The organism is Terriglobia bacterium, from assembly GCA_036496425.1.
In the GTDB taxonomy this organism is placed as follows: domain Bacteria; phylum Acidobacteriota; class Terriglobia; order 20CM-2-55-15; family 20CM-2-55-15; genus 20CM-2-55-15.
Genome location: DASXLG010000253.1, coordinates 1 through 49263 on the forward strand (window position 1 = coordinate 1; position 49263 = coordinate 49263).

Genomic DNA, 49263 nt, shown 5'->3' on the forward strand with positions numbered 1-49263 from the left:
AAAAGTCTCTGGCTTACGGCTCGCGGTAAGGCAGAGAAGAAAAAAGTCTCTGGCTTACCGGCCGCGGTAAGGCAGAGTAGAAAAAAGTCTCTGGCTTACCGGCCGCGGTAAGGCAGAGAAGAAAAAAGTCTTTGGCTTACCGCTCGCGGTAAGGCAGAGAAGAAAAAAGTCTCTGGCTTACGGCTCGCGGTAAGGCAGAGAAGAAAAAAGTCTCTGGCTTACCGGCCGCGGTAAGGCAGAGAAGAAAAAAGTCTCTGGCTTACCGGCCGCGGTAAGGCAAAGAAGAAAAAGTCTCCGGTTTGACCGGCCTACATGGCTCGTCGAGATCAAATGTCCCGCTCGTTATCTATCGTTGGCCGGTTTGGGTGACCGCCGAGCCTTTAGTGTATGGTTTTGCCGCAGGTTAGGCTCCATTTGCCTGGGAATGATAAAGCGTCCATCTTTAGTGACGTCATCCGGCCGTTCGGAGGCAGCCGGTTTCGAAAAGAGAATGGGGAGTGTTAGTACCGGCCATACGGGTATAGATGAGCGTAAACATGCGACAATTCGCCGCATTGTCAACGAACGCCCGTCCGCCTAGCATTCGATTCCGTGAGAGAAAACTCGGTTCCGGCTCTTGGATTACTGGCCGTAATTTGTCTGACTTGCGCGACGATGACACTTGCGACGGTGTTTGGCACCGTCCGGGGAATTGTGCACGATCCACAGCACCGGCCGATCCCGGGTACGAATCTGACATTAAAAGCGACGGACTCCGGCTACACCAGGGCAGCAACCAGTGACGCCGACGGCCAGTTCATTTTCGACGCGGTTCCTGTCGGAGTCTACACCATCACGGTGGCCAGTCCAGGGTTCGCGGCGGCGCAAGAGGCGGTGACGGTTCTTTCCGGATCATCGCCTGTGCTTCATTTCGAGCTGCGGGTCGCCTCCAGGACAGAAACGGTCGATGTTGTAACCGAGGAGTCTCCCGGCCAGGTGGAATCCGTGACACCGACGACGCTGATTGACAAGGCGCAGATCGCGTCGACTCCAGGCGCGACGCGGACCAACAGCGTCGCGCTGATTACGGACTATGTCCCCGGTTCATACGTCACGCACGATCAGTTGCACATTCGCGGCGGCCACCAGGTGACCTGGCTGATCGATGGAGTGCCGATTCCCAACACGAACATCGCCAGCAACCTCGGGCCTCAGATCGATCCCAAGGACATCAACACGATGGAAGCGCAGCGCGGCAGCTACGCCGCAGATTATGGTGATCGTACGTACGGTGTGTTCAACGTGGTCCCTCGTACGGGATTTGAGCGGAGCAATGAGGCGGAACTTCTGATCAGCGCGGGTAATTTCTATCAGACCGACAATCAGTTCAATCTGGGCAGCCACACCAACCGGTTTGCTTATTACGCGAGCGCCAATGGGAACCGGACGAACCTCGGCCTTCAAACTCCGACCTCTGCGGTTATACACGACGCCGCAAACGGAAACGGTGGGTTCGCCTCGCTGATGTATAACGCGGGTGCCCAGGACCAGCTGCGGCTGGTGGGACAGATTCGACGGGACTTTTATCAGGTGCCGTTCGACCCGAACGATCCAAATACAGCGGGCCAGTTTCTTAAAGATGTGAATCGGGAAACCGATTCTTTCGCGACGTTCTCGTGGCTGCACACCGTCAGTCCTGGACTTGTCGCGACCGTTTCACCGTTCTATCACTTCAACAGCTCAAATTACGAAAGCAGCCCCCGCGACCTGCCGAGTTCCGCAACCGAGAGACGTTCGTCAAACTATGAAGGCGGCCAGGCCTCACTCTCCTGGGTCCGGCAACGCAATAACCTTCGCTCGGGCGTTTATAGCTTCGCGCAACAGGACAGCCAGTTATTCGGATTAATCTATAACGATCAGAGCGCGCCCAACCTCAGCCCTCCGGATGTCGAAAAGCCCATCGGGAGCCTTTTCGCGGCTTACATCGAAGATCAAATCAAACCGGCCTCATGGCTGACTCTGAACGGCGGCCTCCGTCAGACCCACTTTTCCGGCGCTGTGGTTGAGAATGCGTCCAGCCCGAGCGCAGGTATATCGATTCGAGTTCCGAAGCTTAACTGGGTCTTCCGCGCCTTCTATGGACACTTTTACCAGGCGCCGCCGCTCCTGACTGCATCCGGTCCTCTTCTGCAATTCGTTACCAACCAGAACCTGGGATTCGTTCCGCTGCAGGGGGAGAGGGACGAAGAGCATCAATTCGGCGTCACGATCCCGTGGCGAGGCTGGACCATCGACGCGGACAATTTTCTAACCCGCGCAAAGAACTTCTTCGATCACAACAATCTGAATAATTCTGATGTCTTCTTTCCCATAACGATCCAGGGCGCGCGCATCATGGGATGGGAACTAACACTGAGATCACCTCACATCCGCAATCGCGGTCAGGTATATTTGACCTACTCGAACCAACTGGCGCTGGGTTTTGGCGACGTCAACGGCGGACTGACCGACTTCTCGTTCGGAGACGGGTTTGGCCTGCTCGACCACGATCAACGAAACACTTTGCATGCCGGCGGTCAATCCAGCCTTCCGTGGAGCCTGAGCGCCTCGACGGACGTGTATTACGGCTCGGGCTTCACCAACGGCGATCCAACGATTCCCGGCGATCATCTTCAACCACACACGACATTCGATCTTTCCTTCAGCCGAACCATCGGTGAAAGCATGGTCCTCAGCCTCCAGGGAATGAATGTCGCGAATCGACGTGCGCTGCTGGACAACAGCTTTACCTTCGGTGGAACCCATTACCTCAATCCCCGCGAAATCGTCGTGCAGGTTAAGTATCGATTTCACTACTGAATCAGTAACGACTGCCGTAGGCGTCAGTTCTCTATGGGAGTTCGCTCTACCTGGTCGATAACCAGAATTTCGACGGGGACGCGCTGCGCCTCGAGCCGCAGGTTGATTTGACCGTGACGGGCAAAAGCGTTGCGAGTATAAGGAGCCCCTTCATCGCCGGACCTCCCGGGCCGCAGCCAGCTCTCTCTTATCGAGGCCGATCCGAATCTCTACCTGCGAGTCGAGAGTCGGAATGATGCTCATCGCCAGATGTTCGGGATTCCGATCCTACGTCACGTTGAAGAGCAGCTTGAAACCGTAATCCATATGGAGCTGCTGGTGACAGTGGAACAGCGTAAGCCCTTCCATTGCAGGAACAAAATCTACCGCGATTTTCCGGAAGCCCTTGACGAGAACCACATCCTTCATCACGCCGGAGGTTGGCCTTCCGTTAACGTTCGTCAGTTCGAAGCTGTTCCGGTGCAGGTGGACGGGGTGGGCATCGTCGGTCTGGTTATCGAAGATCAGGCGGTAGAAGGATAGGCAATTCAAACGGGCTGTGGCCAGTGCCGAGGGGCGTTTCGTGTCCGGTGAATCGCGTGTAATGGGTTTTATGTAAACAAGGGGCTACTGGTGGGAGCTGCCCAGCAACAGACAGTCGAGGTGAGACCCACCGCCGATTAGCCGCAATGAGAAAACCCAACTTGTAATTCCTATGCCAGCCATCGCGCTTACAAGTTCGAACTTGAGATCCCCATGCCTGGCATGGGGATCACAAGTTTGAATTGAGAGTTCTCATGCCGGGCATCGTGAACACAAGTTCGAAATGGGAATTCTCATGGCCGGCATGGGGATTACAAGTTTGAACTGAGAAATCCCATGGCCGGCATGGGGACTACAAGTTCGAATTGGGAAATCCCAAGCCTGGCATGGAGACTACAAGTGTGAACTGGGAAATCCCGAGTCTGGCATCGCAACTACAAGTTCGGTCTTGGGATTCCCAGCAAAAAAATGTTTCGAAACGAAACATCCTGGTCTGATTTCCTGTAAATATTTTTCTGCCCTAACTCGTTCGTTTTCTCCCGCTCACGGCGATTTGCTCCCCGGAGACCTCATTTTCGCGTCTCAGTTCCGATTTTTAAAACGGTTCCATAAGTATGAGGCGCGAAAAACCGCCTCAAATCGAACACAGAGAGGAGGTGATAACGATGAAAAGGAAAGAGATCAAGGCATTGCTTGGCTTTGACGGCGTATCGGATGGGGATGTGCTCCACCGCGGCGTCAACCTTCAGACCAATTTGACCGGTAATTCGCATTTTCCGAATCCGCCGGTCGATCTTGCCGTCCTGCAGGCGGCGCTGGAGACGTTTGCGGCATTGATTGCGCAGGCGCTCGACGGCAGCAAGCAGGTGATCGCCCGGAGAAACCAGCAACGGGTGACTGTCATTCACATGCTGCGGCTCGTGGCGCGCTATGTGGAAATGGCGTCCGGCGGTGAGTTCGCCGTGTTTCAGACCAGTGGCTTCCAGGCCGCTGAGATTACGCGGGCGACGCCGCCGCCGTTGTCGGAGAGGATCCGCAAGCTCAAGCGCGGAACCCATAGCGGAGAAATCGTCGCGTGGATACAACGGATGCGTGGCGCTTCCGGCTATCAATTCCGCTGGGGCCAGGCGGTGACCGGCACAGTTCCGGCCGTGTGGACGACTCTCCCGCTTACACGTGTCAAGCAGGCGGTGACCATTACCGGCCTGACGGCGGGGATGACGTATATGTTCCAGGCGCGTGCATTGGCCCGGAACAAGTTCACCGACTGGAGCGATCCGGTCACGTTCGTCTGCGGATAGCCAAGCCGAATCCGTCGGCACCAGCCCGGGGCGGTTTTGCAGTCCCGCACCGGGCTGGTGACAGGCGCACTTACCGATTGTGATATTCGGCATTGGTATTGCCGAATTTCCTGAAATATGGCAATGATGTTGCAGAATGTACAAGCGGACACTTCCAATCCGGGACCTGGTGCGGCGGCGGTCACTGTTTCTGATGGGACCGCGGCAAACTGGAAAGAGCACGCTGCTTCGTCACCTGTTCCCCGACGCCCGCTATGTCGATCTTCTCGAGGCGAATACCTTTCGTGAATTAAGCGCGTACCCCGAAACGCTACGGCAATCGATCAAGCCCCATGAAAATCTGATCATTATCGATGAGGTGCAAAAACTGCCGGTTCTTCTCGATGAAGCGCAAGCGATGATCGATCGAAATAAAGCGCTTCGATTTATCTTCACGGGGAGCAGCGCCAGAAAGCTGAAGAGCGGCCACGCCAACCTCCTCGCCGGCAGGGCATGGTTTTTGCGCCTGCATCCGCTGGTTTCTGAAGAAGTGTCGTACGGCCTCCTTAACAAAAGACTGAACGTCGGCAGTCTGCCGGCCGTGTTGGATTCGGCGGATGCGAGAGAAGATTTGAAGGCGTATGTCGGCGTCTATCTTAAGGAAGAGATCCGCGCGGAGGGGCTGGTGCGCTCGATTGAAAGCTTCTCGCGCTTTCTCGAGGTCGCGGCGCTCACCAATACTCACATCCTGAACTACACGTCTGTGTCGAGCGACACGGGCATACCGGTTCGCACAGTTCGTGAACACTATCAGATGCTGGAAGACACGCTCATCGGATTTCAGCTTCCGCCGTATCGCCGGAACCTTAAGCGCAAGCCGGTATCGACGTCGAAATTTTATTTCTTCGATGTCGGTGTCGCGAATGTCCTGATGAGAAGAGGCGAGATATTACCCGGCTCGGAACTGTTCGGAGCCGCCATTGAGCACCAGGTTTTTCTCGAGCTTCGTGCGTATTTGGACTACCGGCGCCTCGACAGGGAACTGACATTCTGGCGCACTCACTCGGGCTATGAGGTCGATTTTCTCGTTGGAGATCATGTCGGCATCGAAGTGAAGGCTTCAAAGCGGGTGTCCTCAGCCGATATGAAAGGATTGCGGGCTCTCTCGGAAGAAATAAAGCTGAAGAAGAAGATTGTCGTATCGACCGAACCGCTGGAGCGCATAACCGAGGAGGGAATTACAGTGCTTCCCATAAGAACATTTTTCGAACAGCTATGGGAAGACCGCCTGCTCGAGTGACCATCGGTCGTGTTACAAGCTTATTCTGTAAATACGCAGGAAAATCAGTTAGATCCCTAAGAAAGACTAACGCAGAAGAGACGTAGATGTTAGTGCGGACACCTTCCGATAGACAAACGCGCCGAACGGGAACACGGCAATCAGCTTTGCATTAGCAATGCTTCCCACTCAATCAAGAGCCGTTGTAATCTGTGAGGCATCGTATGCAGCAGAAGTGCATCCTGTTATCTCTACTGATCGCATTCTTTGGAGCCGGAATGCCGTGCATGGCGCAGACACCAGCGATAGTGAGTTAATCGCCATGCCAGTTCACCACGTTCCAAGCGCAGGCGGCGTTCGTGGAGCGGTATTACACCCAGAGCGAATACGAGGCAGCAAAGGATAGCCGCACTATTGAATGTTTCAGGATTCAATACCTCAGCGATGGGCTGAACGGAAACAGCCCCTTGCCGTCCTGCCGTGACGGAAGATATTTCGATTCCGGCGGCAACTGCAGCCCCGGAGCCACATGTCGTAGCAGCAGGCAGCTCACGCAAAAAATCGGCTCAGTACTCAGGCAAGGCTATCTTGTCGGCAATATCGCGGCCGACCACGAGATCAGCAATCCATGGAATCTTCATCAGACTCATCATCCGATTGCGCATGAACAGCGAAATTTTCGACCTCGGCGCAAAGTAGCCGGCAAAACGAAGCGCAGCTTCCTGTTTCTTGAGAACAAAGGGAGCGAATAATTCTTGGTATCGCTCAAACGCGCGTGAGTAGTCACCTTGGCATCGGTGAAGCTCGCCGGCGACAATATATGCGGCCACCATGGCCAGAGCCGATCCTTGTCCTGCAAGCAAAGAGACACATGACGCCGCATCACCGACCAGGGTAACGCGCCCGCGTGTCCATAGGCCCCGTTCCGGGTGCATCCGAATCTGGCTTACGCGGTCGAAGTAGAGATCGTTGCTATTGTCGAGCGCATTCAGTATCTGCGGACACTCCCACCCGCTGCGCCCAAAGCGCTTCCTGAGCAGAGCTTTTTGGTCGCGAACGCTATCATTTGCCGCCCGATCGATTGATTCATCTTCAAAAATGAATAGGAACATTGTGCGGTCGCCGCGCATCGCGAATCGTGATACCTGCTGTCCCACCTCGGTATACATCACGTAGCCGAGTTCATCTCTCGGTCTGTACCCTGCGGCTTCGAAGGCTGCTACCCTGTAACCCAGGTATTTCTCATACTGACGTTCCGCACCGAACACGAGTTCGCGCACTTTCGAGTGAAGCCCGTCCGCACCGAACACAAGATCGAAATCCCGGGCAGGCCCCTTTTCGAAGCTAACGTGGACAGATGTTGGCGATTGGTCGATCCTGGTGACACTGTCGCCAAAGATGGTTTCAACCTTGCCTTCGATTTTCCCGAAGATTGAAGCAGCCAGATCGCCACGGGGAAGGCTGGTAAAGCGACCTTGAGCTGCCCGCGCGAAGGTTTCGGCGGAAAATCCAGCAACGCGTTGTCCCTTCCTGTTTGCAACCCGCACCTCCTTTACCCGATATCCCCTGCCGGTGATTTCTGGGAGCAGACCCATGCGCTCTGCGATCTCAAAACCTGCACCGAAGAAGTCGATGATGTAACCACCCGTTCGCAAATGAGGTGCTGCTTCCACGATAGTGGCCTGCATGCCATAGTGTGACAGCCAGTAGGCAAGCGTTGGCCCCGCAATACCGGCACCCGAAATCAGGACTTTTAGGACGTTAGGCAAATACGCCATCCTTGACTGGAAAACAAAAACCCACGACTACCTTATTACCGGGCTTCGCTGCTAAAATCGAGCGAGACGTCCACGATTCCGATTTCCACACGGCGATTCTTGGCACGGGCTTCCGGCGTCGTACCGGGCACGCGTGGGCTGGATTTGCCATAGCCACGTGTCGTGATGATCGAGGAATTCAGACCGGCTTCGACCAGATAATCGCGCACGGTGCGAGCGCGGCGCTGAGACAGATCGAGGTTGTACTCGTCGGAACCAATGTCGTCGGTGTGGCCATAGACGTAGATGGAGTATCCCTTGGCGGTAAGAAGGACTCCAGCAATGCGACTCAGGAGTTCGCGATTGTCGGCACGCAGCGTGGCGCGGTCGAAGTCGAATTGAACGGCATTCTCTCCAAGATTCATCACAAGACCAAGCGCCGTCCTTCGAGTCTCGACGAGCGCGCCTAGCGCTTTTTGCAGGCGACCCAGATCCTGCTCCCGCTGCTGGCGGATCTTTTCCGCTTCCGCGAGAGCCGAGCGCGCCTGTTCAGCCGATGTCTGCGCCTCGGCTTGCGCCTCGGCTGACTTCTTCTCCGCTTCTGCGCGCTCGGCCTGCGCCTTGTCCCGTACCTCGGCTGCTGTCCTTGCATTCTCCTCGGCGCGAACCGCTCGGGCGGAGGCCGCCTCTACGACTTCGGTGAGCAGGTCGATGCGGTTTGTCATGCGCTCCAGTTGGTCGCGCAGGCTTGCGGTTTGCCGCTGCTGCGATTCGACTCGAGTCCACAGGTAAGCAACGAGGCCGAACAGGGAAACGGCCAACAACACGGCAAGCCGGAAAGATTTGTTTGGAATAGCCATACTCAAATTAAATCAAAAATTGGAAGGAAGATGTGAATCGCGTCGCAGGTCGACAAATTCCACTTCTTATTCAAGGCCGCGTGCAAAGCCTGTGGCCCTCGCAAGTTGACGTCATTGCTACAACGACAAGAATGAGTGTCTCTTCGAACATCCCGGTGACCATCCGTCCGCGAAAGCGCAAGGCGTTAAGCTTTCTCTCCGTCGTCCGGTTGCGCAGGTCGCTATCGATTTTGTTCGCTCCCGACCGCACCGAAGGAGCCGAAAGACGGCAAGCGACGGCATGCTTCTCCAGTTGAATAACGGCAGCATCATTGTGACGGCGGCGAAACAGGGGAACGGCCACCTCTATGTTCGAACGAAGGATGTGACGGTGTCCGTCGTCGGCACCGTATTTCTTGTGAATGCGGAGGAGATCGGGTCGCGAATCGCTGTGATTCAAGGTGAAGTTCAGGTATCGCAGGGAACGAAATCGGACAAATTGCGTCCAGGCGAGCAGCTTTCAACCAATCCCCTCATGCCGTCGATTCCAGCAAGTGAAGAGCTTTCCTGGAGCCGGAATGCAATCGCCCATCTGGCCCTGTTACAACAATCGATCGCGATTCCGGCCGCCGCTTCTTCCAGCGCAGCCCAGGAACGGCTTGAATTTGAAGTTGTATCGATCCGCGCTCCGTCATATCCCCGAGTCCCGCGGTTCGCCTGCCGGGGGACCGACGGCACCTTCGAGCCGCGCAATAGTTTGTTTTGGACGGCTTCCGCGTTTACGGAGGTCGGGTATAAGGATCAAGTTCGGGAAGGGCCGATGACCGTGCCTGTCGGAAGGTGCATCGGTCAGCCGGATTTTCCGAGTCTCGTATCGGCCGCATATGACGTTCCACGCTACGACATCTCAGGCGGTCCGCAATGGGCTCAGGGTGTTCGGGTATCCGGTATGATCCAAAGATTCAGCATCGAGGCCAAAGCCGAAGATGTTACCAGCGCCACGAAGGAAAAGCTCCGGCAGATGCTTCAATCCATGCTGGCCGATCGATTCAAGCTCAAGTTCCATTGGGAGCCGAAAGAGTCGTCCGGGATATGTACGTCTATCTCCAGGCCTATGAACGCGACGCCGATGCGACTCAACCGGTCGGTGTGTTCGTGACGTTCTTTCGCGGCGCCGAACGCATTCTCGACTTGCCCTTCACGGTGACGGAGGGGATGGACCCGAAGTCCAAAGCGCTTCCCCTGAAGCTGTCCGTTTCATTGGAGTCACTCCAGGGAGGCGAATATGTCTGCCAGATCACGGTCATCGATCCCGCCACAAAGAAGGCAGCGTTCTGGCAAGCGCCTGTAAAAGTCGTGCCGTGACGCGCTTCGGCGCTCGGGTTCGGTTTCCTGTTTCAGCCGTGCTCGATTCAATTCTCCGTAGGCGTCTTTTCCAGGTGCGTAATGACAAACATGTCGATGGTGTCCTTCCGGGCTTCGACGCGCAGGCCGTATTTCCTTACGGCTTCGGAGAAGGATGGCGCCGGTTCGGATGGACCACGATTACCTTCAAATCCTCGGGGCAATCCTGCGTCCGTTTCCGCCGCGAAAGTGAGGATGAAATCGTAATCACCATCGATGCCGGTAGCATCGACAACGGGCCGGCTGGTGAAACGGCTGGCGACACCTGTTAGTGTCAGGAGGCTCGCAGATGGCGCCGTAATGGTCATGGCAGACAACGATCCACCAAACGCTACGCCCGCCCTGGGTTTTCCATCCGTTCCCATGGCCATCGTCTGGTTGGGCGCTATCTTCTGCGCCGGCTTCAACTTGGGTCCGTCTTTGCCAACCAGGAGCGCGTAAATTTGCATTTCCTTTGGTTCGCGTCGCCATGTGAGCTTGAATCTTTCCTCGAGCAGCGTCTGAAACATCTCTGGAATCTGATCGGTTGTCGCGCCGGCAGGGAGCTTGGCGTCGACCGCAAAGCGCACGCTGGACATCCATTCCGGTCCAACAATCTGGAAATCGCTCACTTTATATGCCCCACGAATCGCATCGCGCAATGTGAGGTTTCGGTAACTGACCATCGAGGGATCCGCAGACATGGTTACAAACACGGAGTCGTTCGGATCCACGGGCTTCACAGTCGCAAGCTCAAAGGCGCGCTTCGCAGGCGGCTGCTGGGCCATGGCCCCAAAAACCATAAGGCTGCATAAGAGGGGAAGAGAGCCGGCGATAAGCTTCATATGTGGGATTTTATCGTGAATTTCGTCAGGAATACGATGCGCCTGCCAGAGCATAGAGGGTCAATAACATGGCTTTACCAGCGAATTGCGGAAAGTAACTGCCCTGCCGAGCGGACGGACGATGTTGCCACTCACCTGCGATTCCCGTCAATCCGGCAAATGCCGCGGCAGCCAGCGAGAGACGGGCAAGCCGTGATCATAGGCGGGCGATGCTTCTCGACCGCCGGCTTTATGCTACAGTGCTAGGCATGAAAGCCAAGAGACAGCGCCGTGCCGGAGCAACGGAAACCGTGGGAGTCTCGCTTGATCCTGCTACAAAGCGTATGCTCAAAAAACTTGCGGCACAAAAGCATCAAGGTAATGTGTCGGCGCTGATTGCGGAAATGGCGGAGAATGCCGTTCGACAGTCGGCGTTTGAAAAGGCTTGGGCTTGGTACGGCGGCCCTGAGCTGACCAATGAGGCCAGAGATAACATAGACGCCGAGTTGGAAGAAGGCTGGCGTCTCGCACGAAGGCTTGTTGCAAAGAAGAAACGCCGCCGAAAAGCGGCATGACCAGCCAGGGGCTCACGTTCGATACCGGAATGCTGATCTCGCTTGAACGGCGCAAGCAGCGCGCATGGGACGTTTACCGGAGAGCTCGCGAGCGGCATGCTCCAATTACGATTCCCGCACCGGTGCTGGGTGAATGGTGGCGTGGGCGGACCGATCTCCGGCAGGCTATCGTCGATTCGGTTCGTGTTGAACCGCTCAGTGGCCCGATCGCAATTCTGGCCGGTGAGGCCTTGGCTGCCGTGACGGACGGCGGCACGATCGATGCATTCGTCATGGCCGTTGCGGCGCTTCGCGGCGATGTGGTTTATACCGGCGATGTAGCGGATCTGCAAAAACTAGGCGCCTTTTTCCCCGGCGTCCGGGTTCTGTCCATTTGAAGGCCACGGACGCATGATGGATTCCCTTCTAAGGGATCTGAAGTATTTTTCATGAAATCCGCATAAGCGCATGGACAACATGGTCTAGTTGGTCTAGTCTGATGTTATGGGCAATAAATCAGGCTACAACATTTACGAGGCGAAGACGCGATTATCGGAGCTGGTCGAAAAGGCGAGCCGGGGTGAAAAAGTGATCCTGATGAATCGCGGTGAACCGGTCGCCATGATCGTCCCATTCCGTCCCGCACGGCGCGCGCGAAAGCTCGGATTCCTTAAAGGCAAGGGCCGTCTGCTCGCAGGATGGGATAAGCCGATCGAAGATTTCGCTGATTATCAGTGAAATACCTTCTGGATACGCATACGTTCTTATGGTCGGCGTTTGAACCGCGCAAGCTGTCGAAGGCAGCGCTCGCCGCGATTCAACAACCCGATTGCGAAGTGCTCTTCAGCATGGCATCGCTCTGGGAAATTAGCATTTTGCAGAGCCTCGGGCGGATCGAGCTCAAGATCAGTATCATCGAGATTGCCCAACTTGCAGACTCTGAACTCGCCGCAACGCTTGTCCCGATCGAACCCGTTCACCTCGATAAGCTGCGCCTGCTTCCGTTCCATCATCGTGATCCGTTTGATCGATTGCTGATCGCGCAAGCCTTAACGTTGGAAGCCAAAATCATCGGCAAAGATGACGGCTTCGATGCCTATGGAATTCCGCGCGTGTGGTGACGTCCTTGATGCGTTCTGAAGATATCCATCATGTCGTCCGCATCCTGCGGAAAGAGATCCGGCAATGGCCGCTTCCTGCCATCGGTCACTATGTCGAGACGCCGTTTACAACGCTGATTTCCTGTATTCTCAGCCTGCGTACGCAGGACAAGGCGACGAACGCCGCCAGTGCAAGGTTGTTTGCGATTGCAGATACGCCGGAAAAGACGCTCGCGACTCCGGTCGATGTTATCCAGGAGGCGATTTATCCGGTCTCGTTTTATCGGGTCAAAGCCAAGACCATACACAAGATCTGCGATCAGCTGATGACGCGGTTTGGAGGAAGGGTGCCCGGAGGGTTGGATGAGTTGCTGGAATTGCCGGGCGTCGGGCGCAAGACCGCGAATATCGTCGTGACGCTTGGATTTCGCAAGGCCGGCATCGCCGTGGACACGCACGTCCACCGGATTTCAAACCGGCTGGGATATGTGCGAACGAAAACGCCGGACGATACGGAAATGGCGCTGCGGAAGAAGCTGCCGCGGCGGTATTGGATCATATTCAACGATCTGCTGGTCGCATACGGCCAGAACCTGTGCAAGCCGCTCAGTCCATTTTGTTCGACGTGTAAGATCGCGGTGTACTGTAAGCGCGTGGGCGTCAAGACCAGAAGGTAAGGGGAAATCAGCCAAAAAAGGCACAAAAAATCATTTTGTGCCTTTTGTGGCTAATTGTCTTAGTTCCTCAAGGAGATCCAGCCGGAATTCGTTTGCTTCAGCGAAGCCTTCAAGGTCGGGCACCTTATTCAAATCGACCTCGCGAGCGCAGGTATTACAGCCGTCGGTCGCGTAAAGAACGTGATCTGTGCTGGAATATGCCAGCATACGGGGACTCTCACTGTCGCGGAGAACCCGCCCATTCTTCTCGTATGCATCGGGGTCCACCAGCCAGACATCCGGGCTTCCCAGCCGCCGGATGGAGTCGGCATCGAAATGAATCAGCTCTGAAGCGGCCGCGGAGAGCGAACGCTCGTGAAAGAAATTCATTTTTCCAGCTCGCCGGCTACGATGTTCAGTGAGCCGAGTGCCGCGACGGCGTCGGACAGGTATCCGCCCTTAACCATGTGGCTGAAGGCCTGGAAAATGTAGAAGCAGGTGCCGCGGCAGCGCAGGCGGTACGGGCGTTTCGTGCCGTCGCTGATGAGATAAAACCCGAGTTCTCCGTTTGCCGCTTCCCAGTAGGAATAGACTTCGCCGACCGGGGGCAGGATGCCGTCCTGAATCAGTTCGAAGTGATTCATCAGATCTTCGATATTCGAGTAGACGCCTTTCTTCGGCGGCAGGCTGATCCTGCGGTCGTCGATCTGGACCGGGCCTTCGGGAAGATTCTCGAGCGCCTGTTTGATGATGCGGAGGCTTTGCCGGATCTCTTCCACCCGGACGAGGTAGCGGTCGTAGACATCGCCCTTCTCGCCGACCGGTATGTCGAACTCGAACTTGTCGTAGTCGTAATTGGGGAACCACTTCCGGACATCGTAAGGCACGCCGCAGGCCCGCAGCGTCGGACCGGTGAAGCCCCAGTCGATGGCGTCTTCCGCTGAAATCGGAGTGATGCCCTCGGTGCGCATCTTGAAAATCTTGTTCTGGCGATTCATCTTCTCGATATCATCGAGATATTTCGGAATCGTGTCGAGCAGCGTCCGGGAACGCGTGACGAAGTCTGCAGGAATGTCATCGGCCAACCCGCCGATGCGGACGTAGCTGACCGTCAGGCGTCCGCCGCAACAGGATTCGAGCAGATCGTAGATCTCTTCACGCGGCCGGAATCCATACCAGAAGTTGCTGATCGCGCCCATATCCACGAGATTCGTGCCGATGCAGACAAGATGATCGGCAATCCGGCTGAACTCCGAGAGGATGACGCGGATATATTGCGCGCGCTTCGGAATTTCGACGCCGAACATTTTTTCAACCGACATCGCGTAGGCGACGCCGTTCATCATGGCCGACATGTAATTCAGGCGATCCGTGTAAGGAATCACCTGCCAGTACACGTGGGTTTCGGACATCTTTTCGAAGCAGCGATGGAGATAGCCGATCTCGGTGTCGGCGTCGATGATCCTTTCACCGTCCACCGCAACCTGCAGGCGGAAGGTGCCGTGCATCGCCGGATGCTGCGGGCCGACGTTCAGGATCTGAGGGTGCGCCAATCCCATCGATTCGGCATATTTCTTCGCGCGCTCGACGACGGGCAGGTCGTCGGTTGTCGTGCACGGCGTGCGCAGGCCGGGAGGGAAGTCCTTCCGGAGCGGATGCCCGACAAATTGGGAGTGCGTCAGCACGCGCCGCAGGTCGGGATGACCGTTAAACCGGATCCCGTACATGTCGTACGCTTCACGCTCGGACCAGTCGGCGCCTTTCCAGATATCGGTTGCCGTATCGATTGTCGGATCGTCGCCCGGAACCGGCACCTTCAGCCGCAGCCGGTGCTTATTCGAGAGCGACAGCATGTGATAGACAACGTCATATCTCGATGCGCGCTCGTTGAGATAATCGACGGCCGTGACGTCGAGGAGCATTTTGAAATCGAATTCCGGATCGCTTTTCAGCGCGCGCAAAACCGATTTGGAACTCTCACGTTTGACCGTTATGGAAAGATCGCCGCGGAATTCGCGCATGTGGAGCACATCGTTCGGAAACTTCCGCCGGAAGGCATCTGCGATCGGCCCCTGAACTTCCTGGTTTTCTTCGAGGAACCGGACCAGGCCGCGCGGCGGGCCCTCGAGGCCGTGAACCGTGGCGTCGAGTTCGGGTGTTTTCAGCTTGGTCTGGCGCGGGTGGCGCTCGTAGGAGAGCCTGGTATCGTTTTCGACTTGCTGTTGCAGTTTGATAACAGCATCCAGCACGGCTTCCGGTGTCGGAGGGCAGCCTGGAATATAGACGTCGACCGGAATGATCTCGTCGATACCCTGCATCACATGGTATGCGCGATAGAAGCCGCCGCAAGTCGCGCAAGCGCCCATGGAAATGACCCATCGGGGCTCCGCCATCTGATCGTAGATCTGTTTCAGAATCGGGCCCATTTTGTCGTTAATGGTGCCCAGGACCATCAAAACATCCGACTGCTTTGGCGAAAACCGTACGACTTCCGATCCAAACCGGGCGATGTCATAATGCGACGACACGGTCGCCATGAATTCGATTGCGCAACACGCCGTCCCGAAGGGATAAGGCCAGAGGGAACTCTTGCGCGCCCAGTTGATGAGGGAGTGATAGGTGGTGGTGAAAAAGCTCTCGTGCTCTCGCTTGGTTTCGACTTCGGCGACACTCATAAACTTTGATTGTAGCATTTGAGTGAGGCCGCCATCTCACATGAAGGCGTTTTTCGAATACCTCGAAGCGCAACATGGTTTGTGAGCGACCCCCTGACGGCCGCTTCGCGGCGCCAGGGGGTCGCTCACAAGCCATTTCGAAATGGAACGCGTGGTTTCAGGCCGTGCATCGACTGCGCAATAGCGGCAATGTGCTGCGGCGTCATGCCGCAGCAGCCGCCTGCGATGTTCAGCCAGCCGTGGGCGGCAAAGTCCCGCAGAATCGCAGCGCTCTGCTGCGGTTTTTCGTCGTAGCCGCCGGATGAATTCGGCAAACCCGCATTGGGGTGACAGCTGATATAAACATTCGCGATCCCCGAGACCTTTTCGATGTACGGCTTCATGTGCCGTGCGCCGAAACCACAATTGATGCCGACGGAGAGTAACGTTGCACCGGAGATAGCTTTCCAGAATGCTTCGAGAGTCTCACCGGCCAGAGTGCATCCCTCCTGCGTGATCGTCAGCGAGACCATGACCGGCACGCGGCGGCCGGCTTCGCGAAAGTATTGGTCGAAAGCAAAGAGCGCCGCTTTAGCGTTGGTGGTATCGACAACGGTTTCCGCCATCAGGAGATCCACGCCGCCATCCATCAGTCCGCGTGTCTGCTCGTAATAGGCAGCGGTGAGCGCCTCGAAGGGAACAGGGTTTGACGGATTCCGGTTCGTCGGTCCGACCGCGCCGGCAACGAAACGAGGTTTATCCAGGGCGGCGCTTGCCGCCTGGTCTGCGGCGATCCGTGCGATCTTCGCCGCCGCGAGATTCAATTCGTAAACGGGCGGCGCCGTCCCGCGGCCGGACATCGAGATCGCATTCGAATTGAAAGTGTTGGTCTCGATGATGTCGGCGCCGGCATCGAGATATTGCTTGTGGATGTCTTGGATGAGATCCGGTTGCGAGATATTCAGGAGATCGGGAGGGCCTTCTATGCCGGGGCGGTGTGCCTGGATCATCGTGCCCATCGGTCCGTCGAGAACGAGAATTCGTTCGCGGAGGAGCCGCTCGATGGCATTCATGTCACACCCGGATCAATCGTGGTGCCTGGGCAACCGGATGCCGATACTGACCATATTGCCGTTGAAACCGTGATTGGGTTGCGTCAGCCCGGCGTTCGACATATGGAAGTAGCGCCACTCGATCACGTACCTCGAGCGTTCAATGCCGACGCCGCCTTGCGAGAGGAACTGGACGTTGCCGCCCAGTTCCGAGGCGCGATTGTTGATCGTCGTGTTTAACGGTCCGGATCCGACATCGACGATCGGCGTGGTTCCAAGCAAATGTCCGCCGGTAAAGCGAAACAACAAGGTGTCGCCGTACATGTGCCCGCCTGGATGGACAGAATTCCCCAGGATGCCTTCGCTGATGACCTCAAAGCGCTTCATCGGCAGCCGCGAATTCGGGGAGTTCCACGCGATGATTCCGATCTGCGGCTGCGCGTAAAACATATTGATGTGAGAAATGTTCCGGGGAATCGCGTCTTCCACGCCATAGGCGGCCTGAAAGCCGAAAACAACACGGTCGCTCAGGCCTTCAGAATAAACGGGGAAGGAACACAAGAGGCACAACAGGCACAAGAAAACGATAGCCTTCACGTCAGTGCGTGAGCGCGTACATAAAGAAGTTGACGGCCATACGGAAGGCGTATCCCGAGAAGCGGTCGGGATATCTGGGGTCGTCGGACCACTCGTAGGCATCTCCGAGATCGGTATTGTGGTTGATGACCATCATCAGCCGGCCGTTGTCATCCCAGATTCCTTTGCATTCGGCCTGAAATCCATCCGTCTCCCAGGTGACTCCGCCGTTAAACGCATAGGCCATGCTCGGCGTTTGAATCAGATGGTCGATGTCATAGAAGACGTGAAAGATCGGATGCTCGCGGGGAATGTCTTTGATTTCGCGGTTGGGAAAGACCTTGCGGATCTGCCGCTCGAAAGCCGACCACTCGAAGGTTCCCCAGAAATCATCGACGATCCAGAAGCCGCCGCGCTCCAGATATTGCCGCATGGTGGCCGCGTCATCGTCGGTGAGAACCATCTGTTCGACTTCGCTGGAATAGACCAGCGGGTATTTATAAAGGTCGGGATCGTTGATCGGAATGAGACGTTCGCCATCCGCGATATTGATGTTCGTCAATCGCTTCAGTACGTCAATCAGATGCCGGTCGGCGCGAGGATAGTCCGTATACCAGTTCTTGTAATATCCGGGTATTCGCCCGTTGTAGATCAAACGGGCGAATACGAATTGGTTCGTCTCTTGTGTGAAGTTGTGGGGAACGCGGTGAACATCATCGTAGCTGCCGATGAATCCGAACTCGTCTTCTTCCTGCGCGTACACAACGGCAGCGGTAATGAGCGCTGCCATAATGATCAAACCAGTAAAAAACCGAAACCGCTTAACTGGCGTACCGCTACCCTCTAGTCGTGCTTTTCGGGCTCCGGCGTTTCGCTCATTGCCTTCTTGAAGCCGCGGATTCCTTCGCCAAGACCTTTGCCGAGTTCCGGGAGCTTCTTCGGGCCAAAGGTAAACATGGCGATAATCAGAATCACGAGCAAGTGCATCGGTTGAAGCAAACCTTCGAACATATTGAGACACCTTTCCTTCGTTGAAATCGGACCCCTATTTTAAACCAAATTTGCCCTCTTGTCCGGATAGAGTTAGAATCGGTTAAAATCTGTGTTTTATGCATATTAGCGATCCTGAAGAGGTAGAAACCGTACTCGCGTTCTTTCGCACCCACCTGGGGCGGGAACTCAATCTGGCAATCGCGGTATTCGACGGACTGACCCAGCATGAGCGAGTCAAAGTCACGGAAGTCGAGGCAGCGCCGGCGCGCATCGAGCTCGACGTGGTGCAATCGAAGCGTAAGCTGACGATCGACCCGAACCAGTTTTCCTTTTCAACCGTTTCTCCGGACCATACCCGGCTCGAGATCGGCCGGCTTCTCGGCTCCAGCATCATGATCCGGCTAACGGTAACTGAAACCACTTGATCCTATGACTCCTGGGGCTCTTCGGCTTCGTCCGTGCCGGGTGCGACTGCAGGGGCGCGGCGTTCTGCCCAGCGGTGAACAAGCAGGTACATTGCGGGTAATACCAGCAATATCAAGACGGAGGAGGTCAGCATTCCGCCGACGACAACCCGGGCCAGGGGTTTTTGCGTTTCCGACCCGATGCCCGTTGCGACTGATGCGGGAAGCAGACCGATCGCGGCGGACAGCGCCGCCATCAAGACCGGCCGCAATTGCAGCTCGGACCCGCGCGAGACCGCATCGCGAAGCGGTACGCCATCCTCCCGCAATTGCTGAATCCGTGAGACCAGAATCACTCCTCCCAGCACCGAGACGCCGAACAGCGAGATGAAGCCGACGGCCGCAGCGATGCTGAAATTAGTGTGCGTTACAAGGAGGGAAAGCATGCCTCCAATCAACGCCAGAGGTACTGTTCCGATCAGAAGCAGCGCATCGCTCATGCTCCGGAACGCGCTATACAGCAGGAAGAAGATAATGAGGAGGCTGATCGGCACGACCACCTCAAGGCGGGCAACAGCGGCTTGAAGCTCCTGAAATTCGCCGGCCCATTCGTAGTGGTATCCCGCCGGAAGCTGGACCTGGTCTTTCAACTTTTTCTCGGCTTCCGCGATCGTACTCTGCAGGTCGCGGCCACGGACACTGAATTTGACGGGAATGTATCGAGCGTTGTCTTCTCTATAAATAAAGGATGCGCCGGTTTGCTTGACCACATCGGCGACCTGCTTCAGCGGTATGCGTCCGCCGTCCGGCGTACTAACCGGAATATTCGAAATCGCATCGACGCTCTCGCGATATTCGGGCAGAAAACGAACGACGACATCGAAACGACGCTCTCCATCGAGCACCTGTGTCACCGCCTGTCCGCCGATCGCCGCCTGCACAACGCCGTTGACGTCGTTCGGCAGGATACCGTAACGCGCTGCGCGTTCCCGGTCGACTTGAATGAGCAGATTTGGCTGGCCGAGCTCGCCGATCACGCTGAGATCTTCGACTCCCTGCACGGTGCCCATCACTTTGGCGATCCGGTCGGCGGTCGACTCCAGGTCTTCCAGGTTATTTCCGAATAATTTGATTGAGTTCTCGCCTTTCACTCCGGACATCGCCTCTTCGACATTGTCCTGAATGGTTTGCGAGAAGTTGTAGTCCACCCCCGGAATCTGACGCAGCTCGGCTTCGATCTGCCTGACAAGTTCTGGTTTGTCGATGCCCGGCCGCCATTGGTCACGGGGCTTCAGGTTGACAAAGAATTCGCAATTGAAATAGCTGGTCGGATCGGTGCCATCATCCGGTCTGCCGAGCTGGCTGACGACGTCCGTTACTTCGGGATATTTTTTGAAGGTGAGCCGCATCTGGTCGGCGAGCTGCCGCGCATATGAAAACGAGACCGTGTTCGGCATGTTCGCGCGAACCCAGAGGTTTCCTTCCTCGAGCTTCGGCATGAATTCGCCGCCGATGAACGGCAGCGTGGACAGCGTGACGGCCAGCACGAGAACCGCGATAATTACGGTCACCCACGGTCTGGTCAGCGCACTGCCGAGGCACTTCGAATACACGCGCCGGATTCCCCGGACAACGAAAGTTTCGTGTTCCTCGGCCTGAGGTTTCAACACCAGCGAAGCCATGACCGGCGAGAACGTCAGAGCCAGAAGCAGCGCTCCCGTCAGCGCGAAGCCGTAGGTGAGGGCCATCGGGCCGAAGACTTTGCCTTCGACTCCCGTCATGGTGAAGAGTGGAATGAACGCCGCGACAATGATGGCAGACGAAAAGAAGATGGGTTTGCTGACTTCCTGCGCGGCGAGCACGGTGGTGCGGCGGATGTTATGACGATAGGGATTGGGCTCCGATAAATGGCGGTAGATGTTCTCCACCATGACGACCGACGCATCGACGATGATGCCGAAGTCGATCGCGCCCATCGAAATCAGATTCGCGGATTCGCCTCGAAGCACCATCAGAATGAACGTGAATAGAAGTGACAACGGAATGGATAGCGCGACGACCAGCGAAGCACGAAGGTCACCGAGAAAGGCCAGAAGAATCAGCGCAACGAGCAGCATTCCCTCGATCAATGTGTGAGTCACGGTGTGCGTCGTGAGGTCGATCAGGTTGGTGCGGTCGTAATACGGAACAATCTTCATGCCCGGCGGCAGAATTCCGTTGTTCAGCACCTCCACCTTCTGCCGAACGCGTTCCAGCGTCGGCAGCGATTTCTCGCCTCGCCGCATCAAAACCACGCCTTGAACGATGTCGCTCTGTTCGTCCTTGCCGACTTTGCCGACCGGCACCTTGGCCCCGATGCTGATTTCGCCAAGCTGTTTCAAATAGACCGGCGTTCCATTCTTCGCCGCAACCGCGACGTTGGCCATGTCGGTGGTGTCTTTGAACAGACCGATGCCGCGAACGTTATAGCTTTGCGCTCCGATTTCGAGATAGTTGGCGCCAACGTTCGAGTTGCTCGCGGCGATCGCGCTCATCACCTGGGAAACCGATACGTTGAAGGCGATCAGTTTGTTCGGGTCCAGATCGATATGGTATTCCTTCGTGTCTCCGCCGAAGCTGACGACATCGATGACGCCCGGCACCTGTTTGAACTGGCGCTCGAGGATCCAGTCCTGCGCAACTTTCAGGTCCATCAGGCTGGCGCCGTTTCCGACCAGCTGGTAACGGTAAATTTCACCGACCGCCGATGTCGGCGACAATTCCGGCTGAACGCCCGCGGGAAGATCGACCATCTGCAGGCGATTGAGGACTTCCTGCCGGTCGTAGTTGTAATCCGTTTCGTACTGGAAATAGCACTTGATATCGGTGAGCCCGAAAAGAGAAATCGAGCGGATGTGATCGAGTCCCGGCATGCCGTTCAGCTGCGTCTCCACGGGTACGGTGATCTGACGTTCCATCTCTTCGGCCGACCAGCCCGAGTTCTGCGCGATGACTTCGATGGTCGGAGGCGAAGGATCCGGGTACGCCTCGATGTTGAGGGCCTTGAATGCATAAAGGCCTCCGACAACCAGAAACAGAGCCGCCGCGACGATCAGCAGCTTTTCGCGCAGAATGAAATCAATGAGCTTGCCTACCACGATGTCTTATTCCTTCACTTTGCTTAATTCGTTCAGGAGCAGCGCTCCGCGAGTCGCGACAACGTCGCCTGGATGTACGCCGGAGTCGACAATGAAACCACCCGCCACTTCCTGGCCGACATGGACGCTCCGGCGGTGAAAATGGCCCGGCGTATCCGCGACGAACACCACCGAATCATTTCCGTCGACGACGACGGCGCTTGAGGGCAGTGTGGCCATCGGCTGCTGTGCGGCGGAGCCGATCTTGATGGTTGCGAACATGTCCGGTTTCAGCAGGCCATTCGGATTTGGAACCAGGCACCGGACGCGCAGTGTGCGTGTCGCGGGGTCGACTGTCGGACTGATGAAAGAGATCCGGGCGGGGAAGACTTTATCGGGATAGGCGGAGACCATGACCTGGACAGGCATATTCAAATGAATGGCGGCGACGTCGCTTTCATAGACGTCGACCAGAACCCATAATTCGTTCAGATCGGTAATCAGAAAAAGAGGATCCGGCGCATCGGGCTTGACATATTGTCCCGGTCCCACTTTCCTGTCGACGATCGTTCCGGTAATCGGCGCGCGGAGCGTGACTTTCGGATCGACGGCGGTGGTTTCATCCGGCTCTTTCCCGAACAGCCGCAGACGGTTCTCGGCTGCGGCTACTGCGGCTTGCGAGCGGCGGACATCATCCTGGGCTCGTGCCAGGTCGCTTTCCGACTGTTGCAGGTCCTTTGTGGCAATTGCCTCCTGATCGTGCAGCCGCTTGGCGCGTTGCTCGGCGACCTGAGCGGCGTCCAGTCCGATCTTCGCTTTGACGAGATCGGAACGCGCCGCAGACACGTCATTCTGAGCACCAACGAAATCGGGAGATTCAACGACGGCGAGGGGTTGTCCCGCCCGGACGTTGTCTCCCTTGTTTGCAAGCAATTCGACAACGCGCCCCGAGAACGGCGTGAAGACGGGCGTCAAACGGTCTTCGTTGAAACCGACTTTGCCGGTCGCCTTCCGGTCTACGGTCACCATGTGTTCTTTCACCATGTCGGTCGAGATCTGCTTGAGCTGCTGGTCATCGACCGCGATGGCATCGCCCGAGGGTTTCTCCGCCACGGCTTTTTCCGCCGGCTTGTCCGCGGCCGTTGGCGAGGGCGCCATCCATCGCCACGCGATGAATGCAATGGCGACGGCTATGACGATTCCTAAGATCGGCCAGATCTTTGAGCGTGATTGGGATGAGGTGGGCACTTTCATTTCTCCTGATGGCTCAACGTTGAGCCGTAGTCGCCGCTAACCGTAATTGCTGGCCGGTGGCTTGTTCCAGTTGCCACAGGCTGAGCTGATAGTCGGACAACGCCTGGTTGTATGAAACCATCGACTGGTTATAGGTTCGTTGCGCATCCAGCAACTCCAGCAGGCTCGCCGCCCCCTCGTTGAAGCTGAGGGTCGAAATGCTCTTGAGCTTTTCGACCTGCGACAGATTTTCGGAGTTATAAAGGTCGAGAATCCGCCGCGCGGATTCATACGAGCGGTAGGCCTTCTCGACGTCCGTCACTGCCTGGAATTCCGCCGCTTTGAGTTGCGCTTCCGCCGCGTGTTGCTGGGCGTCCGCCTGAGTGATCGCCGCCTGATTGTTGTTGTACATGAACAGAGGAAACTGGAAGACGATTCCCAGTGAATGATCGTCGCCGACGCGCTGATATTCATAACTGACATCGAGATCGCGCCTCCGCTGCGCCTGGGCGAGGAGCAGTCCGCGTCCCGCGCCCTGAAACGTGTTTCGGGCGGCAATCACATCCGGCCGCTGGGCCAGAGCGAGCTGGCGTAATTCCGCAATCGGCTGCGCGATGGGACGGGTATCAAACGAACCGACGACCTGCAAAGGCGCGCTCCGCAGCGCATCCGGAAAGGTCGTTTGCGGATCTCCGCCGAGGGCGGCGTTCTGAGCAATCGGTACAGGCGCAACCTGCTCGGTCCGCGCGCCCAGCAGGTTGAGGATGTCCCGGGTTGCCTGATCGTAAGAGGACTGGGCCTGAAGCACTGCCGTCTGATACTGCAGTTTCCCGGCGCGTACACGATAAAGCTCCACGGGCGGAAGATCTCCGTTATCCAATCGGACCTGCGTGAGCTTCTCGGTCTGCTCGTACTGTTGCTCCGTGCCTTGCGCGAGAATCAGATTCTGGCGGGCGAGAATGGCATTGTTGAATGCCTGCCGCAGTTGAAACAGCTGATTCCGGATCGCGTCGAGCATCTGGGCTTCGGAGGTCTTCAGCTGAAAGTCCGCCTGCTCGGTCCGCAACTCCCGCTTGCCGCCGCGTTCAGTGATTTTGTCGAAGCGGAGGGTATAGGTGGGCTGGGCCCCGGCATTGGAGTCCGTTGAGAAAAACCGCGGGACATCGCCCAGCGGAGAATAGATCGGAAACTGCTCGGCGCCGACCGTAAGGACCGGATTCGGTTTGTAGCTGGCCATCAGGCGTGCCGCGCGCGCGGCGTCCACCTGATACCGCTGTGCCACGATCGTCAGATTTCTCTGCATCAGCAGGTTTTCCGCATCGGCAAGAGTCAGCCGGGACGGAATCGTTTGCTGGGTGTCCTGAGCCTGCAGATTGGGTATGCCAAAGAGAATGAGAGTCAGCGTGAAAGATATAAAGACGTTGGTTTTTCGGGAAAACATTCGTTGATCCTCAGAGTCGATACTGCCGCCCGGAGCGGCAGGATGACACACCGGTCGGAACGGCTTCAGATGGTTACAAAGGAAAGGCAGCCGGAGGAGCGCGGGGAACAAGGAAACGATGCGAGGCTTCGACAGGATATACATCTTGAGAGGTCATCAAACCCGGCGATGAGGGCATCACCGGCCGATCGAGCCGGATCCCGTCCGGGTCGTCCGCCGATCTTCGTTCGAGCGGCACGGCCAGCGTTTCGCGCGGATTGAGCGTTTCGAAGGTGGCCGCTGCGTGGGTTTTGGCGTCCGCTTGAAGGAAATCGTCGGTGTTTCCCTGCTGGAAACCACCGCGTCCGTTATTCAGCCACACGCCCGCGATTCTGCCGCTGAGCGCATGGGTCAGGACGATGTCGAGGTCGGCGTCATTATCCAGATCGACAATGGAAACCTTTAACGCGGAATCCGATGAGCGGAAGTGGAAGATCTGATTCCCGGCATGAGAAAGGCTCAGCTCCAGTTTGTAGCTGTAGCCGTACGCGCCGGAGCTTGTCCGGTCCGCGACCGCGAAATCAAGCTGCTGGTCGGCGTCCAGATCCGCAACTGCGGTAGCCCAGCCAAACGGCATGGCTGCGGTCCCGAGACGAAATGGTTGTGCCGGCGCTCTTTCGGCAGACGCCATTCCGGGAAGAATCAGATAGAGCGCAACCAGTGCAGCAATAAACACATTTGTATGGCGGGACTCGGACACGTACTGCATGCGCTGACATTGTATCAAATGAATAGGGGTGCCTTTGTTAAAAGGGGTTAACGGGAATGCAAGCCGCCGGACGCATGGCGGCTTGCATTAATCAGGGAGCGGAGAATTTCGAATAGTTTCTTTAGCGGAGCTTAACTTTCTGTTTATCCCGTCGCGGCGTAGTATCCCGTTTTGGCCCGCACCTTCAGAGGCGGCAAGCCCTTCGGCGGATCGACGTCGACGTGGATTTCACGCCAGGTTCCATCCTTGGCCTGGTTCGTCGACCGGTAACCCAGCAGGTACTGGTTCTTCAATTCGATCGCAATTCTCGTGCAGATATCGGAAAGCTGGTTGGGTGAACTCGGAAAGAAGGCGCGCCCTCCGGTCGTTTCGACAAGGTCCCGGATCGTCGTTTGGCCTCTCGTGGTGCCGATCAAGCCGATGGCGTAGATCTGGACATCTTGATGGCGCGTGAACTCCCGGATATCCGGGAACGAGTAGTGACTGTTGTTGTCTTCGCCGTCGGTGATAATCAGGAGCGCTTTTTTCGTGTTTCTTCCGCTCTTGATTTTCTCGAGTCCCATCTGCACGGCGTCGAACAGCGGTGTCAGCCCGTGCGCCGAAGCCGAGAAAATCCGCTTTTCCAGGCGCGCCAGATCGGTCGTGAAATCCTCGATGAGGGTCGGTGTATCGCTGAATTCCACTAGAAAATACTCGTCGCGGGGATTACTGGTTTTGAGGAAGGCGGTTGCGGCGTCGCGTGCCGCGGGGAACTTATCCACCATGCTGCCCGTTGCGTCGAAGATGAGTCCGACGCTGACCGGCAGATCTTCGACCGAGAAATATTCGACCTTCTGTTCGACGCCGTCTTCCAGCAAGCGGAAATTCGGGCGGTCCAGGCCGGCGACGAGGCGGTTATTCATGTCGGACACCGTCGCATTGACCAGGACAAGATTGACGTCAACTTTGAGCGTTTCGTTCTGGGCTTTGAGGGCCGGGCGGTAGCATAATAAGGGAACCAGGGAGAGGACTATGATTACGACCGCTTTCCTCATTATGCAGTTCATTATCTCCGCAAAAGCGGGATTGGTGAATGCCGTTGATGGTACAGCAAACGTCCGGGTTCAGGAACAGGTTGCTGTCGGCGAGCCGATTCAGACCGGACCTTCGTCGCGGGTGGAAGTTCTCTTGAATCCGAGTACGTTCTTGCGGGTGGACGAAAATTCAGAGGTTGTGCTCGACTCTGTCGATCTGGCCAATGTGCAGGTTCGGATTATCTCCGGCTCCGCCATTGTCGACTGCGGCGCCGTCGAGAAAAATAGCCCGATCCAGGTCACAGATGGTACCGAGACTCTCTCGATCTCCCAACCCGGCACATACCGCTTTCCGGACGGCGCAGCCGCGCCTCAGCTTGAAGATTGGAACCAGCAGCGTTCCGGAGAAATTGCCGCGGCCAACGCCAGGTCGGCGGATACGGACGCCGCGCTGAACCATCCGGGATTCCCGGATCAAGGATATCCGTACGGAACGCCCTATGGAACGCCGTACTATCCCGGCCCGGCGTGGCCCAATAGTTTAATCATGCCGGGTATCGGCGCACCCCTTGGAGCTTTCTCCTATTTTTCGCCGTACGGCGGATATGGTTTCTATCAGCCGTTCATAAACACTGCTCCGATTGTCTTGTTTAGGCCCGTCATCCGGCCTCTGCCTCGTCCTGTGGTTCGTCCTGGAGTTCGTCCGCTGCCGGTGCTGACACCGCGTCCGACGGTGCCGGTTTCGCGTCCGACGCTTATTCCATCGGGTCCGCGGGGCCCGGTACGTCCTGCCGGCGCCGGACACGTTGCTGTCGCGCACGGTCACAGATAAAAAGGGGAAGGAACATATTGCAATGTTGCAATATGTTCTTTGCCTCTTTTAGGCGGCCAGCGGGGTTTCTTTATCAGGAGCTGTTTCTGCCTTCTGCTTTCTTCTCAAACGCAGGATCGCGACCACGACGCCCAACCAGATAAGCACCGACAGGGCATCCACCACGGCGAAACTCCGGATTCCGAAAGCGAGACGCGTCCCAGTAAACACCAGCAGGGCGGAGAAGCCGTCGCCGGCCCGGGCGAAGAAGCTGTCGATCGCCAGCTTTGCCTTGTATTTCGCTTCGCGGCTTGTCCGAAGGAACAAAGCATTCCGCGCGGTATTTTGAATCGAGTAGTCGGCGCTGTTCTCGGCGATCTTCGCAATACGGATGAAACTCAGGATCGGGACAAATGCAAGGATGCTGTAGCCGCCAAGCGCGATCACCGGCAGACAGAAGAGCGCGGCGCCGATACCCATGTATTTCATCACGCGCGACACGGCGAACATCTGGATGGCGGCGCTCACCAGGTTTACCCAGAAGTAAAAGTCGGCATAGAATTCGCCGATGTACGCCTCGGCAGTGATGTGACCACCGCTCGCTGCTGCGATCGCGACAGCGTGCTGGGCCACTGTTTTTCCGAGGATGAACTCGCCCGTCGTCTTGGCGAAGTTCGACAGCAACACCAGGACGGCGATCAGCAGCAGGTAACGCTGTTTGAACACCAGTTGAAATCCGCCCGCCGCTCCGATGGGTTGCTGCGCGACATGGGCCTGCGATCGGGTCTTGTTCTTCTCCCGATAGTGAACCCAGTTGGTCAGGATCATGCAAACGCCCAGCATCGCCGCAGTGACCAGCATCATTAAATAAGGGCCGAGCGGTTTGAACATCCAGCCCGCGGCCTGAGCTCCGAAGATGGCTCCGACCGAGCTGCCGATACCGACGATCGCGAACAGCCGTTTCCCCTGCTCCTGGGTGTAGATATCGTTGGCGAACGACCAGAATTGGGCCACGATCATCAGGTTGAACAGCCCGACCCAGAGGAAGAAAACGACGCCGATCGAGAACTTCATCCGGCCCGCCAGATAGAACAGCGCAAGATTCGATATGAAAAACGCCGTCACACCATTGATCAGGTGCAAACGATTCAGCCGGGTTGCGATCGCGCTGTAGGCGGGAACGATCAGGATCAACAGCAGCGCCTGGCCGGCGCCGGCGTAGCTCTTGATCTCGGCGCCGGCGCCACCCAGGATCAGCGCTTCACGCACGGGTTTGATGATGTAGTAAGCCGTCAGAAGAGTGAAGACATTCGCCATGAGAAGCAGAGCGGTTAATCCTTCCCCCGGTTGGACGGGCGCGAAAAGAGACAAGCTCCGCTCCAGAATGTTCGGACGTTTCCCCACGCTCTTGCATGTGCAAGTCGCCTGCCAATCGCTGGAACCGCTTCTTGATTTAAGGGTTCCGGACCGTTTGTGGCGTGTGTTACTGTGGTGTTACGAAGAGGTTTTGGAAATTTTGTCACCAGTTTGCAACCTCTGAGTGCAACGCCAGCAAAGGATTTATGGACGACGGATCATCTTTTAAGGAGCCTCCGGGTAGATGGAAGGCTCCGTACTTCCGCGGAATAGCGCGCAGGAAGTGATAACCCGCACGGCTCGCTAGCCTCGCCTGTTTATCGCCTCCACTCGCTGATCTCCGGAAGCGGGTGAGTGGCGGCCTCCGCCGGTAATCCGGCAATCGGTTCGCACTCCTCCTTTTTAATATTCAATTCCGATGTGGGCCTGATGATTAAGGAAACAACCGCCCAGATTACGCCCCCGAAGCCGGCCGCCAGGAAACCGGAGGTAAAGCGGTCTGCCCGCAAGACCTCCGGCGTTTCCGAACTGCTGATCGAGGCTTCAAAGGCGGACGTTCAGGGCGCTCTCAGCCTGACGGACACCACCCTCCGCGGCCTGTCATACGAACAGGTTCAGGAGCGGCGCGAAGAGTTTGGGCTCAACGAAGTCAGCCACGAAAAGCCTCCCGCCTGGTACGTGCAGTTGATGCATGCCTTCATGAATCCGTTTATCGGCGTGCTGGTGGCGCTGTGTATCGTCTCGTTCGTAACGGATGTCGTTCAAGCGAAGCCGGAAGACCGCTCTTATAAAGAGATCATCGTCCTGTTGGCCATGGTGGGCATCAGCGCGCTGCTTCGTTTCTGGCAGGAGTACCGCTCGACTCAGGCGGCGGAAGCTCTCAAAGCGATGGTGCGGACGACAGCCTCCGTCGTCCGCGAGGCGGAAGAGAGGGTGCAAGAGATCCCGATGGAAGAGCTCGTCCGCGGCGACATCGTGCGATTGTCGGCCGGAGACATGATTCCGGCGGATGTGCGACTGCTGACCTCGAAAGACCTGTTCATCAGTCAGGCCGTGCTTACCGGCGAGTCCATCCCTGTCGAGAAGTATGACACGCTGGGCGCGCTGGTTCAGAAATCGGCGGGAGATGGAATCGACCAGGTCGCGAGCCCGCTCGAGCTTGGAAACGTCGGCTTTATGGGGACGAACGTGGTGAGCGGCTCGGCCACGGCGATCGTCGTCGCGACCGGCGACGACACCTATTTCGGCTCGATGGCGAAGGAAATTGTGGGCCGCAGGCGGGCGCTCACCAGCTTCGATATCGGCATCAATAAAGTCAGCTGGCTGCTCATCCGCTTCATGTTCGTGATGGTTCCGATCGTTTTCCTGATCAACGGCATCGACAAGCATGACTGGAAACAGGCATTTTTATTCGCAGTCTCGATCGCCGTCGGCCTGACGCCGGAAATGCTGCCGATGATTGTGACCGCCAACCTGGCCCGGGGCGCCGTCGCGATGTCGCGCCGCAAAGCCATCGTTAAGCGGCTGAACTCGATCCAGAATTTCGGCGCAATGGATATTTTGTGCACCGATAAAACCGGAACCCTGACGCAGGACAAGATCGTCCTCGAGCAGCATTACGACATTCACGGCAACAGCGATGAGCAGGTGCTCGATTATGCCTGGCTGAACAGCTTCCATCAGACCGGTCTGAAGAACGTGCTGGATCGCGCGGTCCTGGAATACGGCGGTACGCAGGGCGTCTCGCAGCGGTTGCGCGAATACCGGAAGATCGACGAGATCCCGTTCGATTTTGCGCGCCGCCGCATGTCCGTCGTGGTGAGAAACGGCGGCACGCACAATCTCCTGATCTGCAAAGGCGCCGTGGACGAAGTTCTCAGCGTCTGCACCGACGCCGATGAAAACGGCGGCCGCGAAGGCGGCATCGTCCCGATGACTCCGGAGTTGAGCGAGACGGTTCATAGCTTCACGACGGACCTTGCCGAAGAAGGCCTCCGGGTTCTCGCCGTGGCTTATAAGTGGATGCCCGCCGAAGACCGCGCCTACGGCCTTTCCGACGAAAACGAGATGGTGCTGACGGGCTTTATCGCCTTGCTCGATCCTCCAAAGGAGTCGGCGAAGGAAGCGATAGCCGCGCTCGGGCAGCACGGAATCGCCGTGAAAATCATCACCGGCGACAACGAAGTCGTGACCCGCAAGATCTGCAAGTACGTTGAACTTCAGATCCAGGGCGTTCTGCTCGGCAAGGAGGTCGAAGCGCTGTCCGACGCGCAACTCGTCGACAAGGCGAAGACCACAAATATCTTCGCCAAGATGTCGCCGATTCAAAAATCGCGCGTTATACGCGCGCTTCAAGGCGATGGCCATACGGTTGGTTACCTCGGTGACGGCATCAACGACGCGCCCGCATTGCGGGACGCGGATGTCGGAATTTCCGTCGACACGGCCGTCGACATCGCGAAAGAGTCCGCCGACATCATCCTGCTCGAGAAAAGCCTGATGGTTCTAGAGGAAGGCGTGCTCGAAGGACGCCGCACGTTCGGCAACATCATCAAGTACATCAAGATGACGGCGAGCTCGAACTTCGGAAATGTTTTCAGCGTCCTGGCGGCAAGCGCCTTTCTGCCGTTTCTGCCCATGCTGCCGATCCATCTGCTCGTTCAGAATCTGTTGTACGACATTTCGCAGATTTCCATTCCGTGGGACCGCATGGACGACGAATACCTGCGGCAGCCGCGCAAGTGGGAAGCCGGCGGGATCGCGCGCTTCATGATTTTCATCGGCCCGATCAGTTCGATTTTCGATATCACGACGTACTGCCTCCTGTGGTACGTGTTCGGCTTCAATACCGCCGCGCGTCAGTCCTTTTTCCACTCGGGCTGGTTCATTGAAGGCCTGTTATCGCAGACGCTGATCGTTCACATGATCCGAACCCAGAAAATTCCGTTCATCCAGAGCGTGGCGGCGACACCCGTGATGCTGCTCACTCTCGCGATCATGGCCATCGGCGTTTACATTCCGTTTTCGCCTCTCGGAGCGAATATCGCGCTCTCGCCGCTGCCGGGACGTTATTTCCTGTGGTTGACTCTGACGCTGCTTTGCTACTGCGGACTCATTCAAATCGTGAAGCGCTGGTACATGCGGCGCTTCAATCAGTGGTTGTGAGCTCCGGAATTGAGCCGCGCAGCGGCGGCACTTGCTTTAACTCCCGCCTGACTCAGGCGATGACGCGGATGCCGCAGATGGAACGTATTAACAGAGTGTTCTTTCGTTCCATCTGCGGCATCCGCGTCATCTGCGGCTAGCTGAGAGTTCTCCCCGCCGGTATTCCTCTAATCCATGTGTTTCAGCGGTTTGCGACCCGGCAGCCCGCTTGCTTCTAGCCTGAGGAATGAATTTGCTGCGGATCTACCGTTCGGTTTGCAGGACCGCTCGTAACCACGGCAGCTGGCCCGCGCTGTACGACGTGGTCATGCGGACGACAAACCGGTGGATTTATTACAAAAACCTTCAGTGTCTGATTGTCGAAAGCATCAATACACGGTCTTTCGATTTGCCGCCGGGCTTTCGATTCCTCCGATTGGAAGAGCAGGCGCTGCTGGACTTTTCGAAGGATCCGGCAAACGAACTGCGTCCGGACTTTGTCCGCTACGCATTGGCCAAAGGCGATGAATGTTATGGCATTTTCGAAGGAGACCAGCTGGCCAACTACGGCTGGTATTCCCGAAAACCGACCCTGATGGATAACGAGGAACTGTTCCTTCATTTCGATCCGCAGATCGTCTACATGTACAAAGGATTCACTCTGGATCGTTATCGCGGCTTGCGCCTCCACGCGATCAGCAAGACGCGCGCTCTCGCCGAATTCCTGTCGCGCGGCTCGAGGGGGATGGTCTTTTACATCGAGTCCAACAACTTCAACTCCATCAAGTCGGCTTATCGGATGGGCGCGCGCGACTGCGGGCGGATTCGGGTCGTGCGGCTGATGGGACGATACATCGTTCGCGTGCAATCCGGATGCCGGCAATACGGCCTCACGCTGAATCCGAATCCCGCCTAGAATCAAGAGTGCATGACTGCGATTCAGGATCTCTACCCCGAAGACGTGGCCCATTGTTTCGGTTGCGGACGCAGTAATCCGCAGGGGCATCAGCTGAAGAGTTATCCCGAAGGCGGCGAAGTCGTCGCCCATTTCACGCCGGGGCCGGCCTACACATCGCTTCCGGGTTTTGTGTACGGCGGCTTGCTGGCGTCTCTGGTCGATTGCCATGCCATGGCGACCGCAGCCGCTGCGGATCTTGCCGGAATGCCAGTCGATTCCGTTGCGCCGCGATATGTGACCGGCGCGCTGCGGGTCGATTATCTCAAGCCGACTCCACTTGGAGTCGAACTTGAAATTAGAGGCCGGGTTAAAGAGCAGAGCGAGAAAAAGAAGGTCGTGGAACTGACAGTCTCCGCCGCGGGAACCGTCACCGTACGCGGGGAAGCAGTAGCAGTCCGTATGCCGAGGAGCATGGAGCAGCCTCCGCCAAAGGCGTGATCGGGCATGTCTAAGAATGGAGAGAACGGTTTCCAGGCATTCGTTCTTCGTGGATGTCGGTAACGTCTCGAACGTCCCGGATGTCGCGAATATCTTCCTTCGACGAGCGAGCGCGCTGCCAGGTGACATACGCGACGGCGGCGGTCCAGGTCGGGAAGAGGTCGAGGCCGGGAACCAGTTCGGCAAGCAGCGTCGGTATGAATGCCCAGTGCCAGCCCAAGATACCTGAGAGAATCGCCGCCGCAGCGACGTCGACAAGGGTATCCGCCGGCGAGAGGCCGCCAAAAGCAAACAACGGCAGCCCGATTATCTGAATTGCATCCGCCGCAATCGCCACGGTCCACGCCATGCGCACGTCGCGGGAACGGACCAGCTGCTGGAATATCTGGGTCAGGCGCATTTATCATCAGAATACACCGCTTTGGCCTTGTGCCTCTTGTGCTTTTTGTGGTTTCGTTCCGTTTACCGGCAATGGCAACGCATGTCGTGCTCGTGCATCCCGAAATTCACTGGAACACCGGAAACGCGGGCCGGACATGCCTCGCCGCCGGCGCGATTCTCCACCTCATCCAACCGCTCGGGTTTTCGCTCAACGAACGTCAGGTGAAGCGGGCCGGCCTCGACTACTGGGAACATGTCGAGCCGCGGGTGTGGCCGGCCTGGGATGCGTTTGAGCGCGAACTTCCGTCACTGGGCGTTCCGTACTTCTTCTCGGCGAAGGCCAGGCGGCTTCTTTGGGATGTGCCGTTCGGCGATCCGGAAAATGTCGTTCTCATTTTCGGTGGTGAAACCGCCGGCCTGCCGCAGGACCTGCACGAGCGCTACGCCGGCAGCTTCGTTGGAATGCCTGTCCTATCGTCTCATGTCCGCTCACTCAATCTTTCAACGGCTGTGGCCATCGCGGTTTATGAGGTCCTCCGGCAGCGGCGGCAACCTCACCACGAGGCCTGAAATACGAGGACCGTCCATCCGCTGCGCGTACCCGAACGGATATGCCGCATTCCCAACCGCAGGTACGCGAAGCGCACCTCGGATTCGAGGGACTCCGGGATGCCGGAGAGAATGAGCCGGCCGCGGCCGCCTACGCGCCGAACGAGAATCGGCGCTATCTCGACCAGCGGAGCGGCGAGCACGTTTGCCACGACGAGCGGCCAGGTCCCTTCGACAGCATCCGGTCCGCCTGGGAGAAGGTGCAGGCGGTCCGCCAGATGATTCAGTCGCGCATGCTTCGCCGCGATCCTCAGCGCATCGGCGTCTATGTCGATGCCGGTCGCGCGTGGCACTCCCATCATCAGCGCGGCCAACGCCAGCACGCCCGAACCTGTGCCGACATCGAGCACGCTTTCTGAAACGTCAATGGCCAGCGCTTCCTCGATCGCCTCGATGCAGAGCGCCGTCGTTGGATGATGTCCGGTTCCGAAGGCGGTGGAATCGGTCAATCGAAGGGCGCCCGGCGGAGCGCAAGCGCGATAGCGCGCAGCCGTAAATAGCGGAGCAGGACCTTCCTGTGGAGCGATCACAATGCCCGCGATACGAACCGCCCGCGGACTCAGCAGCCAGACCGACCCGTTGTCGCGTGCAACCGCGCGGGACACGGCCACGCCGGCCAGACCCAATGCGCCGGCTACATCGCCCGGCCTTACTCTGTCCGGCAGGATGGCTGCGATTCCGCCATGAACCGCCTCGATATCGAGCGCGCCCAGCTGAATCAGCCGGTCCAGCGCGTCGTCAGGCGGGATCGGGATGTCGATTCGATAGGGCATAGCGGCCTTCAAATTGTATCGTCGCGGGCTCGCCGGGCCACACGTAAAGGCCCGTATCCCGTCCTTCGAGGAAGGAGGCTTTTCACAAACAGTCCGTGCAGTGGACATTCCCCGCCTTTTCAAGGCGGGGTGCCCGAGCGACCAAACGTTAGAACGCTCGGGCGGGGCGGTTATTAACGAACCGCGAAGCGCACCTATTTTGTTTGAACTTACTAACCGCCCCGCCTGCGCCGCTAAGGAACCGGATCATTTTGTTAATGGCGCAGCCTCCCCGCCTTTGAAAGGCGGGGAGTGTCCATCTCACCGACTGCCTTGTTCCAGATTGTTCCAATTCATCACATCTTCGCGTCAGATCAACCTTCCGGCATCCTTTATATATAGGTTACTCTTGGTTGATGGAAGCCGTGCGAATCCTGGTATTTGCCTTTCTTGTCTTTACTTTTCCGCAATCCACCCGTCCTTCATTCGATGTGGCGGCGATCAAACGCGACACCTCGGCCGAGGGAAACGCCAGCATTGCCGCCCAGCCGGGCGGTCGTTTTGTGGCTTCCCGGATCGCGCTTCGGCGGGTGATTCAGTTTGCATACCGGGACAATCAGGAATTCATCGGCGGTCCCGACTGGCTCGATACCGACCGCTGGGACATCGAAGCGAAGGCGCCGGACGGGACCGTCCTTCCGCGCGCAGGCGTCCTGGATATCGCCACTCCCGACACCATCGCGCTGATGGTGCAATCCCTGCTGGAGGACCGCTTCAAGTTAAAGGCTCACAAAGAAATGCGGGACCTTCCTTTATATGAATTGAGGGTTGCCAAGGGCGGCTCGAAAGTGAAGGCTTCGGACGATCAGACTCCGCCCGAAGCCTTGCTCGGCGGTGGCGGCGGAGGCGGCGGCCGTCGCGGCGGCGGAGTACCCCGCGGCGGCATACGAATGGGAAGAGGCGATCTCGAAGGTCAAGCCATGTCGATGTCGATTTTTGCGACAGCTCTCGGCGCCCTTTATGCCGGCCGTCCCGTCGTCGATCAGACCGGGCTGAAGGGTTTATACGACATTCGGCTTCAATGGACTCCTGACCCGGGATTGAACGCCAACATCGGTCCCGGCGGCCCGGTGCCGGCAGCTCCCGCGGGTCCGTCTCTCTTCAACGCTCTCGACGAGCAACTGGGCCTCCGCCTGGAATCGGCCAAAGGCCCGCTGCCCGTTCTCGTGATCGACAGTATCCAGCGCCCGTCGGAAAACTAAGCGGGGGCAGGGACCTGATCTGTCTGTCCACCTCGGCATGGTTGCATCATGTCATCAACTTTGACTGCAGTGATCTGGATCTAGTTCCGGTTTCAAGGGAGGGCTGCGCCATAAACTAAATCCCGTTTCCAAATGGCGCACCCTTTCTTGGAGTACTGCGTAACCTGCTATCCTGGGCTCCATGAGTCATTCCGACGGAGACATTCCTCCAGGCGTCGATTTCCTATCCGAACAGGCCGCGAAGCAATGGGCAGAAGAAGCGGAGGCAAAGCTCCCGTCGCGAATCAATTTTTTCGCTGCCTTTGCGGACGCAATTATGGAACGGAGGTCCGCGATCCGTCAGGCCCTTGAAATCGGCAGCGGCCCCGGATTTTTAGCGGAATACATTTTGTCGCGCTGCGCCGGGATTGAGCGCTATACGCTGCTCGACTTCTCGCCGACGATGCTCGAGCTGAGCCGCAAACGGCTTCAGGTGTTTGGCGACCGTGTCGCGTATCTACAAGTGGATTTTAAGCAGGCGGCGTGGGCGGACAAGGTTGGCGCTGCTTATGATTGCATTCTCACCATGCAAGCCGTCCATGAATTGCGTCACAAACGGCATGCCTTGAAGTTTTATGGGGAGTGCCGTCGTCTGCTCAAGAAAGACGGGCTTCTTTTGGTTTGTGACCACCTTCCTAAAACGGATTCCGGGCGGGATCGGGCATTGTTCATGACTGAGGTAGAACAGCTGGACGCAATACAATCAGCGGGCTTCAGTCATGTCGAGATGCTCTTTCAAACGACTGAAAGACTTGCCTGCCGGGCGATTGAGTAGTGGATAGGTGCTTTATCGTGCTTTATAAGCGAACCGCGAAGGGGACCCTTTTTCCTGTCGGAGATTACTAACCGCCCCGTCTGCGCCGCTAAGGAACGGGACCTTTTCATTAGTGGCGCAGCCACCCCGCCTTGGAAAAGCGGGGAATGTGAGCACCCGTCACCAAGAAGTATTACAAAATCAGACTCTACCCGAAAGTTTGTCGGGCGTAATCGGCAAGTCGCGGACTCTCTTCCCGGTGGCATGGAAGACGGCGTTGGCGATGGCGGCTCCGGTGCCTGTGATTCCGATTTCGCCGATGCCGCGGGCGCCGAGCCGGTCCACATGCGTGTCAGGAACACCGATGGCGGAGACCTGGATATCGCCAATGTCCGCATTCACAGGTACGTGATATTCGCTGAGATTTGCGTTCAAGATCCGGCCCGTGTGCGGATCGACGTGAGTCGCCTCATGCAACGCGAGGCTGATGCCCCACACGATACCGCCGATGAATTGGCTTTTCGCGGTCTTCTCGTTGATGAGCCTGCCGACGTCATAGACGGCGACGACTCGCCGGACCCGAATAACACCCAGCGCCGGATCGCAGGCGACTTCAGCGAATATCGCTCCGAAGGAGTGCGGCGAAAATCTCTTCTTGAGATCAGGGTTCGGTTCGACCTTGGCCGTCGCCTCGAAGGGCGGTGTGTTGTTCTTCATCCTCGTCCGAACCTGCAGAGCAGCCTCATACACGGCCGGTGTCACGCTGGCCGTCGTCATGGAACCGGCGGAGATCGGCGCTTCGGGCAGATTCGTGTCGCCGATAACGACATCGATTTTGTCGGGTGACATTTCGAGGGCTTCGGCGGCAACCTGCGCAAGGATTGTGTAGGTGCCGCCACCGATCTCGTGTGTACCCGTTGCGACCAGGGCACGCCCGTCCGGCTTGATTCGAACCAGTGCCTGCGCAGGCCTCCTGTTGGCCGGATATGTTTCCGTCGCCATACCCCAGCCGATCAGCCAGGGGCCATCCTGCATCGAACGAGGGTGGCCGTTCCGCTTCGCCCAGCCGAATTGTTCAGCCGCTTATGTGTAACAGTCGCGCAGGTGTTTTCCGGTGAAAGGCAATTGTGTTTGAGGATCGGCTTCGGCGTAATTCACCAGACGCAGCTGAAGCGGATCCATATTCAGCGAATACGCCAGTTCGTCCATAGCGACTTCGAGCGCGTAGGTTCCGGTCGCGACACCGGGCGCCCGCATATACGTCGGAGTGCCGAGATTGAGAGAGACCAGCCGGGAGGTTGTGGACACGTTCGGACACGAATACATCACGCGCGTCGGGAACGCGGACGATTCCAGATAGTCCTCGAGAAACGACGTATTCGCGTAGACTTCATGCCATATGGCCGTAAGCTTGCCTTCACGCGTCGCGCCGAGGACGATCCGCTGCTGGGTACGCGGCCGCGCACCCACCGGCCCGAACATTTGCGGGCGTTCGAGAACGAGCTTGACCGGCCTGTTGATCTGTCTGGCCGCCATCGCGGCAAGCACGGTATGCGACCACACTTCGCCTTTGCAGCCAAACGCCCCGCCCACGAACCGGGTAATCACGCGGACGTTGTCTTCCGGTATCGCGAAGATCTTCGCCAGTGTTTTCCTGTGGCCGCTGATATTTTGTGTGGTGTCGTAGACGGTAAGACGATCCCCGTTCCAATGCGCGATCGTGGCGTGCGGCTCCATCGGATTGTGATGTTGAATCGGCGTCGTGTATATCTGATCGACGATCACATCCGCCTCGCTACCGAGCCCTTTTGTGACATTGCCGAAGCTGAGGTCTCCGGGCTCTCCGTTATGCGTTCCCGGATGTGCGTTGGCGAAGCCGGCCTTGAAGTCCATGTGCGGAGTGGACGGACGATAATTGACCCGTAGAAGTTCCGCCGCATGCTGCGCCTGCTCCAGAGTCTCGGCGACAACGACCGCAATCGGCTGATTGTTGTAATGCACCGCGTTGTCCTGGAGTAAAGACAGCCGTTTTTCCGGCTCGGGCGCCTTCGGACCGGCGAAGGGAGTCAGTACCGCGAGGACGCCCTTTTGAGTGTTCGCCGCGGATGTATCGATGCTTTCGATGCGTCCGGAGGGAATGGTGCTCTGGACCATGACGGCATAAGCGATATCGGGGATCTGGAACTCGGCAGTATAGGTCGCCTGACCGGTGACCTTGGCTTTTCCATCGATGCGGGACAGGGGAAGGCCGATCGTGTTCATGCCAGACCTCCGGCAATGTGCAGAGCGCGAACAATGGCCTCGCGGGTCATATCTACTTTGAATTTGTTGAAAGTGTATGGTTTCGCGCCTTGAACGGCGCGCCGGGCCGCGCTTTCGAAAACCGCTAGACTTGCTGTGGCACCGGCAAGCGATTGTTCGGCGGACCTGGCGCGCCATGGCTTATGTGCCACGCCACCAAGCGCGATCCGGGCGCTGCGGATGCGGTTGCCCTCGAGTTCCAGCGCGGCAGCCACCGAGATCAGAGCGAACGCGTAGCTGGCGCGATCCCGCACTTTTAGGTAATGAGAGTGGGCGGCGTATGGAGAGGGAGGAAGATCGATCGAAAGGATCAGTTCGTCGGGCTGCAGCACCGTGTCCAGCCACGGCGAGTCGCCCGGTAACCTGTGGAATCTCCCCATCGGAATCCAGCGCTGGCCGTGAGCGCTGCGCACACGGATGGTGGCATCCAGAGCCGCGAGAGCCACGCACATATCGGACGGGTGAGTGGCAATGCACGACTTGCTCGCGCCGAAAATGGCATGGATTCGATTAAACCCGTCGATGGCGCCGCAGCCGCTTCCGGGCGCACGCTTGTTGCATTCCGGAGATCCGGTATCCATGAAGTAATAACAGCGCGTTCGCTGTAGAAGGTTGCCCGCGTTGGTCGCCTGGTTTCGCAATTGCGGTGATGCGCCGGAGAGAATGGCCTGGCTGAGAAGCGGGTAGTTCGAACGCACGAGCGGGTGGGCCGCCGTGTCGCTGTTTCGCGCGACGGCGCCCAGGCGGAGGCCGCCGTCGGGCAGTGCCTCGATCGCGTTCAACGGCAGCCGGTTGATGTCGACCAGGCGCGTGGGTGTTTCGACGCTGCCTTTCATGAGATCGACAAGGTTTGTGCCGCCGGCTAGAAATCTGGTGTGATTGGGACGGACAACAGACTGGACCGCGTCGTCGGCGGTGCTGACGCGCTCGTATTCGAAAGGATTCATGACATCTCCTCAGGTCTGTCTGTAACTGGCGCGAACGGCTTCGACGATACCCGGGTAGGCGCCGCACCGGCAGATGTTGCCGCTCATGCGCTCGCGAATCTCATCGGTCGTCAGTTCGATGGCTTTGGGATGCGCCAGATCCGGCGTTACAACGCTAGGTACGCCGCGGCGCACCTCACTCAGAAGGCCGATCGCGGAACATATCTGTCCGGATGTGCAGTATCCGCACTGCAAGCCGTCGTATTCGATGAATGCGGATTGTACGGGATGCAAGTCGTCGCCGCCGGCCACGCCTTCGATGGTCGTCACCTTGTCGCCATGGTGTACCGCGGCCAGCGACAGGCAGCTATTGCTCCGGCGGCCGTTAACCAGAACCGTGCACGCACCGCACTGTCCGTGATCACAGCCTTTCTTTGTTCCGGTAAGCGCAAGGTGTTCGCGAAGAAGATCCAGGAGGGTCGTCCGCGGATCGATCGTGAGGTTGTAATCCTGTTCATTGATCGTCAGATCCAGAGGAACACCGTTTTGCACCGCAGCGCCCGCTTCCTCCGGCAGGACAGGAACGCCGATTACCATCGCTCCGGTCAGAACACCCGCAGTTTTCACAAAGTCACGGCGCGTTGCCATGTGTGTCGCCTCCCGAGGATCTGGGACTGAACAGCAACTGGCGCGCCGCTGCGCGTGATTCTATTTCCACCGTGTTATCGCTTCGATGTGGTCCTCAAGGACGGTCGAGTGGAATCTGAGGGGGGCGAGGGAGAGGAAAAATGCCAAACGTCATCAAGCGGCCTGGAGCGAAAAAACGATAAAGCCTTGCGGATCGGTTTCTTCATGATAACCGTGCGTGCGTAAAAACTGAGCGTAGGCCGGGAGCAGGGTCAGGCGTCCCGATACAATAACGATCAGGACCGGACGGAAGGCTTCCGTGTCTATTTCCAGCCGATCCTCGGTTAAAAGTCTGTTTTGAATCCGAAGGATCGAGGTGTCGACCAGGTCTGGTGGTGTGTCCCGGTTGGCCAGATAAAGGACAATCGGGTCATCAACCACTACATAGTCTCCAGGGCGGCTGTGCTGATCAATGCTGGAAGCGGCTGCCTGCAGGGCTTGATCATACCTGTCGGCAGCCGGACTGATAATGGATTGCAAGGTATTCTGCTGCAGGGAGACTCGAAAGACAATCCAAACGAGTACGAAAAACAGCCCCACCGCGGCCAACCTGGTGGTGGATCGTTTGCACAATTCCTGCACGGCAATGCTCGCTGCCAACGTGCAGGGTAGAATGAAAAACACCAGGTGGTGACGGAAAAGAGCCGTATACACGCTGAAAGCGGCCACAGTGGTCAATAACCAGACCAGACTCAGAATCAAGAAGAGCCCGCGGGTGGTTGCGATTTTACCAGGGCGTATCCAGGCTAAGCCAAGTAAGGCAAGAAGAATCACCGGCCACTCATCCTTGATAAGCCCCGCGCGCAAGCCTGCAGTCCAGTCCTGCAAACGAGGACCAACAGTATGGATTCGGATTCCCACGGTATCGACGTAGAACCTGTGCAGCTCGTTCGCAGGGACAGCCAGCAATAAAATAACGGCAGGGAAGAGCGCAAAGACGATGATGTTCAGGCTGTATTTCCAGCCACGGATTGGCGTGGCCAAAAGAAAATAACCGGCCAGAACCGCTATAAAAATGGGGTTCACCTTCAGGAGCAAGCTCATACCGAAAAAAAGACCGGAGACGTAAATCTGCAACCGCTTGCCGGTGTGATGGAATTGAAGCAGAAAGTAGAAGGAGGCAAAGGAAAAGGCGGTCCACGGAATATCGATTTGAAAAGTACGGGACACCGCAAGAACAGTAGTGTTCACGGCAAGGTAAGCTGCGGTGAAAACGGCGGCGCTTCGGCCAACGTGCTGATCCACTAATCGGTAGGCAAAGTAGATGATGGCAAGGCTGCACAGCACCGGAAAAAGACGAAGGGCAACGAGGCTCGGAGAGACTCTGTAAAACAGTTCAGATATGTAAATGAAAAGTGGTCCTTGCGAGCTAAAAGTCTGCGAAATCAGGGGAAAGCCATGCGCGACAGAGCGGACAGTCGCGGTATAGATGCCCTCGTCAAAATCGCCAAACGGAAAGCGCAGCGATAGTAACCGGAGCGTGATCGCAACGGCAAAGATGAGCAAGAACAGAAGGTTAGAGTAAATCTGATTCAGGAAATATTGAAGCCGGCCTCCGGGCATACGGCAGTATAACGAGTTGTCCAAATCGCAGGACAACTGTTTGACCGTTTGACCTTACTTTCCTGCCCTGGCAAGCATCAGCAACAAGGCGGAGGCCGCTTCCGCCTTGTTCACGTTGCAATGTCCATACGCGACGGCAGGAATCTCCGTCAATTCCGCGGAACTGCCTTTCGCCTGGGCCTTCGCCGCGTATAAGAGCTCCTGCCGGAAAGGTATGATCGGATCCGCTATCGTATGGAGCGTGACTAGAGGGTCGTGAAGTATCCCGGTGGTTTCATACGGGCTGAGATTCACCGGACTCTCCGCGAAGCGGGCGACCATGGCATTCATTCTGGCGTCGTTTAAAGACCCATGATACACACGTGACAGGTTGCCGTAGGGATTGCCATTCAAAGTTGCTATTGCATCGTTGGTGGCAAACACGTTGTACCACAAGGCACCGGTGATGGACTCGCCGACGGTTGACGTCGTCAAGCCGACGGGAATATCGGCTGCGAGTAATAGTTGCAGCGTCGCCAACGGGTTTGCGGCAAGAGCCTTCAGCACGTTCGGTTCATAAACGGTGAACCAGTTCTGCTGGAGGGCAGGCGGAATCGAAATGGCGCTTTCGCCCGGTGTGCCGGTTTTCAAGACGCCCGGGAAGAAGTAGTCGAACAGGACACGGACGTCGCCAAAATAGTTGATCTGCTGCTGAAAACTGCCGATGGGTCCGCAAACGGCCACGGCGCCGCTGTAGAGCGCCGATTGGGTTTCGAGTGATTTGGCTGCAACCAGCCCGCCCTCCGATGCGCCGGTTATGAAATACTTTCCTGCCGGAATGCCGAGGGCCTTGAGGACGTCAGCAAGTCCTGCCGTGTCCTGTACACCCTCGGGGATCGACAAGCCGTTTCTGGAAAAACTGGAGGCCGCAAACCCGAAGCCAAAACTGTTCACCAGCCCTGGAAGGCTGGTGCCGTCCGGCAAAACCAACTGCGATAACCATGCGTTTGCGGGGGATCCCTGCGCCACATACCCATGCGCAAAGAAGATCATTTCACCGTTATAGCAATTCGCCGGTGATGGCATGCTGAGCACATACTGAGCCGGACCATCCGCTCCAGCGTAAATGCCGCTCACGGGAGTGGCGCTCGAGCATGGAGCCGCATATAGACTAACCCGCAGCGGGAAGATCAGGATTGCCAGAAAGCAAACGAGTTTGCGCATCGGAACCGCCTTTCTGCGTGGAGAGTAATTGCCGGCCTGAGCATACCCGATTCGAATTCGTTTGTTCAGATATACTTCTGTAACTGTTTTTAAAGCCGGGAGGATCGGAAATATGAGAGAAGCCACAAATGTGCTTGAGTTCGCGGACCTGCGTCCGGCGGTCCGGGAGTTCATCGCGAAGCCCCGGAGACTTTACATCGATGGCCGGTGGGTGGAGGCTGCTTCGGGTAAGACCTTCAGCACGATTGATCCAGCCAGTGAAGAGGTGATCTGCGAGGTTGCCGAAGGTGATCGGGAAGATGTAGATCGTGCTGCGAAGGCAGCGCACAAGGCCTTTTATGAAGGCGAATGGTCGCGGATGCTACCGGCGGTTCGTGAATCGTTGTTGCTCAAGTGGGCCGAGTTGGTGGAAGCCAACGCCGATATGCTGGCGGAATTGGAATCGCTGGACAACGGCAAGCTGGTGATGTACGCGAAGATGATCGACGTACCGGCCAGCGTGCAGTTGATCCGTTACTATGCCGGCTGGGCCACCAAGATCGGGGGCGTGACGGCTAACGTCTCGATCGGCATTCCCAACACGGAATTTCACGCCTACACTCTTCGTCAGCCCGTCGGCGTCGTCGGTCAGATCATTCCCTGGAATTTTCCGCTCGTGATGGCGGCTCTGAAACTGGCGCCGGCACTGGCCTGTGGTTGTACCAGCATTCTCAAGCCGGCCGAACAAACACCCTTGAGCGCGATTCGTCTGGTGGAACTGGCTGAGGAAGCAGGCATTCCCAAAGGCGTGATCAATCTGATCACGGGTTTCGGCGAAACCGCAGGGCAGGCCATTGTCGAGCATCCGCTCGTTCGAAAAGTTGCCTTCACCGGTTCCACAAGCGTCGGCAAGCAAGTCGGCAAGCTCGCGATGGACAGTCTGAAGCGCGTGTCGTTGGAACTGGGAGGCAAGAGCCCGGTAATCATCGCCAGGGACGCTAATCTCGACGAGGCCATCGCCGGCGCCGCCAACGCCATCTTCGTCAATCAAGGCCAGGTTTGCGTGGCGGGCTCCCGCTTGTTCGTGGAAGAGCCCATCTTTGACGAAGTGATGAGCGGGATGAAGGAAATTGCGGGTTCCATGAAACTCGGCGGCGGCCGCGATCCCGACTCGCAGATGGGACCGTTGGTCAGCAAGGAACAACACGAGCGCGTTCTCGGCTACATTGAGCGCGGGATTCGCGAAGGCGGTGAAGTGCTTACCGGCGGCGGCAGACACGCCGGCAAGGGTTACTTTGTGCAACCGACCATCTTCAAGAATTGCAGCTCCGCGTCCACCGTATATAAGGAAGAAATCTTCGGCCCCGTGCTGGTCGCAAACAGCTTTAAGAACGCCGACGACATCGCCGCGCAGGCGAACGACACGGTCTACGGTCTGGCTGCCAGCGTTTGGACCCAGAATTTGAGCCTCGCCCATCGTCTGGCTAAACGGATCGAAGCCGGTACGGTCTGGGTGAACTGCCACCACCTGATCGATCCGGCGCTGCCTTTCGGCGGTTTCAAGCAGAGCGGCATCGGCCGTGAACAGGCGGCCGACGGAATAGAGTTGTATACCGAAACAAAATCCGTCTTGATGCGAATATAAAAGTTGTCCCGCGAATCTTGAAGGTCAGTGTGGGGTGATGGCCTTTCCCGTCACGGCGATATGGATGAGCAATGCCTGCCAGTCGGCGCCATTCTTCTTGAACGTCATGGTAACGGTTCCGTTGATTTCGTTTGGAGATGCGGTGGACTGTCCGCGAGGCGTGACATTTTCTTTCAGGTTGTAGTTGAAAGCCGCCCAGGCAATGTCTCCGGTCTCAGCGACTTTCAAGGGGCTCAGTCCTCTGCCGCCAAGGACGGTCAGCGTTTTGGGTCCGGTACCGGTCAGTTTTGTAATCCAGAGCCCGACCGGGTCGAAATGGCCATCCTCATCGACCAGCACGGCATCTTCGGTGACCATTTTCTGCAGAGCCGCCGCATCCTGCTTATTAACGGCGTCGGTAAACTTCGTGACCATGTCGGCGATCGGGCCGGTGGCGGGAGGAGCCGGTGTGCCGCGTCCGCCGCGCCGGGCGCCAGAACCAGCCCCGGCCCCGCCTGGAGCCGAATTGCCGCCCGGCTCACGCTGACCAACGGCCGCAGGTGCCTGCGCTATCGCCGCGGCGGCAAATACCGCCATGGCCATGATGAATACAAGAACGGATCTCTTCATATTGCTCCTTGTCCGGATTTCCCGGGAAGCGATTCTTCCATGGTTATTCTTCGTTTTCAATCTCCGTCAGCCGCGGCCTTGCGCAAAAAGATATGCATGGCGCGTTCGCCCGAGACCTGCTTGAAGCAGTCGTAGCCCAATGCACGCATGTCGATGTTGTGCCAGAGGTGCTCACCTTTACCCAGCAAAACCGGACGAATGGCGAGGTGGAGTTCGTCGACCAATCCGGCCTGAAGATACTGCCGGACGGTGGCTACTCCGCCTCCAAGGCGCACGTCGCGTCCGCTCGCTGCTTCCCGCGCTTGTTCGAGCGCGGCGTGAATTCCGCCTGTAACAAATCGAAACTCTGTTCCACCGGCCATCTTCAAGGTAGGACGTGGATGACGTGTCAGAACAAACACCGGCGTGTGATACGGCGGTTCCTCGCCCCACCATCCTTTCCAACTTTCATCCGGCCATGGGCCTCGCACAGGACCAAACATGTTTCGCCCGAGAATCCAGGCGCCGAAGCCGGCAAAGCCGAGTTCGGCCATCTCGTTATCGATGCCGGTCTCGCCATCCGATTGGCCATGCATGTGGCGCCACACGCGGGTGGGAAAGAACCACTCCATCAACTTTTCGCCGTTAACGCCGAGGGGATGCTGAAGATCCTGGTTTGGTCCGGCGCTATAGCCGTCAATCGAAGCTGCAAAGCTTCGGATGCAAAGTTTTGACACCGTGTGCTCTCCGTTCACGCCGCTTGACGTGAATTGTCGCACGATAGCTTATTTCAGGTTCTTGCCGCCAGTTTCAATCATCAAAAGCGGATCAGCGGACGTCCGACTGTCTCGCCAGGCCACGGAATCGAACCGATGATCGCAACGAGAGCGAGGCCGAAGAAGATAGTTACCATGAGGTGTTTGCGCACATCAGTTGATGCCTTCCGAACCTTAACGCGCCCTATGTGCGCGAGCGCGATACCGACGATCATCCCGGCGATGTGCTCCACGGCCCAGAATCGCAGGTTGGGGTTCGTCATGGCGCCGGCGAAGTTCTGGAACGCAATCTTAGTGAAGGGGCTGAGAAACGCATAGAGCCCCAGTCCAACAAGGAACTGTATATCGAGCGTGGTGATGAAGATTGTCCCCCACATCTCGTCATTCCCCGTCCACGGTCGTCTTCCGATACCGCCCTTGATCGACAGGAACCAGGCCGCCACGCCGCTGACGAGTATTGCCCAGCGCAACAACGAATGAAGCCAGAGCGCCGATGAATAAACCATTAGGGGATTCTATTGTGAGATGGGGCTTTGCGCAAAAGTCGATGAGACGAACATTCCCCGCCTTTCCAAGGCGGGGTGGCTGCGCCATCAATCAATGGGCCCGTTCTTTAGCGGCGCAGACGGGGCGGTTAGTAACTTCAAAACAATAAGGTGCGCTTCGCGGTTCGTTGATAACCGCCCCGCCCGAGCGTTCTAACGTCTGATCGCTCGGGCACCCCGCCTTGAAAAGGCGGGGAATGTCCGTCTCTCCGACTTTTTGTGCAAAGCCTGCGCACACAATCGGCCGAGAGCAAATCGACCTGATAATGCTCTCGCAGTTGTAGAGAAATGAGATAGCCTGAATCATGCATTTCCTGAGCGACGAGGATAAACAAAATCTTTTGCCGGCCGAAGAAGCGTCTTTTCCGGCTCCGGTACCCACCCAGGTGGTCTCGAGCGACGAATATTTACCTCCGCCGCAAACCCGCCAGCAGAAGGAGGTGGAGGCCCGGCTTATCGAACTTGCCGATGGCATCGCGAAAAAGCAGGGAGTCTCCCGCAGGCGATTCTTCCAGACTGCTTCCGGAATGGCGGCTTCCTTCTACATCATGAATCAGGTGTTCGGCGGTCTGTTCGACGTGAGTCTGGCGGAGGCTCAAACTCCGGAAATGGCAAACCAGCGGGCGAAGGCGCTGCGGGGCCAGTTCATCATGGACACGCATACACACTTCCTTCGCGACGACACCCGGCTCACCAGTTTCGTTTCGATGCGCGAGGCTGTGGGCAAAGCCGGATGGAACAAATCCATCGGGGACAAACCCCAAACCATCTACGATCTCAAATACGCCAACTACTTCAAGGAAATATACCTGGACAGCGACACCAAGATCGCGCTGATCAGTAACGCTCCTTCGGAGATTCCGGAGGACTGGTTCCTGACCAACGACATGGTGTTCCAGACGCGCGCGAAAGTGAATGAGAATGCCGGCTCGAAGCGCATGCTGGCTCACTACATCATCACGCCCGGCCAGAAGGGCTGGCTCGAAGGCATTGACCGCGCCATCGAGGTCGGCAAGCCGGATTCCTGGAAGGGGTACACCGTCGGCGACAACACGCACAAGGAACTGAGCACCCATCCCTATCGTCTGGACGACGAGAAATTGATGTATCCGGCGTATGAGAAATTCGCCAGGTCCGGAATCAAGAATGTCTGCATTCATAAGGGGCTTTGGGCTCCCGCCGTGGAAGCGCGATTCCCCAAACTGACCCCGTATGCAAAACCAGACGACGTGGGCAAAGCGGCTAAGGACTGGCCGCAACTCAACTTCATCATTTATCACTCGGCCTATCGCCATATCGGCGGTGATCCGGCAGTGGCGTGGGACGAGTGGGAGAAGGCCGGACGCATTTCCTGGGTCTCCGATCTCGCCGGGATTCCAGGCAAGTACGGCGTCAAGAACGTCTACGCCGACCTGGGACAGGTGATGGCCTACTCCACGGTGGTGAATCCGCGGCTCGCTGCTGCGCTGCTCGGCGTCTTGATCAAGGGGCTCGGCGTGGATCACGTCATCTGGGGTACGGATGCCGTCTGGACGGGCTCGCCGCAATGGCAGATCGAAGGCTTACGCCGGCTGGAGATCCCGGAGGAAATGCAAAAGAAGCACGGCTTCAAGCCGCTGGGAGCTGCCGATGGACCGGTGAAGAATGCCATCTTCGGCCTGAATGTCGCCAGGCTCTACAACTATCCCGTGGAAGCGTTTCAGAAGAGCAAGGATCGCTTCGCCGATCTGCGGACACAATACGAGGAGCAAGGGCCGGCCCGCAGCAATCTCCGGTACGGCTACGTTCCCAAACCGGCTTAGATCGGTCCACGATCAAAACACCGGCGATGTAGACCACGCGGAGAAACCTGGCGAGAACTGATACAGGGCACATGGCTTTGCAACGGAAAAAGGTCACCGAAGGCTCCCGCTGTGCAAAGCCGCGTAACATCACAGAATCTGATCGAACTCTGGGCCGTCTGTAAAGGACCAACGGGTCCATACATCCCGTTTTGCACCGAGGCAGTCCGAGCAGGCCCGTATCTAATTGAACAGTAACGTGAATGTTTCGTTCTCGGCGGCCGCGACCCGTATGGCAGAGAAGCAAACCCCTCTGCAAGCGAGGAGTTTAGAAATGCTGGCTGCAAGACGCGACTGCAAGCGAGGAGTTTAGAAATGCAGGCTGCAGGACGCGACTGCAAGCGAGGAGTTTAGAAATGCAGGCTGCAGGACGCGACTGCAAGCGAGAAATTTAGAAATGCAGGCTGCAGGACGCGACTGCAAGGGAGAAATTTAGAAATGCA

At 57.4% G+C, this 49263-nt stretch carries 45 protein-coding genes and 1 pseudogene; 20 read left to right on the plus strand and 26 right to left on the minus strand.

All coding sequences use genetic code 11. The features are described 5' to 3' along the window. Window positions 1-654 precede the first annotated feature (654 nt). Window positions 655-2838, plus strand: a complete 2184-nt coding sequence (locus tag VGK48_18300) for a TonB-dependent receptor (protein HEY2383131.1) — start codon at window positions 655-657, stop codon at window positions 2836-2838. Between the two features lie 267 nt (window positions 2839-3105). On the opposite strand, the gene VGK48_18305 is transcribed toward VGK48_18300, so the two are convergent. After that, on the minus strand, window positions 3106-3369 hold the full coding sequence (locus tag VGK48_18305; GenBank protein HEY2383132.1) for a multicopper oxidase domain-containing protein: 264 nt from the start codon (window positions 3367-3369) through the stop codon (window positions 3106-3108). A 656-nt stretch (window positions 3370-4025) separates the two neighbouring features. On the opposite strand from VGK48_18305, the gene VGK48_18310 reads away from it, so the two are divergent. Further along, window positions 4026-4661, plus strand: a complete 636-nt coding sequence (locus VGK48_18310; protein HEY2383133.1) for a fibronectin type III domain-containing protein — start codon at window positions 4026-4028, stop codon at window positions 4659-4661. 136 nt (window positions 4662-4797) lie between these two features. Beyond that, entirely contained in the window at window positions 4798-5940 is a 1143-nt protein-coding gene (locus tag VGK48_18315; protein ID HEY2383134.1) for an ATP-binding protein, read from the plus strand. A 545-nt stretch (window positions 5941-6485) separates the two neighbouring features. Here the strand turns inward: VGK48_18315 and VGK48_18320 are convergent. Together VGK48_18320 and VGK48_18325 are read right to left on the minus strand one after the other, a co-directional pair. Continuing rightward, window positions 6486-7688, minus strand: a complete 1203-nt coding sequence (locus VGK48_18320; GenBank protein HEY2383135.1) for an FAD-binding domain — start codon at window positions 7686-7688, stop codon at window positions 6486-6488. 44 nt (window positions 7689-7732) lie between these two features. Continuing rightward, window positions 7733-8536: an OmpA family protein gene (locus tag VGK48_18325; GenBank protein HEY2383136.1), complete on the minus strand. Its 804-nt coding sequence runs from the start codon at window positions 8534-8536 to the stop codon at window positions 7733-7735. Between the two features lie 280 nt (window positions 8537-8816). Here VGK48_18325 and VGK48_18330 point away from each other — a divergent pair, with 280 nt between their 5' ends. Both VGK48_18330 and VGK48_18335 read left to right on the plus strand, forming a co-directional pair. Continuing rightward, on the plus strand, window positions 8817-9674 hold the full coding sequence (locus tag VGK48_18330; protein ID HEY2383137.1) for a TIGR03435 family protein: 858 nt from the start codon (window positions 8817-8819) through the stop codon (window positions 9672-9674). After that, on the plus strand, window positions 9608-9880 hold the full coding sequence (locus VGK48_18335; GenBank protein HEY2383138.1) for a hypothetical protein: 273 nt from the start codon (window positions 9608-9610) through the stop codon (window positions 9878-9880). The genes VGK48_18330 and VGK48_18335 overlap by 67 nt, the downstream gene beginning before the upstream one ends. Window positions 9881-9927: 47 nt before the next feature. Here the strand turns inward: VGK48_18335 and VGK48_18340 are convergent, their stop codons facing one another. Then, a complete protein-coding gene (locus VGK48_18340) occupies window positions 9928-10686 on the minus strand; it encodes a TIGR03435 family protein (GenBank protein HEY2383139.1) in 759 nt (252 codons plus the stop codon). A 305-nt stretch (window positions 10687-10991) separates the two neighbouring features. Here VGK48_18340 and VGK48_18345 point away from each other — a divergent pair, with 305 nt between their 5' ends. The 5 genes from VGK48_18345 (at window position 10992) to nth (ending at window position 13053) form a co-directional block, all read left to right on the plus strand. Then, window positions 10992-11297: a hypothetical protein gene (locus tag VGK48_18345; protein ID HEY2383140.1), complete on the plus strand. Its 306-nt coding sequence runs from the start codon at window positions 10992-10994 to the stop codon at window positions 11295-11297. Beyond that, a complete protein-coding gene (locus tag VGK48_18350) occupies window positions 11294-11674 on the plus strand; it encodes a PIN domain-containing protein (GenBank protein ID HEY2383141.1) in 381 nt (126 codons plus the stop codon). Before VGK48_18345 ends, VGK48_18350 begins: the two co-directional genes overlap by 4 nt. 106 nt (window positions 11675-11780) lie before the next feature. Beyond that, complete coding sequence (locus VGK48_18355; protein ID HEY2383142.1) at window positions 11781-12014, plus strand: type II toxin-antitoxin system prevent-host-death family antitoxin; 234 nt, start codon at window positions 11781-11783, stop codon at window positions 12012-12014. After that, window positions 12011-12397: a type II toxin-antitoxin system VapC family toxin gene (locus VGK48_18360; GenBank protein HEY2383143.1), complete on the plus strand. Its 387-nt coding sequence runs from the start codon at window positions 12011-12013 to the stop codon at window positions 12395-12397. Before VGK48_18355 ends, VGK48_18360 begins: the two co-directional genes overlap by 4 nt. Before the next feature lie 8 nt (window positions 12398-12405). Then, a complete protein-coding gene (nth, locus tag VGK48_18365; protein HEY2383144.1) occupies window positions 12406-13053 on the plus strand; it encodes an endonuclease III in 648 nt (215 codons plus the stop codon). A gap of 30 nt (window positions 13054-13083) precedes the next feature. On the opposite strand, the gene VGK48_18370 is transcribed toward nth, so the two are convergent. The 6 genes from VGK48_18370 to tatA form a co-directional block, all read right to left on the minus strand. Continuing rightward, the gene (locus VGK48_18370; protein HEY2383145.1) at window positions 13084-13422 is read right to left on the minus strand and encodes a hypothetical protein; all 339 of its coding nucleotides are present in this window, start codon (window positions 13420-13422) and stop codon (window positions 13084-13086) included. Further along, the gene (gene nuoD / locus VGK48_18375; GenBank protein ID HEY2383146.1) at window positions 13419-15707 is read right to left on the minus strand and encodes an NADH dehydrogenase (quinone) subunit D; all 2289 of its coding nucleotides are present in this window, start codon (window positions 15705-15707) and stop codon (window positions 13419-13421) included. Before nuoD ends, VGK48_18370 begins: the two co-directional genes overlap by 4 nt. 125 nt (window positions 15708-15832) lie before the next feature. Then, window positions 15833-16759 carry a homocysteine S-methyltransferase family protein gene (locus VGK48_18380; protein ID HEY2383147.1) on the minus strand — a complete coding sequence of 309 codons (927 nt, stop codon included), beginning with the start codon at window positions 16757-16759 and terminating at the stop codon, window positions 15833-15835. A gap of 12 nt (window positions 16760-16771) precedes the next feature. Further along, the gene (locus VGK48_18385; protein ID HEY2383148.1) at window positions 16772-17299 is read right to left on the minus strand and encodes an acyloxyacyl hydrolase; all 528 of its coding nucleotides are present in this window, start codon (window positions 17297-17299) and stop codon (window positions 16772-16774) included. Window positions 17300-17336: 37 nt separating this feature from the next. After that, window positions 17337-18104, minus strand: a complete 768-nt coding sequence (locus tag VGK48_18390; protein ID HEY2383149.1) for a DUF4159 domain-containing protein — start codon at window positions 18102-18104, stop codon at window positions 17337-17339. A gap of 53 nt (window positions 18105-18157) precedes the next feature. Continuing rightward, a complete protein-coding gene (gene tatA, locus VGK48_18395; protein HEY2383150.1) occupies window positions 18158-18325 on the minus strand; it encodes a twin-arginine translocase TatA/TatE family subunit in 168 nt (55 codons plus the stop codon). 98 nt (window positions 18326-18423) lie between these two features. Between tatA and VGK48_18400 the strand changes: the two genes are divergently transcribed. Further along, complete coding sequence (locus VGK48_18400) at window positions 18424-18732, plus strand: hypothetical protein (protein ID HEY2383151.1); 309 nt, start codon at window positions 18424-18426, stop codon at window positions 18730-18732. Window positions 18733-18734: 2 nt separating this feature from the next. Here VGK48_18400 and VGK48_18405 read toward each other — a convergent pair whose 3' ends face one another. The 5 genes from VGK48_18405 to VGK48_18425 form a co-directional block, all read right to left on the minus strand. Next, window positions 18735-21848, minus strand: a complete 3114-nt coding sequence (locus VGK48_18405) for a CusA/CzcA family heavy metal efflux RND transporter (GenBank protein HEY2383152.1) — start codon at window positions 21846-21848, stop codon at window positions 18735-18737. 6 nt (window positions 21849-21854) lie between these two features. Continuing rightward, a complete protein-coding gene (locus VGK48_18410; protein HEY2383153.1) occupies window positions 21855-23081 on the minus strand; it encodes an efflux RND transporter periplasmic adaptor subunit in 1227 nt (408 codons plus the stop codon). Window positions 23082-23094: 13 nt separating this feature from the next. Continuing rightward, complete coding sequence (locus VGK48_18415; protein HEY2383154.1) at window positions 23095-24501, minus strand: TolC family protein; 1407 nt, start codon at window positions 24499-24501, stop codon at window positions 23095-23097. Window positions 24502-24574: 73 nt separating this feature from the next. Then, entirely contained in the window at window positions 24575-25249 is a 675-nt protein-coding gene (locus VGK48_18420) for a hypothetical protein (GenBank protein ID HEY2383155.1), read from the minus strand. A 143-nt stretch (window positions 25250-25392) separates the two neighbouring features. Then, window positions 25393-26283 carry a VWA domain-containing protein gene (locus VGK48_18425; GenBank protein HEY2383156.1) on the minus strand — a complete coding sequence of 297 codons (891 nt, stop codon included), beginning with the start codon at window positions 26281-26283 and terminating at the stop codon, window positions 25393-25395. Between VGK48_18425 and VGK48_18430 the strand changes: the two genes are divergently transcribed. Next, complete coding sequence (locus VGK48_18430) at window positions 26261-27094, plus strand: hypothetical protein (GenBank protein HEY2383157.1); 834 nt, start codon at window positions 26261-26263, stop codon at window positions 27092-27094. The two genes, VGK48_18425 and VGK48_18430, sit on opposite strands and share 23 nt — an antisense overlap. 48 nt (window positions 27095-27142) lie before the next feature. On the opposite strand, the gene VGK48_18435 is transcribed toward VGK48_18430, so the two are convergent. Beyond that, window positions 27143-28390: an Npt1/Npt2 family nucleotide transporter gene (locus VGK48_18435; GenBank protein HEY2383158.1), complete on the minus strand. Its 1248-nt coding sequence runs from the start codon at window positions 28388-28390 to the stop codon at window positions 27143-27145. A gap of 468 nt (window positions 28391-28858) precedes the next feature. Here VGK48_18435 and mgtA point away from each other — a divergent pair, with 468 nt between their 5' ends. The 3 genes from mgtA (at window position 28859) to VGK48_18450 (ending at window position 32969) form a co-directional block, all read left to right on the plus strand. Then, window positions 28859-31594 (plus strand): magnesium-translocating P-type ATPase, encoded by a 2736-nt coding sequence (gene mgtA / locus VGK48_18440; protein HEY2383159.1) that lies wholly within the window; start codon window positions 28859-28861, stop codon window positions 31592-31594. Window positions 31595-31820: 226 nt separating this feature from the next. Continuing rightward, entirely contained in the window at window positions 31821-32489 is a 669-nt protein-coding gene (locus VGK48_18445) for a GNAT family acetyltransferase (protein ID HEY2383160.1), read from the plus strand. 12 nt (window positions 32490-32501) lie between these two features. Then, window positions 32502-32969, plus strand: a complete 468-nt coding sequence (locus VGK48_18450) for a PaaI family thioesterase (GenBank protein HEY2383161.1) — start codon at window positions 32502-32504, stop codon at window positions 32967-32969. A 10-nt stretch (window positions 32970-32979) separates the two neighbouring features. Here VGK48_18450 and VGK48_18455 read toward each other — a convergent pair whose 3' ends face one another. After that, complete coding sequence (locus tag VGK48_18455; GenBank protein ID HEY2383162.1) at window positions 32980-33369, minus strand: hypothetical protein; 390 nt, start codon at window positions 33367-33369, stop codon at window positions 32980-32982. A 71-nt stretch (window positions 33370-33440) separates the two neighbouring features. Between VGK48_18455 and VGK48_18460 the strand changes: the two genes are divergently transcribed. Continuing rightward, window positions 33441-33920: a tRNA (cytidine(34)-2'-O)-methyltransferase gene (locus VGK48_18460; protein HEY2383163.1), complete on the plus strand. Its 480-nt coding sequence runs from the start codon at window positions 33441-33443 to the stop codon at window positions 33918-33920. Here VGK48_18460 and VGK48_18465 read toward each other — a convergent pair. Further along, window positions 33905-34732 (minus strand): 50S ribosomal protein L11 methyltransferase, encoded by an 828-nt coding sequence (locus VGK48_18465; protein ID HEY2383164.1) that lies wholly within the window; start codon window positions 34730-34732, stop codon window positions 33905-33907. The genes VGK48_18460 and VGK48_18465 overlap by 16 nt on opposite strands. A 395-nt stretch (window positions 34733-35127) precedes the next feature. On the opposite strand from VGK48_18465, the gene VGK48_18470 reads away from it, so the two are divergent. Continuing rightward, a complete protein-coding gene (locus VGK48_18470) occupies window positions 35128-35973 on the plus strand; it encodes a TIGR03435 family protein (GenBank protein ID HEY2383165.1) in 846 nt (281 codons plus the stop codon). Between the two features lie 181 nt (window positions 35974-36154). Continuing rightward, window positions 36155-36787 carry a class I SAM-dependent methyltransferase gene (locus VGK48_18475; protein ID HEY2383166.1) on the plus strand — a complete coding sequence of 211 codons (633 nt, stop codon included), beginning with the start codon at window positions 36155-36157 and terminating at the stop codon, window positions 36785-36787. Window positions 36788-36967: 180 nt separating this feature from the next. On the opposite strand, the pseudogene VGK48_18480 reads toward VGK48_18475, so the two are convergent. The 5 genes and pseudogenes from VGK48_18480 to VGK48_18500 form a co-directional block, all read right to left on the minus strand. After that, window positions 36968-39028, minus strand: a pseudogene (locus VGK48_18480) (xanthine dehydrogenase family protein molybdopterin-binding subunit). Then, the gene (locus tag VGK48_18485) at window positions 39025-40014 is read right to left on the minus strand and encodes a xanthine dehydrogenase family protein subunit M (GenBank protein ID HEY2383167.1); all 990 of its coding nucleotides are present in this window, start codon (window positions 40012-40014) and stop codon (window positions 39025-39027) included. Before VGK48_18485 ends, VGK48_18480 begins: the two are co-directional and overlap by 4 nt. Window positions 40015-40023: 9 nt before the next feature. Then, window positions 40024-40641 (minus strand): 2Fe-2S iron-sulfur cluster-binding protein, encoded by a 618-nt coding sequence (locus tag VGK48_18490; GenBank protein ID HEY2383168.1) that lies wholly within the window; start codon window positions 40639-40641, stop codon window positions 40024-40026. A gap of 153 nt (window positions 40642-40794) precedes the next feature. After that, window positions 40795-42243 (minus strand): glycosyltransferase family 39 protein, encoded by a 1449-nt coding sequence (locus tag VGK48_18495; GenBank protein HEY2383169.1) that lies wholly within the window; start codon window positions 42241-42243, stop codon window positions 40795-40797. Between the two features lie 54 nt (window positions 42244-42297). Next, a complete protein-coding gene (locus VGK48_18500; GenBank protein HEY2383170.1) occupies window positions 42298-43446 on the minus strand; it encodes a hypothetical protein in 1149 nt (382 codons plus the stop codon). A 112-nt stretch (window positions 43447-43558) separates the two neighbouring features. Between VGK48_18500 and VGK48_18505 the strand changes: the two genes are divergently transcribed. After that, window positions 43559-45070 carry an aldehyde dehydrogenase family protein gene (locus VGK48_18505; protein HEY2383171.1) on the plus strand — a complete coding sequence of 504 codons (1512 nt, stop codon included), beginning with the start codon at window positions 43559-43561 and terminating at the stop codon, window positions 45068-45070. Window positions 45071-45094: 24 nt separating this feature from the next. Here VGK48_18505 and VGK48_18510 read toward each other — a convergent pair whose 3' ends face one another. The 3 genes from VGK48_18510 to VGK48_18520 all read right to left on the minus strand — a co-directional run bounded on the left by VGK48_18510 (window position 45095) and on the right by VGK48_18520 (window position 46940). Further along, window positions 45095-45679, minus strand: coding sequence for a nuclear transport factor 2 family protein (locus VGK48_18510; GenBank protein ID HEY2383172.1), 585 nt, complete (start codon window positions 45677-45679; stop codon window positions 45095-45097). A gap of 56 nt (window positions 45680-45735) precedes the next feature. Then, a complete protein-coding gene (locus tag VGK48_18515; protein ID HEY2383173.1) occupies window positions 45736-46395 on the minus strand; it encodes a dihydrofolate reductase family protein in 660 nt (219 codons plus the stop codon). A gap of 80 nt (window positions 46396-46475) precedes the next feature. Further along, window positions 46476-46940, minus strand: coding sequence for a hypothetical protein (locus VGK48_18520; protein ID HEY2383174.1), 465 nt, complete (start codon window positions 46938-46940; stop codon window positions 46476-46478). Between the two features lie 344 nt (window positions 46941-47284). On the opposite strand from VGK48_18520, the gene VGK48_18525 reads away from it, so the two are divergent. Next, window positions 47285-48781 (plus strand): amidohydrolase family protein, encoded by a 1497-nt coding sequence (locus VGK48_18525; protein ID HEY2383175.1) that lies wholly within the window; start codon window positions 47285-47287, stop codon window positions 48779-48781. Window positions 48782-49263 lie beyond the last annotated feature (482 nt).

Bases quoted from the DNA above. Each gene is read 5' to 3' on its own strand.
- VGK48_18300 (HEY2383131.1), top strand. From the start codon at position 655: ATGACACTTGCGACGGTGTTTGGCACCGTCCGGGGAATTGTGCACGAT.
- VGK48_18310 (HEY2383133.1), top strand. From the start codon at position 4,026: ATGAAAAGGAAAGAGATCAAGGCATTGCTTGGCTTTGACGGCGTATCG.
- VGK48_18315 (HEY2383134.1), top strand. From the start codon at position 4,798: ATGTACAAGCGGACACTTCCAATCCGGGACCTGGTGCGGCGGCGGTCA.
- VGK48_18325 (HEY2383136.1), bottom strand. From the start codon at position 8,536: ATGGCTATTCCAAACAAATCTTTCCGGCTTGCCGTGTTGTTGGCCGTT.
- VGK48_18330 (HEY2383137.1), top strand. From the start codon at position 8,817: ATGCTTCTCCAGTTGAATAACGGCAGCATCATTGTGACGGCGGCGAAA.
- VGK48_18335 (HEY2383138.1), top strand. From the start codon at position 9,608: ATGTACGTCTATCTCCAGGCCTATGAACGCGACGCCGATGCGACTCAA.
- VGK48_18340 (HEY2383139.1), bottom strand. From the start codon at position 10,686: ATGGCCCAGCAGCCGCCTGCGAAGCGCGCCTTTGAGCTTGCGACTGTG.
- VGK48_18345 (HEY2383140.1), top strand. From the start codon at position 10,992: ATGAAAGCCAAGAGACAGCGCCGTGCCGGAGCAACGGAAACCGTGGGA.
- VGK48_18350 (HEY2383141.1), top strand. From the start codon at position 11,294: ATGACCAGCCAGGGGCTCACGTTCGATACCGGAATGCTGATCTCGCTT.
- VGK48_18355 (HEY2383142.1), top strand. From the start codon at position 11,781: ATGGGCAATAAATCAGGCTACAACATTTACGAGGCGAAGACGCGATTA.
- nth (HEY2383144.1), top strand. From the start codon at position 12,406: ATGCGTTCTGAAGATATCCATCATGTCGTCCGCATCCTGCGGAAAGAG.
- VGK48_18370 (HEY2383145.1), bottom strand. From the start codon at position 13,422: ATGAATTTCTTTCACGAGCGTTCGCTCTCCGCGGCCGCTTCAGAGCTG.
- nuoD (HEY2383146.1), bottom strand. From the start codon at position 15,707: ATGAGTGTCGCCGAAGTCGAAACCAAGCGAGAGCACGAGAGCTTTTTC.
- VGK48_18380 (HEY2383147.1), bottom strand. From the start codon at position 16,759: ATGAATGCCATCGAGCGGCTCCTCCGCGAACGAATTCTCGTTCTCGAC.
- VGK48_18390 (HEY2383149.1), bottom strand. From the start codon at position 18,104: ATGGCAGCGCTCATTACCGCTGCCGTTGTGTACGCGCAGGAAGAAGAC.
- tatA (HEY2383150.1), bottom strand. From the start codon at position 18,325: ATGTTCGAAGGTTTGCTTCAACCGATGCACTTGCTCGTGATTCTGATT.
- VGK48_18400 (HEY2383151.1), top strand. From the start codon at position 18,424: ATGCATATTAGCGATCCTGAAGAGGTAGAAACCGTACTCGCGTTCTTT.
- VGK48_18410 (HEY2383153.1), bottom strand. From the start codon at position 23,081: ATGAAAGTGCCCACCTCATCCCAATCACGCTCAAAGATCTGGCCGATC.
- VGK48_18415 (HEY2383154.1), bottom strand. From the start codon at position 24,501: ATGTTTTCCCGAAAAACCAACGTCTTTATATCTTTCACGCTGACTCTC.
- VGK48_18420 (HEY2383155.1), bottom strand. From the start codon at position 25,249: ATGCAGTACGTGTCCGAGTCCCGCCATACAAATGTGTTTATTGCTGCA.
- VGK48_18430 (HEY2383157.1), top strand. From the start codon at position 26,261: ATGATTACGACCGCTTTCCTCATTATGCAGTTCATTATCTCCGCAAAA.
- VGK48_18425 (HEY2383156.1), bottom strand. From the start codon at position 26,283: ATGAGGAAAGCGGTCGTAATCATAGTCCTCTCCCTGGTTCCCTTATTA.
- VGK48_18435 (HEY2383158.1), bottom strand. From the start codon at position 28,390: ATGGCGAATGTCTTCACTCTTCTGACGGCTTACTACATCATCAAACCC.
- mgtA (HEY2383159.1), top strand. From the start codon at position 28,859: ATGATTAAGGAAACAACCGCCCAGATTACGCCCCCGAAGCCGGCCGCC.
- VGK48_18445 (HEY2383160.1), top strand. From the start codon at position 31,821: ATGAATTTGCTGCGGATCTACCGTTCGGTTTGCAGGACCGCTCGTAAC.
- VGK48_18450 (HEY2383161.1), top strand. From the start codon at position 32,502: ATGACTGCGATTCAGGATCTCTACCCCGAAGACGTGGCCCATTGTTTC.
- VGK48_18455 (HEY2383162.1), bottom strand. From the start codon at position 33,369: ATGCGCCTGACCCAGATATTCCAGCAGCTGGTCCGTTCCCGCGACGTG.
- VGK48_18460 (HEY2383163.1), top strand. From the start codon at position 33,441: ATGGCAACGCATGTCGTGCTCGTGCATCCCGAAATTCACTGGAACACC.
- VGK48_18465 (HEY2383164.1), bottom strand. From the start codon at position 34,732: ATGCCCTATCGAATCGACATCCCGATCCCGCCTGACGACGCGCTGGAC.
- VGK48_18470 (HEY2383165.1), top strand. From the start codon at position 35,128: ATGGAAGCCGTGCGAATCCTGGTATTTGCCTTTCTTGTCTTTACTTTT.
- VGK48_18475 (HEY2383166.1), top strand. From the start codon at position 36,155: ATGAGTCATTCCGACGGAGACATTCCTCCAGGCGTCGATTTCCTATCC.
- VGK48_18485 (HEY2383167.1), bottom strand. From the start codon at position 40,014: ATGAATCCTTTCGAATACGAGCGCGTCAGCACCGCCGACGACGCGGTC.
- VGK48_18490 (HEY2383168.1), bottom strand. From the start codon at position 40,641: ATGGCAACGCGCCGTGACTTTGTGAAAACTGCGGGTGTTCTGACCGGA.
- VGK48_18495 (HEY2383169.1), bottom strand. From the start codon at position 42,243: ATGCCCGGAGGCCGGCTTCAATATTTCCTGAATCAGATTTACTCTAAC.
- VGK48_18500 (HEY2383170.1), bottom strand. From the start codon at position 43,446: ATGCGCAAACTCGTTTGCTTTCTGGCAATCCTGATCTTCCCGCTGCGG.
- VGK48_18505 (HEY2383171.1), top strand. From the start codon at position 43,559: ATGAGAGAAGCCACAAATGTGCTTGAGTTCGCGGACCTGCGTCCGGCG.
- VGK48_18510 (HEY2383172.1), bottom strand. From the start codon at position 45,679: ATGAAGAGATCCGTTCTTGTATTCATCATGGCCATGGCGGTATTTGCC.
- VGK48_18520 (HEY2383174.1), bottom strand. From the start codon at position 46,940: ATGGTTTATTCATCGGCGCTCTGGCTTCATTCGTTGTTGCGCTGGGCA.
- VGK48_18525 (HEY2383175.1), top strand. From the start codon at position 47,285: ATGCATTTCCTGAGCGACGAGGATAAACAAAATCTTTTGCCGGCCGAA.